Here is a 56,897-nt window from a genome sequence, read left to right as displayed (position 1 = left end):
CTCGATACAGTTTCCTGTATACACACTTTCCAGGCGTGCTCCTTAAGCCACTCGGACACTTCACCGTATCTCTTCAAACATGTTCTGTCTGTCGAGGCGCGCTAATGTAGTCGAAAGCTTTTCCGATGGCAAACTTTTTTTCAGAATTTTCATACGCTTAAGAGAAAAAACTGTTTTCCCCGCCAGCAGGCCATGGCAAACCGGCCAATCTCCGGTGGGCACGCCCCCCCTTCTATATAGGAGACAGATAGCAGTCTGCGGGGCATGAGCCGATAAAGGGTGACCGACGGGTCAGTCACGGTGCTTTACCTGGCCTGCGGTGGTGGGTAACGTCTGCCCATCTTTCTTAAAGGAATAGCGTCATGAGTGAGTTGATTTCTTACCACCTCGAAGACGGTATCGCGACCCTGACCTTGAGCAATGGCAAGGTCAATGCCATTTCCCCGGACGTGATTGCAGCGTTCAACGCGGCGCTGGATAAGGCGGTGACTGATCGTGCCATCGTGATCATTACCGGTCAGCCAGGGATTCTGTCCGGTGGCTATGACCTGAAAGTGATGACTGCCGGCCCTAAAGAAGCGGTGGCACTGGTGACTGCCGGTTCGACGCTGGCTCGCCGTCTACTCTCTCACCCGTTCCCGGTGATCGTCGCGTGCCCGGGCCATGCCGTGGCCAAAGGTGCATTCATTCTTCTGTCCGCCGATTACCGAATCGGCGTCGACGGCCCGTTCAGCATTGGTCTGAATGAAGTGCAGATCGGTATGACCATGCACCACGCCGGTATCGAGCTGGCCCGTGATCGTCTGCGTCGTTCGGCTTTCCACCGTTCAGTGATCAACGGCGAGATGTTCGATCCGCAAAGCGCTGTGGATGCTGGCTTCCTCGATAAGGTGGTTTCCGCCGAGGAGCTGCAAGGTGCTGCCTTGGCCGCCGCACGGCAGTTGAAGAAGATCAACATGACGGCGCACAAGAACACCAAATTGAAGGTGCGCAAGGCGCTGCTGGAAACCTTGGATAACGCGATCATTCAGGATCAGGAACATCTGGGGTAAGCACCCGGTTCCAGCGATCAAGAAAAACCCGACCGTCGTGTCGGGCTTTTTCTTACGCACCTGGTTGAAAATACCGTTGCAGCTCTAGGACGGGTCTGACAACCAAGCTTGAAACATGCGCTTAAACATCGGCTATCTCCGGACTCTATAGCAGCAATTGCCGAAAACAGTGCACATCCGTACACTGCGCCACCTTTTGTCCCGGTGGGGCCTGAAAATGCTGTTTGTGTTTCGTATGTTGTTGATGGGCCTGCACTTTATTCTGGCTGGCATGCTTGGGGTGATTCTCGGGTTGTGCCGTCCATTCAATCCGGACAACAGTCGTCTGTGCGCCCGCCTCTACGCGCTGCCGGCCATGTGCATTTTGCGTCTGCGGGTGAAATCCGATGTCAGCGGTTTGATGAACAAACCCGACAGTTGCGTGATCATCGCCAACCATCAGTCCAACTATGATCTGTTCGTGTTCGGTAATGTGGTGCCGCGCCGCACCGTCTGTATTGGCAAAAAAAGCCTGAAGTGGGTACCGCTGTTCGGGCAACTGTTCTGGCTGGCGGGCAACGTGTTGATCGATCGTGGGAATGCGCAAAAGGCGCGTCAGTCGATGCTCACCACGACCAATACCTTGCAAAACGAAGATACGTCGATCTGGGTATTCCCGGAAGGTACGCGCAATCTCGGTGAAGAGCTGCTGCCGTTCAAGAAAGGGGCATTCCAGATGGCAATTGCCGCTGGCGTGCCGATCGTTCCCGTGTGTGTCAGCAGTTACGTCAAACATATGCGCCTGAACCGCTGGCGCAGCGGGAAAATTCTCATACGTTCACTCCCGGCAATTCCTACTGTAGGACTGACCATGGATGACATGCCGATGCTCATCAGCCAGTGCCGCGAGCAGATGCGCGAGTGCATCGAGTCGATGGATCGGCAACTGCAAGCTGCCTGAAAAGCAAACCCGCCTTGTGCGGGTTTTCTTTTGCCGAGTGAACTGTGCAGATTTCACTGACTCTGAAGCAGCGACACGGCTAAGCTGATGCCTTGTATCCCCTGCCATCTGCCAAGAAGAAGTGAACCACCACCATGGGTCGAGTTGTTGCCGCTGCGGTGTACAGCGCGGGTAAGAAAGTCACCAATATTGCCATCGATGAGGGCGCGGCCTGGGCCGCCAAAACCGGGCACTTTGTGTGGATCGGTCTCGAAGAGCCAGACGCTCAGGAACTGGCCAACCTGCAACGTCAGTTCAACCTGCATGAACTGGCGATCGAAGATGCTCTGGAAAAACACAGCCGGCCGAAGCTGGAAACCTTTGGCGACGCTTTGTTTATCGTTACCTACTCGCCGATTCGCGAACACGGGGTTCTGCAGTTTATCGAGACCCACATCTTCGCCGGCAAGGGTTACATCATCACGGCGCGTAACGGCCACTCGGCGTCCTACGCCCATGTCCGCCAACGTTGTGAGGCACGTCCACTGTTGCTGGAGCATGGGGAAGATTTCGTACTCTATGCGTTGCTCGATTTCGTCATCGAGAACTATCAGCCAGTAGGCGAAGCGATCCATGCCGAGATCGATGAACTGGAACGCAACGTGTTGTGCAGTGCGTTGAATGAACGTGACGTACAGAAACTCCATGGCCTGCGCCGTGATGTGGTGCGCCTGCGCCGTTACGCAGCCCCTATGGTGGAAATCAGCGAGGAACTGCAGAAGCTGAGTTTCCCGTTCATCGACAAGAACATGCGCCCGTACTTTCGCGATGTGCAGATTCACGTCACTCGGCAGATGGAAGACCTGACGACACTGGCCGACATTGCCAGCCAGACCATCGAGATCGGAGTGTTGCTGGAAGCGTCACGGCAGAGCGTGGTGCAGCGCAAGTTTGCGGCATGGGCGGCGATTCTGGCGTTTCCGACCGCGGTAGCGGGGATTTACGGAATGAACTTCCAGAACATGCCGGAGTTGAGCTGGCACTACGGCTATTTTGCCGTGCTGGGGTTTATTACGGTGGGGTGTGTGAGTTTGTGGGCGAGTTTCAAGAAGTCAGGGTGGTTGTAATTCTGTGGTGAGGGATTGCTCCCTCATCACAAATTCCGCATCAGACTTTAAACAGCTTTAGCTTCAGGCTTGTGCGCCACAAAGCGCATCATCCACTCCGCCACCGTAGCGCCATGATGCTCTTGCTCCAGGCTGGCCAAGCCTTTGCTATAGATCTGCGTGCCCAACGCTTCCTGACGCAGATCCAGCAGCGCACGGGAATAGTCGTGAATAAACTCAGGATGCCCCTGGAAGCACAGCACCTGGTCGTTGATGTGGTAAGCCGCAAACGGGCAGAAATCGCTGGAAGCAATCACCGTGGCGTTTTCCGGTAGCGCAGTCACCTGATCCTGGTGGCTGATAAGCAACGTCAATTCTTCACGCACCGGGCTCATCCACGGCGCCTTGGCCGCCAGTTTGTAGTTGTGAGTGCCGACGCCCCAACCTTGCGTGGCGCGTTCGCTCTTGCCACCGAGGAGCAGCGCCAGCAGTTGATGACCGAAACACACGCCAAGCAACTTGTCGCCTCGCTCGTAACGAGTCAACAGATAGTCCTTGAGGGTCTGGATCCACGGATCGGTGCCAAACGAATCGGCCTTGCTGCCGGTGACCAGGTACGCGTCGAAAGTCTGATCATCGCTCGGGTATTCGCCCTGCATCACGTTGTAGACGGTGAACTCGGCGGCAATCGGCTGCTGCGAGAACAGGCGCTGAAACATCTGCCCGTAACCCTGATATTGATCGACCAGTTCCGGACGCAGGATGTCGGTTTCCAGAATGCAGATGCGTAGCGACATAAAAAATACCTGACACGTGATGGGAATAATGAACACCCCAGAGCCTGCCTTGAAACACCCTGGCAAGGCAAGCCCCGGATTGGCTTCCCACCCTTTAGAACAGCTCCCCTTTCGCCGCTTTTTCCAGTAACAGGGCCGGTGGCGCGAACCGATCGCCATATTGTTCGGCCAGATACTGCGCACGGGCGACAAAATCCTTCACCCCGTATTGATTGATGAACTGCAGGGCACCGCCGGTCCAAGCAGCGAAGCCGATGCCGAAGATCGATCCGACGTTGGCGTCCGCCGTCGAAGTCAGGACACCCTCCTCCACGCAGCGCACGGTTTCTATGGCTTGCACGAACAGCAGGCGATCGCGCACATCCTTCGGCGAAATTTGCCCGTCAGCCTTCTCGAAGCGAGTCTTCAGCTCGGGCCACAAATGCTTCTGGCTACCAGCCGGGTATTCATAGAAACCGCCACCAGCGGCCTTGCCGGGACGCTTGTATTCATTGAGCAACAAGTCAATCACGGCGAACGCCGGATGATCTATCAGCGGTTTCTCTTCCGCTTGCAGGTCTTTGGCCGTTTGCTTGCGGATATGGCTCATCAGGCTGAGGGAAACTTCGTCAGAGATCGCCAGAGGCCCGACCGGCATCCCGGCTTTGCGCGCTTCGGTCTCGATCATCGGTGCGCTCACGCCCTCGCCGAGCATGGCGATGCCTTCATTGGTGAAGGTACCGAATACCCTCGAAGTGAAAAAGCCGCGACTGTCGTTGACCACAATCGGGGTTTTCTTGATTTGCAGAACGAAATCGAAACCCCGCGCCAGGGTTTCCTCGCTGGTCTGAGCGCCTTTGATGATTTCCACCAGCGGCATTTTCTCGACCGGGCTGAAGAAATGAAGGCCGATGAATTTGCTCTGATCGGGTACGGCAGTCGCCAGCCCGCTGATCGGCAAGGTCGAGGTGTTGGAGGCAATTACAGTGTCGGCGCCGACAATTTCCTGCGCGGCCGCCGAGACTTTGGCTTTCAGTTCGCGATCCTCAAACACCGCTTCAATGATCAAATCGCAACCGGCCAGATCGGTATCGGTTTCAGTCGGATGAATTCGCACCAACACCGCTTCGCGCTGTTCAGCAGTCATTTGCCCACGGGCTACTTTCTTGTCGAGCAGCGCTGCCGAATGGGCCTTGCCCTTCTCGGCGGCAGCGAGGTTGATGTCCTTGAGCACCACTTCGATGCCGGCCGAGGCACTGACAAAAGCGATCCCCGCGCCCATCATGCCGGCGCCGAGTACGCCGACTTTCTGCGTTTTATAAGGCGCAAAGCCCTGCGGCCGTGAGCCACCAGCATTGATCTCGTTGAGCTGAAACCAGAACGTGCCGATCAGGTTTTTGGAGATCTGGCCGGTGGTCAACTCTGTGAAGTAGCGGGTTTCAATCAGGTGCGCGGTGTCGAAATCGACCTGAGCGCCCTCCACCGCCGCACACAGAATCTTCTCCGGTGCCGGCAGCGTGCCTTGGGTTTTGGTGCGCAGGATCGACGGCGCTATCGCCAGCATCTGTGCGACTTTCGGATTCGACGGCGTACCGCCCGGGATCTGATACCCCTTCACGTCCCAACGCTGCACCGCCGTCGGATTGGCAACGATCCACGCGCGAGCCTTGGCGAGCAGTTCATCCCGATCCGTCGCCAGCGCATCGATCAAACCGGCCTGTAACGCCTGTTGCGGACGAACCTTTTTGCCTTCGAGCAGATAAGGCAGCGCCTTCTCGATGCCAAGCATACGCACCATGCGCACCACCCCGCCGCCGCCCGGCAACAAACCGAGAGTCACTTCCGGCAGACCGAGCTGCACGGACGCATCGTCCAACGCTATCCGGTGATGACAGGCAAGACAGATTTCCCAACCACCGCCCAGTGCCGCACCGTTGATGGCCGCGACCACCGGTTTACCTAAAGTTTCCAGAGTGCGCAGTTGCCCTTTGAGGGTCAGCACCATGTCATAAAAGGCTTTGGCTTCGGGCTTGCCAACCTTGATCAACTCATTGAGGTCGCCGCCGGCAAAAAAAGTTTTCTTCGCCGACGTGATGATGACCCCGGCAATGCTGTCTTTTTCCGCGACAAGTCGGGCGACGCAGGCGGCCATGGCCTCACGGTAGACCGCGTTCATGGTGTTGGCGCTCTGGCCCGGCATGTCGATGGTCAAAACGACGATCGCGTCCTGGCCTTTTTCGTAACGAATGGCTTCGCTCATAACAGGGTTCCTTGAATTCGGGACTCAGAGACGTTCGATGATGGTGGCAATGCCCATGCCGCCGCCGACACACAGCGTCGCCAGGCCGTAGCGCAGACGCCGGGCTTCAAGTTCATCGAGCAAGGTGCCGAGGATCGCGCAACCGGTGGCGCCCAGCGGGTGGCCCATGGCGATGGAACCGCCGTTGACGTTGACCTTGTCCGGGTCAACCGCCATGTCTTTGATGAATTTCAGTACTACTGAGGCAAACGCTTCGTTGACCTCGAACAGGTCGATGTCTTCCACACGCAAGCCAGCCTTCGCCAGCGCTTTGCGAGTGGCCGGCGCCGGGCCGGTGAGCATGATGGTCGGATCGGTGCTGGTGACCGCCGTGGCGACAATGCGCGCCCGAGGCTGCAAGCCCAGCGCCCGCCCCTTGGCTTCGGAGCCGATCAGCATCAACGCCGCGCCATCGACGATTCCGGAACTGTTTCCCGGTGTGTGCACGTGATTGATTCGCTCGACATGGCTGTAAACACGCAGCGCGGTCGCGTCGAAACCCATTTGACCGATCATTTCGAAACTCGGCTTGAGCTTGCCCAGCCCTTCCAGCGTCGATTCGGCGCGAATGAACTCATCGTGATCGAGCAAGATGATGCCGTTTTGATCCTGCACCGGCACCAACGATTTGTTGAACGAGCCATCGGCCCTCGCCCGCGCGGCTTTCTGTTGTGAGTACAGCGCGTAGGCATCGACGTCCTGGCGGCTGAAGCCTTCCAGGGTGGCGATCAAATCCGCCCCCACACCCTGTGGCGTGAAGTGACTGTGCAGATTGGTCTGGGGGTCCAGCGCCCAGGCGCCGCCATCGCTGCCCATCGGCACCCGCGACATCGACTCGACGCCGCCGACCACCACCAAGTCTTCGAAACCCGAGCGCACCTTCATGGCACCGAGGTTGACCGCTTCCATTCCTGAAGCGCAGAACCGGTTGATCTGCACACCTGCCACGCTAACGTCCCAATCGGCCACTTGCACGGCGGTTTTGGCGATGTCCGAGCCTTGATCGCCAATCGGCGTAACGCAGCCGAGCACAACGTCATCGACCTGGCTGGTATCCAGTGAGGTGCGCTCTTGCAGCGCGGTCAACAGACCTGCCACCAGATTTACCGGTTTGACACTGTGCAAGGAGCCGTCGGCCTTGCCTTTGCCACGGGGCGTGCGTAACGCGTCGAAAATCAAAGCTTGGGTCATGACGTCCTCGAACCTGCGCGGTGAGTGAATTTCGTACTGTCACTGTTGTCCCCGACGGTCACGGATTCAATGACCACAGCGCTCAATGACATTGACGCGCACGCTCAGACGGACGGTCATCGGCGATTGGGTGAACCGGTTCAGGTCGGCGAGTTGTCTAGCAAGCGGGCGGCAAAGAAGCTGGCAATACGCCTCATGCCTTTTTAATCACACTCAGCAGCAAGTACATATGAAATGGATCTAAGCCAAGCGTGACGCGGGCCCTAAGGTAAGACATGTACGTCATGGCCGTCGGGTTTTGCCGAGGCAGGCGTCATTCAACAGGAAGTGCAGCGCTTGCCGTCATGGATATGCAAGCAAGCATCAGGAAATAACAATAAAGGCGGTCAAGCCATGTTCAAACAACCGAAAGTTCGTCAAGCAGGACTCATTCTTTTCGCCACGACGCTGTTGTTGATTTTGCCGAACCTGACCAAGGTCATCGGCTGAGTTCAAGCGGCAGGTGCTGTAATTCGCCACTAAAAATGTGACTGGCCCGCTACCCGGGCCAGAGTGGCTGTGCCAACCTTTGCGCACTTCCACGACATGGACGGCGATCATTTGAAAGCGCTCATTGTGTTTGGGGCCATGCTGCTGAGCATGCCCTTGTCTGCCGCGCAACTGGATCTGCAGTTGGGCGCAAATAGCCGCACCTGGAAGACCGAGGAGCTGCTCAAGCATCCTCAGGTACAAACGCTCACGGTAAAAAGCGACGTGTCCTACAAGAAGGACATGACCTATCGCGCCTTGCCCGTCGCGGCGTTGCTGACCGGCATCAAACCTGAGGATCATCTGCAAGCGGTCGCACTGGATGGCTTTGCCGCCGAGCTTGCCGCTGCGCCGTTGCTCAATCAGAAAGGCGCGCGGGCCTGGCTGGCCATCGAGGACCCGGCCAAACCCTGGCCGCCGTTGTCAGAGGGCAAACACAGCGCCGGGCCGTTTTATCTGGTGTGGACCGATCCGCAAGCAGGGAATATCAGCCCGGAACAATGGCCGTTTCAAGTCGCCAGCATCAAGCGCATGGCGCCGGTGGCCGAGCGTTTTCCTGCCCTCCGGCCAGATCCTGCGTTAAAGGCCAATGACCCGGTCATTCAGGGTTTTGCGCTGTTTCAGAAAAACTGCCTCGCGTGTCATCGCTTGAACGGCGCAGGGGATGCGCAGTTCGGGCCGGATCTGAATATTCCGTATAACCCGACCGAGTATTTCGGTGCAGATTTCCTCAAGCGCTACATTCGTGATCCGCAGAGTTTGCGCCAGTGGCCGCAGGCGAAGATGCCGGGCTTTTCTGCGGATGTGCTGCCGGATGGAGATTTGCAGATGTTGATCGGGTATTTGCAGCACATGGCCGGGCGCAAGGTTAAGCCCTGATCATTCGAGTTCTTCGGTGTTATCACTGGCCTCATCGCTGGCAAGCCAGCTCCCACAGGGTATGCGCCGACTTCAAATCAGCGGATATCCTGTGGGAGCTGGCTTGCCAGCGATTGCGGCATCTCGAATCTTATTGCTGCTGCACAGAGATCACCGGCACCGGCATCGGCGACACAAACACCTTCGCATGCATCTGCTCACACCCACCACCCCGGCGCATGCCGCGCACCGGGCAGGCATCGAGGTAATCCAGACCGACCGCCAGTTTCAGGTGCCGCTCCGGCCGCGCCAGTTCATTGGTCACGTCAAAACTGTACCAGGCGTCATCCAGCCACGCTTCCGCCCAGGCATGGCTGGCCAGGTGTTCGCAATCCTCGCTGTACAGATACCCCGACACATACCGCGACGGAATCCCCAGGCTGCGCGCGCAGGCCAGAAACGCGTGGGTGTGATCCTGACAAACGCCCGAGCGCCCGGCGAAAGCCTCGGCAGCGCTGGTGTCGACTTCGGTGGAACCCGGCGTGTAGGTCATGTGCTGATTCAGGCCGTGCATCAAATCGATCAGTGCGGTGCGGTCGCGACGCTGCTTGCAGGATTTTGCCGCGAACACGCGTAGCGCCTCATCCGCCTCGGTCAACCGGGTGAACCGCAGAAACGGCAACGCCGACTGGCTTTCATGCTCGGCCTCACGCAATTCGTCGATGTCGACCTGACCACGAGCACCGATGATGATCGCTTCGTGCGGCTCGTCCATGGTTAGCACGTGCAGGATGTTGCCGAACGGATCGAGTTGCGCGCGCACCGGGCGCGGCAGGTCGAGCTGCCAGCTCAGCACATGCTGCCGCTCGCTGTCGTGGGGGGTCAGTCGCAAGTACTGGATGCTCGCCCGCACCTGATCTTCGTAGTGATAGGTGGTCTCGTGGCTAATGGAAAGTCTCATGCAGCCTCCAGGTAGGAACTGTGAATGGCGTTGCCCAACTGGCGCACCAATGGGATGAACTCGGTCAGCCAGGCGTGCAGGCCTTCCTCAAGAATTTCGTTGATGCCGGTGTAGCGCAAACGTGCGTCCATTTCGGCCGCCAGACGTTGCGCGGGACGACCGTTGGCGCCTGGCAACTGGGCAAGGATCTGGTCGATTTCTTCGGTGCAGGCACGCAGGGATCGTGGTACATCCGCGCGCAACAACAGCAGCTCGGCGACATGTCGGGCGCCGGGCGCATCGCGATAGATTTCGGTATAGGCCTCGAACGACGACAACGCTCGCAGCAACGCACTCCACTGGTAATACGCGTGGGCCGTCCCGTCACTGACGGCTTCGGCCTGATCGCCAGCCATCTCGTAACGCGCGTCGAGCAGTCGCAACGTGTTGTCGGCGCGCTCGATGAACGTCCCCAGGCGAATAAAGCGAAACGCATCGTTACGCATGATCGTGCCGTAGGACGCGCCACGAAACAGGTGCGAACGCTCCTTGATCCATTCACAGAAGCGGCTCATGCCATAGCGGCTCAGGCCCTGTTCGGCGATCCCGCGAATTTCCAGCCACGTTGCGTTGATGTTTTCCCACATGTCTGCGGTGATGCGCCCGCGCACCGCGTGCGCGCTGGCCCGCGCCGCGCCGAGGCAGCTATAGATGCTCGCCGGATTGGCGGCATCGAGGGCGAAGAAATGCAGCAGGCGTTCGGCATGCAAAGCACCGTGACGCTCGAGGTAATCATCCAGGGTGCCGGTAATCAGCAGCGGCATGGCCAGTTCGTGCAAACCGTCACCGCGACCGTCTTGCGGCATCAGCGACAGCGAATAACTGATGTCGAGCATCCGCGCGAGGTTTTCCGCCCGCTCCAGGTAACGCGACATCCAATACAGATCCGAGGCAGTTCTACTTAACATGGCAAGCTTCCTTCAATCCTCGACCACCCAGGTGTCCTTGGTTCCGCCACCCTGGGAAGAATTCACCACCAGAGAGCCTTCGCGCAGGGCGACACGGGTCAAACCACCGGGCACAACCCGGGTTTCGCGACCGGACAAGACAAATGGCCGCAAGTCGATATGGCGCGGCGCAATGCCGTTTTCGACAAAGGTCGGGCAGGTCGACAGCGACAGCGTCGGTTGCGCGATGTACGCGTGGGGCTTGGCCTTGATGCGCTCGCGGAAGGAATCGATTTCCGCGGTTGTCGCAGCAGGCCCCACCAGCATCCCGTAACCACCGGAACCCTGGGTTTCCTTGACCACCAGATCCGGAAGATTGGCCAGCACATGGGAAAGTTCAGACGGATTGCGACACTGCCAGGTCGGTACGTTCTTCAGGATCGGTTCTTCATCGAGGTAGAAACGGATCATGTCGGTGACAAACGGATACACCGATTTGTCATCCGCCACGCCCGTGCCGATGGCGTTGGCCAGCACCACATTGCCGGAGCGATAGGACGACAGCAGGCCCGGTACGCCAAGCATCGAATCCGGATTGAACGCCAGCGGATCGAGGAACGCGTCGTCGAGGCGGCGGTAGATCACGTCCACCGCTTTCGGGCCATCGGTGGTGCGCATGAAGACCTTGTCATCGCGCACAAACAGATCCGCACCTTCCACCAGTTCGACGCCCATTTCTCGAGCCAGAAAGGCGTGCTCGAAGAACGCACTGTTGAAGCGTCCCGGCGTCAGTACCACCACGCTCGGATCGTCAATCGGGCTTGAGCTTTTCAGCGTGTCGAGCAGCAGGTTCGGATAATGATCGATAGGCGCGATACGCTGGGCGGAAAACAACTCCGGGAACAGACGCATCATCATCTTGCGGTCTTCAAGCATATAGCTCACGCCGCTCGGTGTGCGCAGGTTGTCTTCGAGCACGTAATAGGTGCCGTCGCCGTCGCGCACCAGATCGACGCCGGAGATGTGCGAATAGATATCGCGGTGCAGATCCAGCCCTTGCATCGCCAACTGATACTGCTCGTTGGCCAGCACCTGTTCGGCGGGAATAATCCCGGCCTTGATGATGCGCTGCTCGTGATAGAGGTCGGCGAGGAACATGTTCAACGCCTTGACCCGCTGGATGCAGCCGCGCTCGACAATCCGCCACTCACTGGCGGGAATGCTGCGCGGAATGGTGTCGAAAGGAATCAGGCGCTCTGTGCCCTGCTCGTCCCCGTAGAGCGTGAACGTGATGCCGGCACGATGGAACAGCAGATCGGCCTCGCGGCGCCGCTGGGCCAACAGCTCGTCAGGCGTGTCAGCCAACCACCGGGCAAACTCCCGGTAATGCGGGCGGACCTGGCCGCCGGCATCGTACATCTCATCAAAATAGGTGCGGATCATGCCGTACTCCTTGTCACCCGGACATCCAGACCATCGCAAGGCCCGTGCCATCGGCATAAACGCTTTGATTTCAATCGGTTGGATAATCACGCCACAGACGCCGCACCATTCCTGTGCGACAAATGCCCCAACCTGATTGCCCCCGCCTCATTGCGACGCAGTGCTGTCGCCTATCACCAGCATAGTCAGAGTTGATTTCACTGCTCGCGGCTGGCTGCGGATAATCCGCGCATCCGCTGAAAAAACTTCCCCCGATGAAGCCTTCAGCCCAATCGATCCGGATTGCCTTTGCGGCCCTCAAAGCCTTAACCCTGACCGGTTTCCTCTCCTTATCGGTCTTCCCTTTTAGCCACCCTCTCCGGTGGCTTTTTTTTGCCTCGGATTCTTGTTTCAGGGTTTTGCCACGGGCATTCAAGCAAGCCGAAAACGACAACGGCCAACCCGAAGGTCAGCCGTTGCTTGCGTTGATTACCAGAGATCAGTTCAAACGGTAGCGGTTACGCACCTCCTGCTTGACGCCCCAGCCTTCGATGATTCCACCCAAGGGCTCGACCACCGCCGAAAAGCCCTGCTCGAAATCGCCGATATCGTCATAGGTCGCGTACATAACTTTGCTCAATTCCAGAGACCACGCGCCGTCGTCGCGCGCACTGACCTGGGCATTGATGGATTCACCGCGAAACTTGCCTGCCGCCCTGCGCGCCCGCTCCTCGTCCGGGAAAATGGCGTAAAACTCGATGGGATGGAATCGGGAAAAATCGAAACCGCCTTCTTTCATGCGGCGCAGTACATTGCTGCTGATGTCTTCTTGATAGGCTGTGCTCATGAATCGTCCCCCTCGGATAGATGGATAGACTTTCCGTATTCCCGCCCCGGGCCTTACTGGCCAAAGTACTACGGCAACGTGGTTGCGCGCGGGAAACAAGCATGTAGCTGACAAGACCAGACCTTAGCGATCCGTTCGCTGATCTCGCTTGCAGAGTAGCCCCAAGATAGAGCTGCTGCCAAGGCCTGGTGATTGAAGTGACAGGAAATTTCAGACGGGAGTGATGCTGAGGATTTCTATGCTGTTCTGGTTTTTGAGGCTTTTGACGGCCGCATCGGGCGTACGCCCTTCCAGATCGTTGAGATCCAGTTCGGCGGCGACGGGCAGGAACCGTCCCTTGATGAGTTTGGCGGCGTGCTCGTGATTCGGACATTCCTCGCACTCGAAGACTTCGTCGACTGATTCACCATGATCATTCACGAAAGTGACTTTCCACTTTTGCATCGGAGCCTCCTCGATCAAACCCGCAAATGGGCTTACCTCTATCTCGACTTTTGGCCGGATTGATCGTTCAAAAGGATTGCTGCGAGCGAACATGAAAAAAGTTACATCCGCTGTTGGAGTTGCCGCAGGCTGCGATCTTTTGACTTTAAAAACAGGATCAAAAGATCGCAGCCTGCGGCAGCTCCTACACGGTTTTACGTGATTTTCAGTCGTTACCTGGCTTGTTGATCGCCTGCAGTACGTACTGCGGCAGCGCAAACGCACCGATGTGAATTTCCGGGTTGTAGTAGCGAGTGACAATGCCGCTGCCGATGAAACGCTGTCGCAGGGTTTCACGGCTCAACTTGCGGTAGGCCGGGTTGGTCGAACCCCAAGCGAACGTCATCGAGCCGCCGATATAGGTCGGAACAGCGGCCTGATAGAAATGCCAGTCCGGAAACAGGCTGCGCAGGCGGCCGGCAGTGGTTTTGACTTCGTCGATCTGCATGAACGGCGTGCCGTTCTGAGTCACGAGGATGCCGCCTTCGTTCAGGCAACGGTGGCAGGCCTGGTAGAAATTTTCCGAGAACAACACTTCGCCCGGGCCGATCGGGTCAGTGGAGTCGGAGATGATCACGTCGAATTTCTCGGTGGTGGTGGCCACAAAACGCATGCCGTCATCGATCACCAGGTTCAGACGCGGATCGTCGTAGGCGCCCTTGGAATGGTTCGGCAGGAATTGCTTGCACATTTCGACCACGGTGCCGTCGATCTCGACCATGGTGATGTGCTCGACACTGCCGTGCTTGGCCACTTCACGCAGCATGCCGCCGTCACCGCCGCCGATGATCAGCACGCGCTTGGCGGTGCCGTGGGCGAGGATCGGCACGTGGGTGAGCATTTCGTGGTAGATGAATTCGTCGGCTTCGGTAGTCTGGATCACGCCGTCAAGCGCCATTACCCGGCCCATTCGCGGGTTCTGGAAGATCACCAGATGCTGGTGTTCGGTGCGCACTTCGTGCAGCAGTTTTTCCATGCGAAACCGCTGACCGTAGCCTTCGTAGAGGGTTTCCAGGTACTCACTGGTTTTGGTGACGGTCATGGTGACGTGCTCCGATGAATGCGCGGGCGCCAATCGTGGCGACGATTGTCCGGGAAAGGCGCGCATTCTACGTTGCCGAAGATGACAGGTCGAACCTCGCGCCATCGGCTTGGCACAATCCATGTGGTAGCTGGCTTGCCAGCTACCACAGGTTTCGAGTTGTTCTCGAAAGTAGCGGCTAGATTCGGACATTCCCCCGCGGCCCGGCGATTGCCCAGATGATCAGGCCCAGCACCGGCAGGAGGATGATCAGCAGCACCCAGACGATTTTCATCCCGGTGGACGCGCCGCTTTTCAGCACATTAATGATGGCCCAGATGTCGAGGGCGAGAATGATCAGACCGATCAGACCGTTAAACGTCGAACCCATGGTGTCGCTCCAGAATAGTGGCATGCACTTTTAGGATAGACGGGCCAGCGCAGGGTTCCCTTTTATTACGCTCAGACGTGAACGGCGATCTTCAGCGCTTCCAGCGACGGAGCGGCGGCGATGCCGACCTCGGCGCACAGTTCCAGCACCCGTGGCACATCGTTGCCGTAAACCAGCACCACTTGCAGTTCATCGTCGAGCAACTGACTGAAGTTCATCAGCGTGTAACCGCCGTTTTCCTTGCTCAGACTGCTCATCTGCACCTGGATACGGTTGAGTGCGGTCAACGCTTCGGTCTTGGCCAGTTGCTTGGGCTTGAGGTTGAAATCCACGCCCGGGCCGAACGAAGCAACAATCTGCGCGAACAGGTCGACGTAGGTGTCGGCCTGAAACATTACGGTTTCCGGCAGGCTGCCGACGACGACCCATTCGCCCAGCGGCATCGGGAACGTGTCGTCATAGTTGATGTCCGGATTGGCGGCCAGAAACGCGTCGGCATCGGCGTAGGCCTGAGCGGCTTCATCGGCCACGTTCAGGATCTCGTCCTCGCCCATGCAGCCGGAACTGATTTTGCTGATGAGTTCGACGAGTGCGGCTTTCATAAGGGCGGATCCTATGGCGAGGGTAGATTTTGAGGGCGCGAAGGATAGCGCAGAAAAGCAAAAGATCGCAGCCTTCGGCAGCGCCTACAGAAGATCAGTGCAGGCGCTGCCGAATGCTGCGATCTTTTGACCTGATCAACCCAGCAGTTTTTCCAGCTGCGCGGTGGTATCGACCGCGCCCATGGTCCGCGCGGCGTCCAGCGCGGAAACACCATTGGCATCCTTGGCTTTCGGGTCGGCGCCCTTGCTGATGAGGTAATCAACGATTTCAACACGGTTGAACATCGCAGCCATCATCAGCGCAGTGCGGCCATCGAAGGACGAGCCTTCAACCTGCGCGCCACCCTCGACCAGCGCCGAGACTACCGCCAGATCGCCTTTGAAAGCAGCACCGGCAATCGGGCTTTGGCCATTGTCGTTGCGAACTTCCGGGTCGGCCTTGTGTTCCAGCAGAACTTTCACGGTTTCCACATGGCCGTGGTAAGCCGCGAGCATCAGCAATGTGTCGCCCTTGTGATTGCGAAGATTCGGTGGCAACCCTTTAGTCAGCAGCGCCGCCATCATCGCGGCATCCCCCTCACGCGCCTTGTTGAAAACCTGCTCGGCAAATTCGGCAGCTTCTTCAGGGGTCATCTGGCGGCTTTGGTCGGACATTAGGCAACTCCACTTCGGTCAATCGGAAAGCCGACAGTTTTCCCGAGCAAGACGATAGCTGTCACCCTCTTTTTCTCAAGATTGCCTATAGCCACAATCAATAACGGTATTTGCCCTGATGAATTTCAGCCAAAACTTCATCGGTGACCTGCACATAGGTCTGCGTGCCGGGCAGCCAGGCGAAGATCGGGTCATCGCCCGTCTGGCCGGGGTCGAAACCTTCTTTTTTCAGCCGGGTTTTCTGGTATTTGAAGGTGCCGGTGGTTTCCATTTTCACCTTCACCCGCAAAAACAACGGTACGGCGTAGGCCGGCATGCGGTGCCTTGCAAAGGTCAGCAGTTCCGCAAAATCCAGGGTCGCAAGAGATTCAGCCGGGGTTATCGCCGCCATCCCGGCGCGACCGTTGGTGTTGCAGATTTCCACGCCATACGCCACCGCCTCGGAGATGTGCGGATGCTGTAGCAGAAGGTTTTCGACTTCTGTGGTCGAAACGTTTTCGCCCTTCCAGCGATAGGTGTCGCCAAGCCGATCAACAAACTGGGCATGACCGAAGCCGATATTTCGCAGCAAGTCACCGGTATTGAAGAAACGGTCGCCTTTGTTAAACACATCATCCAGCACGACCTTGGCGGTCTTCTGCGGATCGGTGTAACCGTCCAGCGGTGCCTTCTCGTCGATCCGTGCCAGCAGCAACCCCTGCTCGCCCTTGCCGACCTTGCGCATGAAACCGTCATCGCCACGGAGAGGCTCACCGCTGTCGTGATCGTAGGCGACCAACTCCCAGGCCATCAGGGAAAAGCCGATGGTGTTGTCAAAGTTGAGGATGTTGGTGAAGCCGATATTGCCGTCGCTCGCCGCATACAGTTCGCAAATGTGATCCACCGCAAACCGTGTCTTGAATTCCGCCCAGGCGCCCGGGCGCAAACCGTTGCCGATCATCTTGCGCACGCTGTGACGGTTGTCATCGGCACTGGCCGGTTGATCGACCAGATAGCGGCACAACTCGCCGACGTAGCCGATGGTGGTCGCGCGATAGCGGCGTACGTCGCTCCAGAACTGGCTCGCGCTGAATTTGCGGCGGATCGCAAAACCCGATGCGCCATTGATCGCCGAGCCCCAGCACACGCAAAGGCCGGTGGCGTGGTACAGCGGCAAGGTGCAATAAACCACGTCGTCCGGGCGCATATTCAGTGCGATCATGCCGAAACTGGCGGAACTGCGCATCCAGCGGCCGTGCTTGAACACCCCCGCCTTGGGCAGTCCGGTGGTGCCGGAGGTGTAGATGTAGAAACAAGGGTCATCGAAAAATACTTGCTGGCTGCTCGACGGATTATCGCTGCTGGCGTCGGCACTGGCGCTGATCAGATTGACATAGCCCTCGGGCGCAATGCCCGGGTGGCTATAGGTGTCCTGATCCGCGACAAACCAAGTGCGCTGCGGTGCAATCGACACCTGATCGCGCACCGCAGCAAATGCGGGCACCAACTCTTCGCCGACCACGATCGCCACCGGCGCAACAAGGTTCACGCTGTGGATCAGTGTGTCGCGGGTCTGCGAGGTATTGAGCAGCGCGCTGACAGCGCCGACCTTGGCCAGCGCCAGTATCGTCACCAGCAGTTCCGGGCGATTTTCGACGAATACCGCCACCACGTCGCCCTTGCCGATGCCCTGCCCGTTCAGATAGTGGGCGATACGATTGGCCCACTGGTTGACCTGCGCATAGGTCAGCAACACATCGCCCTGCAATAACGCCGGGCCATCAGGATTGCGCAGAGTCGCTTGTTCGAATGTCCAGCCAAGGCCACAGCTTTGAGTCGGATCCGTGACGTTGGCCACCTTCATGCCTTTGACCACCCGAGGGATGGCTTTGGCAATCATCGGCAGTTTGCGGAGCATCATGCCCCAGGTAATCGTGTCGCTTGGCGCGTGACTCATGGAAGCTCCCCGTTCGGCCTTGGCGTTGGCCGGTGTTTTTATTGTCGGGCGACTGGGTGAGGCAACCGGCGATCTTGTGCGACGGTCGAGACCGAAAATACGTCAGCGCTTCTCGGCCTGTACACGCGGTTTTTGCAATGTTTTGTATCCGCAGGCTCAACAGCGACGGCGCCGATCCTGGCTTTATCAATTGGTTCCGTAGAATCGACAACGATCCCGCAAAATGCAGGATGCACGATGGCCATTCATGCAGATTGCACGACCCGTTTAAATTTTAATTTTTTTAACTTATTGATTTATATGTATTTTAATTTTATCGACTGCTGGCACAATCACTGCAACCTCCTCTGCATGCTTGCCATTCAAGTGCATACGGAGCTGAAAAACATGAGCCTGATCCAAGAAAAATTTACCTCCCTGTTCTCCAACTTCGACGTCACCACTGCGCCGCGTCCCGATGGCGGGATTCTGCTGACCCTGCGCAGTGCCGACGGCAAAGTGTTCAAGCGCGCCCTCACCTATCAACAACTGCATGCCGGCGACCAACTGTCGTGGGCGATCAGTGCGATTCGCCGTGACTTGGCCGAACAGGCCAGCGAACTGCCGCAAATTGCGATGTTGCAGAGCCAGCAGCGTTTTGCCCTGCCGACTTATCACTCGCTTTAATTCTCACCGGTTAAACAAAACAGGCCGTGAAGCATGCGCTTCACGGCCTGTTTGTTTGTGCGCCGTTTCCTTGTAGGTGCTTTAGAAGGCTTCCGGTTCAATTCCGGTAAAACTATCGACCGTCACATGCCCCGCCAACTCCCCGCCTTCACGGGCCAGACCGCAGGTTTGCAAACCGGCAGCCTGAGCCGCATCGAGTTCCTGCACGATGTCTGACAGAAACAGAATCTGCGCAGGTTCAACACCAATCGCCTGTTGAATGTTGGTGTAAGACTGCGCCTCGCGCTTGGGCCCGGACGTGGTGTCGAAGTAACCACTGAACAGCGGCGTCAGATCACCCGCCTCAGAGCAGCCAAAGATCAGCTTCTGCGCCTGGATCGAACCGGACGAATACACAAACAGTTGATAACCCGCCTGATGCCAGCGTTGAAGTGCTTCAACAGCATCCGGGTAAACGTGGCCCTTCAACTGCCTGGCCTGATAGCCCTGCTCCCACACCATGCCTTGCAATGCCTTGAGCGGCGTGGCCTTGCGGTCTTCGGCGATCCAGTCCAACAGAATCTCGACAACACGTTCAACATCAGCCTGCGGCTCGTTGCTGTCGCGGCGCACAGCGTCAAGTTGCTCGGCGACATCGGCACGTTCGGCGTTCTGCCGCACGAAGTCCGGCAGATGTTTGGCCGCATACGGGAACAGCACGTCGAAAACGAAACTCACCGCGCTGGTGGTGCCTTCGATGTCGGTAAGAATGACTTTGATCGACATCGGCTCAGTCCTCCAGACGCGGGAAGCGGCCGGCGATGTCTTCGCCGGTGAAGTTGGCGACCCAGCCGTCAGGATTGTTGAACAAGCGAATCGCCACGAAATGCGGATGCTCGCCCATGTCGAACCAGTGCCTGGTGCCGGCCGGCACCGAGATCAGATCGTTCTTCTCGCAGAGTACGGCGTAAACGTAATCGTCGATGTGCAGGGTAAACAGCCCACGGCCGGCAACGAAAAAGCGTACTTCGTCTTCGCCGTGGCGGTGTTCTTCAAGGAACTTGGCGCGCAGTTCGGCTTTTTGCGGATGGTCGCTGTTGAGGCTGATGACATCGACGGTGACGTAACCGCGTTCGGTCATCAGTTTGTCGATCTGCTCTTGGTAAGCGCTGATCACTTCTTCCTGTGTCGCGCCGGGCTGGATCTTTGCGGCGGCTTGCCAGCGGTCGAAACGCACGCCCTGCTCGGCCAGGGTGGAAGCGATATCTTCGAAATGGGTCAGCACCTTGTTTGGAATCTCAGGGCTGGAAATGTGATAGACGGACAGGCTGCTCATTGGGGCAATTCCTCGGTATCGGCCTTGCCGTCCGGTTCTTGCAGACCGGTCGGGCACAGCATTTCATCAGGCAAAAGGGCTGGTTCTGGCGAAGTCAGCCTTGGCGGTTCATGACGCTGCGGGTTTTCAACTCGCATTCAAACAGGAATTCAAAGGCCTCGATCTGGCGTAGCGCGTCTTTCATCTGCGCGCCCCAGGTGTAGAGGCCGTGGCCACGGATCAGGTAGCCGACGCAATCGGGATGGCCGTCGAGCCAAGGCTGCACCTTGGCGGCAAGGCGCGCAATGTCCTGATCGTTGTCGAAAATCGGCACGCGCACCCGGGATTCGTGGGTCGAGATGCCGCTGAAGGCTTTTTGCAGTTCGTAGTCTTCGAACTCAATGAAGTTTTCCGGGGTCAGCCGTGACAGCACCGTGGCGTTCACCGAATGGGTATGCAGCACCGCACCGATCTCAGGGCGCCAGCTATAGAGCTGGGTGTGCAGCAGGGTTTCGGCGGACGGTTTTTTACCCGGCTCCAGACTGTTACCGGAAAAGTCGGTGGCCAGCACATCATCCAGACCCAACTGCCCCTTGTGCTTGCCGGATACGGTCAGCAGCACTTCGCTGGACGACAGGCGTGTCGAATAGTTGCTGCTGGTGGCCGGCGACCAGCCTCGACCGTAGAGAAAACGCCCGGCGTCGACGATTTGCTGGGTGAGTTGTTCACGCGAAAGGCTCATGGCCTGTCCTCTTGCATACGTGTGGCAATGATAACGGCAGCAGCGAGCGCAGCGAGACTGGCAATACTAAAGGTCAATGTCGAGCCGAGGGCATTCCAGCTGTAGCCGGAATACAAAGCGCCCAACGCACCGCCGGTACCGGCCAGTGCCGCATACAACGCCTGACCCTGGCCTTGCTGCCGCGCGCCAAAGCTACGTTGCACGAACTGGATGGCAGCGGCGTGAAAGCTGCCGAAGGTCGCCGCGTGCAGAACCTGCGCGAACAACAGCACCCCCAGGAATTCGGCGAACGAACCGAGCAGTACCCAGCGCAGCGCCGCCAGCAGAAAACTGGCCATCAGCACCCGGCGCACCGAGATACGCGCAAGAATCCGGCTCATTGCTATGAACATCAGCACTTCGGCGACCACACCAACTGCCCAAAGCATGCCGATTACGCCGCGACTGTAGCCGAGGCGTTCCAGATGCAAGGTCAAAAACGTGTAATAAGGCCCGTGACTCATCTGCATCAGCGCGACACAGCCGTAAAACGCGAGAACGCCAGGACTGCGCAACTGCTTGAGAAAGCCGTCCCCATTTGGTCGATTGCCCTGTACCGGTTGCGCGTTCGGCACCCACAAGCTGCTGAGGACGATGCCGGCCATGATCAACACCAGCGCCGCCGGGTAGATGTCGAGGCTGAGCCATTCGAACAGGCGACCCAGCGCGACCACGGTGATGATGAAACCGATCGAACCCCAGAGGCGGATCTGGCTGTAACGGGAGGTCTGGCCCTGCAAATGCGCCAGCGTGATGACTTCAAACTGCGGCAACACCGCGTGCCAGAAGAACGCATGCAACGCCATGACCATCGCCAGCCAGGCGTAGGTCTTGCTGACGAAAATCAGCGAAAAGGTCAGCAGCGTGCACACCGCGCCGAAGCGCACGATAGCCAGGCGTTTGCCGGTGTAATCACCCAGCCAGCCCCAGATGTTCGGCGCCACGCAGCGCATCAGCATCGGGATCGCCACCAGCTCACCAATGCGGGCGGCGCTGAAGCCAAGGTGATCGAAGTAAAGCGCCAGGAACGGCGCCGTCGAGCCGAGCAAGGCGAAGTAGAACAGGTAGAAACTGGACAGCCGCCAGTAAGGGAGCGCCGCCACGCCGGTTATGCCGCGACGGCTTTGAGGTCTGCCATTAAAGCTGACCCAGCACCGGCGTGCTCACCCGTACATCGGCGTTCTGGCCACGGTGACGCAGCAGATGATCCATCAGCACGATGGCCATCATCGCTTCGGCAATCGGCGTGGCACGGATGCCAACGCACGGATCGTGGCGACCCTTGGTAATCACGTCGACCGGGTTGCCATCGACGTCGATCGAACGGCCCGGGGTGGTGATGCTCGACGTCGGCTTCAGCGCCAGGTGCGCAACGATTGGCTGACCAGACGAGATACCGCCGAGGATGCCACCAGCGTTGTTGCTGAGGAAGCCTTCCGGAGTCAGCTCATCGCGATGCTCAGTGCCGCGCTGGGCGACGCAGGCGAAACCGGCGCCGATTTCCACGCCTTTCACCGCGTTGATGCTCATCAGTGCGTGGGCCAGTTCCGCGTCGAGGCGGTCGAAAATCGGCTCGCCCAAGCCCGGCATCACGCCTTCGGCGACGACGGTGATCTTTGCGCCCACCGAGTCCTGATCACGGCGCAACTGATCCATGTAGGCTTCCAGCTCCGCAACCTTGTCCGGATCAGGGCTGAAGAAGGCGTTGTCTTCGACCGAATCCCAGGTCTTGAACGGGATTTCGATCGGGCCGAGCTGGCTCATGTAGCCGCGAATGAGGATGCCTTGGCTCGCCAGATACTTTTTGGCAATCGCACCGGCCGCCACACGCATCGCGGTTTCACGCGCGGAGCTACGGCCGCCGCCACGGTAGTCGCGCTCGCCGTATTTATGGTGGTAGGTGTAGTCGGCGTGGGCCGGACGGAACAGATCCTTGATCGCCGAGTAGTCCTTGGACTTCTGGTCGGTGTTGCGGATCAACAGGCCGATGGAACAGCCGGTGGTGCGCCCTTCGAACACGCCGGAGAGGATTTCGACTTCGTCGGCCTCCTGGCGCTGGGTGGTGTGGCGGCTGGTGCCGGGCTTGCGGCGATCGAGGTCGCGCTGCAGGTCTTCGATGGAAATCTCCAGGCCCGGCGGGCAGCCGTCGACAATGGCGACCAACGCCGGACCATGGCTTTCGCCAGCGGTGGTGACAGAGAACAACTTGCCGTAGGTATTGCCGGACATGCAGGACGCTCCGTGAAATCAAACCCAAATTCGTGATGCGCGCCAGTATACGCAGGCTAACCGAGTAGTTCATCCTCGAACCTTAGCGGTGTTGGTGAGTCCAACCGGCACCTTGGCGAATGATGGCGTGATGATGCTGCGAGTTTTGATCTTGAGTCTTACCCTCTTTACTGGCTTTGCCCAGGCGACAGTCCTACAGCGTCCGATGACTTTGGATACCGGTAAGGGCGAACTTTTCGGTTCGCTGTTGCTGCCCAAGTCCGACAGTCCGGTGCCGGTTGTCCTCATTCTTTCAGGCTCAGGTCCTACGGATCGTGACGGAAACAACCCCGACGGCGGGCGCAATGACAGCCTTAAACGGCTGGCGTGGGTGCTGGCCAAACACAACATCGCCAGTGTGCGTTACGACAAACGCGGTGTGGCCGCGAGCCTCGCCGCCACGCCTGATGAGCGCAATCTGTCGGTGGAAGCCTATGTCGCCGACGCCCAGGCCTGGGCGCGTAAGCTCAAGGCCGATCCACGGTTCGGCAAACTGATTCTGCTCGGCCACAGCGAAGGCGCGCTGATCGCCACGCTGGCCGCGCCGGGTGCCGATGCCGCTGCGGTTATTTCCCTGTCCGGCAGCGCCCGGCCGGTCGATCAGGTGATCCGTGAGCAACTGGCCCGCAGCCTGCCGCCCCCCTTGATGCTGCGCAGCAACGAACTGCTCGACAGCCTCAAGGCCGGTCATACCGACGACAACGTGCCGGCGCCGCTGCAGGTGATTTTCCGCCCGAGCGTGCAGCCGTATCTGATTTCGCTGTTTCGCCAAGACCCGGCAAAAGCATTCGCACAATTGCAGATGCCAGCGCTGATTGTTCAGGGCAGCAACGATATTCAGGTCGGCACCGAAGACGCGAAGCTGCTCAAGGCTGCCAAACCCGACGCCGAACTGGCGGTGATCGAAGGCATGAACCATGTTCTGCGCATCGTGCATAACGATATGAAGCGGCAATTGGCCTCCTACAAGGACCCGAATTTGCCGTTGGCCGCTGAACTGGGCAGCAAAATCATCGAGTTTATTGACGGACTTCGCACCCGTTAAGCGCGGTTTGCCCTCCAGTCCTGAAGAAAGCGGCCGATAAGCCTGTGTCGCCAGCGTATCGGCTGGCGACAAGCAGGGCTTGGACAGGATCTCGCCGTTATGACTGATACCCAGACTTCACCCGACACCACCGCTGAAAAAGACGCACCGCCAGCGGTCGAGCTGCCGTGGGCGGAAGTCCACGTCGAGCACCACAAGATGCTCCGCCTGGCCCCGCTGCAGACCGATCGTCACACCGGTGGCCGGCCGTTACGCTTTGTCGAGTTCGGTTACGCCGAACGCCACAGCAAAGAACATAGCCTGATGCGCATGGCGATCAAACTGCCGAGCCAACGGGTACGCAAAGAACAGAATCACCTCGATGTGTGGGCCGATCACACCACCAAGCGTGTGCGCTTCGGCCCGGACAGCGGCTTGCAGATCGAACCGTTGAACCGTGGCATCGGCCGTTTCATGGCCGCGCAAGGGATCAACTGGGCGAAGAAACGCTGGCCGACCTACACCGTCGACGGCTTGGACTTGAACAACAAGGACGCGCTGAACGAAGACACCCGCCTGCGTCGTGATCATTTCCTGAAAGTCCACGGTTTCGAAGTGGTCTACGCCGATGCCCAGCATTTGAAGGGCAGCATCAAGGACGTTCAGGTCGGTGACTTGCTCGGCGACTGGAACAGCGAAAAGCTGCAGATCGTCGAGATTCTGGAAGCGGCGCAGATGCTTCAGCAGGCCGAGCAAAACCTGGCTGAGCAAGAAGTGAAGCTGAAGAAGCAGGAAGAGAAGGTCAGCAAGTTCAAACGTGAAGACGCCGGGCTGCGCTTCACCATTACCTGTCTGGTGGCGTTTGCGGTGTTTCAGGCAGGGTTGCTGATCTGGATTGCCACACACCGGTAAATCAAAAGATCGCAGCCTGCGGCAGCTCCTACACCGATCTCTGTAGGAGCTGCCGAAGGCTGCGATCTTTTGCTTTTAGACGCGGGAAGCGAACAGCGCCTGATGATCGCGACACTGCTCCGCCGTCAACATGAACACGCCATGCCCGCCGCGCGCGAACTCAAGCCAGGCGAAGTCGACTTCCGGGTACAACGCTTCAACGTGCACCTGGCTGTTGCCCACCTCGACAATCAGCAAACCCTTCTCGGTCAGGTGATCCGCCGCTTCGGCGAGCATGCGCCGAACCAGATTCAGACCGTCATCACCGCAGGCCAGGCCCAGCTCAGGCTCATGCTGGTATTCGTCCGGCATGTCAGCGAAATCTTCCGCGTCGACGTAGGGCGGGTTCGACACAATCAGGTCGAAACGCTGACCCGGCAATCCGTCGAAACCATCGCCCTGCACGGTGTACACACGCTCATCAACGCCGTGGCGCTCGATATTCTGGTTGGCCACTTCCAGCGCTTCGAACGACAGATCCGCCAACACCACTTCGGCGTTCTGGAACTCGTAGGCGCAGGCAATGCCGATGCAACCGGAGCCGGTGCAAAGATCGAGAATCCGCGCAGGTTCGTCGCCGATCCACGGTGCAAAGCGGTTTTCGATAAGCTCGCCAATCGGCGAACGCGGGATCAGCACGCGCTCGTCGACGATGAACGACATGCCACAGAACCACGCCTCCCCCAGCAGATAAGCGGTCGGGATGCGCTCTTCAATGCGGCGCTTGAGCAGACGTTGCAAGTTGACCAGTTCGTCATCCTCCAGCGCGCAATCAAGATAACTGTCGGCAATTTCCCACGGCAGGTGCAAAGCGCCCAGCACCAACTGCCGGGCTTCGTCCCAGGCGTTATCGGTGCCATGGCCGAAAAACAGATCCTCCCCATGGAAGCGGCTGACGGCCCAACGGATATGGTCGCGCAGGGTACGAAGTCGGGAAGTGATCACGGGGCAGAACTCCAGAAAAAACGACTGGCGATTCTACCAGCCAAAACGCGCCACGACGACGCAGGAAAAATCCCGCCGCGACGGTAGGCGTTTTCTTTTTTTTGCATCAGCTATTGAACAGAACGTGTAACTTGACAAGGCTGCAGGCCAGTAACGACGGCACCTACGATGGTAGCGATTCACAGAAGCGCTCAGCCAGAGGACAATGTCGCAAAAGCCCCACCCCAAGGAGCCCCAGAATGTCCGTTCCAAAAACGATGTTTCAACTCAGCGGTCGCGGTTACGCAGCGGCCACACTGAGCCATGCCACTGTGGTCATCATCGATGCCCAGAAAGAGTACCTCAGTGGCCCGCTGGCCCTGAGCGGCATGGACGCGGCCGTCGCGAACATCAAACAAGTGGTTGCCGCAGCCCGTGCAGCCGGTCGGCCGATCGTGCACGTGCGTCATCTCGGCACCGTCGGAGGCCTGTTCGACCCGCAGGGCGAACGCGGCGAGTTCATCCCCGGCCTCGAACCGCAGGGCGACGAAACCATCATCGGCAAATTGCTGCCGAGCGCTTTCCATGGCACCGAGTTGCTTGACCGCCTGCAAAACCTTGGCTCGCTGGACTTGATCGTCTGCGGCTTCATGAGCCACTCCAGCGTCAGCACCACTGTACGGGCGGCGAAGAATCTGGGTTTCCGTTGCACGCTGGTCGAAGATGCTTGCGCCACCCGTGATCTGCCGTTCAAAGGGCGCGTACTCAGCGCCGAACTGGTGCAGGAAGCCGAAATGGCGATCATGGCCGACAATTTCGCTACCCTTGCCTTGACTCAAGACTTGATCTGATAGCGCCTTGATGAGCGGTTCAGCGCGCCGCTCATCCACAAAGTCCTCTCATTTGCCGCAAATGCCATAGCCTCAGGAACAACCCGGTCAACTCCCGGTCGAAGGGCCGATACCCATTGAGGAAGGTCGGAATGAAGTTATCCGATGGATTTGACGCACGCCGCTTGCGGCCAAAAGGCCAAAGCAACTGGCGTTTTCGCTTCGGCGCTGCGATCGCCGCCATTCTGGCGACGTTCGGTGTGCTGCTGGCGATGGCTGGGGCGGCCAGCCTGCTCGGGCGCCCACCAGCACTCGGCGATTTGAATGCCACGCCGATGGGCTCGGCGATCATTCTGGCGGTCGGTTTGCTGTTTCTGTATTTCGGCGTGGCCCTTTGGCGTAGATGCCGGCGTCGCGCCCGGCAATCGCGGGAACTGAACATGTCCCCGCACCTGATGAAAAAACACGACTGACTCCACGGCCTGGCTTTTTGCCGGGCCGTTTTGTTTCGACTTGGGTAAACTGGCCGCCCTTCGCGGAGGCTGACATGCAAGACGACGATTTTTCCCTGTTCAAAAGTGCGATCCAAGGCGTCAAGCCGATCAAGCACGACCGCGCCGACACCGGCAAACCCAAGGCTGACCGCGCACAGATCGCCAAGCTGCGTCAGTCCGCCACCGTGCGCAGCGATGCCACCATCGTTGATGGCCTGTCCGATCAATTCGTCATCGACGTCGGCCCGGAAGACGAGTTGATGTGGGCGCGCGACGGGGTGCAGGAAAGTCAGATGCGCAAGCTCAAGGTCGGCCAGATTCCGTTCGAAGGCAGTCTTGATTTGCACGGCATGAGCGTGGAAAAGGCCCGGGAAACCCTCTGGGCATTTCTTGCCGAAGCGACCAAATTCGAAATCCGCTGCGTGCGCGTCACCCACGGCAAGGCTGTGCGGCTGGACGGCAAGCGGCCGATGATCAAAAGTCACGTCAACACCTGGTTGCGCCAGCATGCGCAAGTGCTCGGTTTCTGCTCGTGCCAGGCGAAACACGGCGGTGCCGGCGCGGTTTATGTGATGCTGAAACGCACGATGATGGAAGGTCGCGACGAATAATCCCGTTACACCGAACTTGCAGGGTTGTGTCCGCCACCGTACCCTTGCCCTTTGCGAAAATCCTCACAGGTAGTTTCATGTCCCTGGAACAGAATTACACCGCGATTCTCGGCCAATTGGGCGAGGACGTCTCCCGCGAGGGCCTGCTCGACACGCCAAAGCGTGCCGCCAAAGCCATGCAGTACCTCTGCCGCGGTTATGAACAGACGCTCGAAGAGGTCACCAACGGTGCCCTGTTCAGCTCCGACAACAGCGAAATGGTGCTGGTCAAGGACATCGAGCTGTACTCGTTGTGCGAACACCACTTGCTGCCATTCATCGGCAAGGCGCACGTCGCGTATATCCCGAGCGGCAAAGTGCTGGGCCTGTCGAAGGTCGCGCGGATCGTCGACATGTACGCGCGCCGCCTGCAGATTCAGGAAAACCTGAGTCGTCAGATCGCCGACGCGGTGCAGCAAGTCACCGGCGCGCTGGGCGTGGCCGTTGTGATCGAGGCCAAGCACATGTGCATGATGATGCGCGGTGTCGAGAAGCAGAATTCGTCGATGATCACTTCGGTGATGCTCGGTGAGTTCCGGGAAAACGCAGCGACCCGCAGCGAATTTCTCAGCCTGATCAAGTAACTCGTCACACAAAAAAACCGGCGTTGATCGCCGGTTTTTTTTCGCCCGTGAAAAATCGGGTAAGCTGCGCGCCTTCTTCAATGTCCCTGTGAGGCTTGTAACGTGTTCGTCAAAGCGCTTCGTGTCGGTCTCGGCCAACTGATCATCTTCATCGATTTCCTCACCCGTCCGGGCAAGAAAAAACGCCCCGCCGCTGCCCAGGCTCAGGTGGATACTGCAGCGAAGGATCTGACGCTGTATCAGTTCCACGCCTGCCCGTTCTGTGTGAAAACCCGCCGTACCTTGCGTCGTTTGAATGTGCCGGTGGCGCTGAAGGATGCGAAGAACAATGAGCAGGATCGTCAGACACTGCTGGAACAGGGCGGCCGGATCAAGGTGCCTTGCCTGCGCATTGAAGAGAATGGGCAGACGACCTGGATGTATGAATCCAAGGTGATCATTGATTATCTGGATAAGCGTTTCGCTGCGGTCTGATGCATTTGTTGTGGGCCTGCTAACGATAGGCCCACCCGGTCAGCGCAAAACCCAGACAACAATAAACCGGCCCTTGAGCCGGTTTATTGGTTTTTCAGGCAGCTTTCTCGATTTGCGCCTTGCGCACCACCGCCGCCAATCGCTTCAGCCCCTCATCCAGTCGCGCCGGGTCGATGTGGCTGAAATTCAAACGCAAATGCCCTAGGTTTCTATCGGGGTCGGGAAAGAACGGCTCGCCCGGCATGAACGCCACATCATTGGCCAGCGCCTCGTTAAGCAACGTTCGCGTGTCCAGCGGCTGCTTCAACGTCAGCCAGAAAAACAGCCCACCCTGCGGTACATTCCAATCAGCCAAATCAGCGAAATGCGTTTCCAGCGCCGCTTGAAAACCATCGCGCCGTTCACGGTAGAAACCGCGCAATTCGCTCAAATGCTGCTGATATTTTTCGCTGCCGATCCACTGCAATGCCTGCCACTGGCCAATGCGATTGGTGTGCAGATCCGCCGATTGCTTGAGCTTGAGCAGGTGCGGGAACAGATCCGGGCTGGCGATCAGATAACCGACACGCAAACCAGGCAGCAAGGTTTTCGACACGGTACCGGTGTAGATCCAGCTGGACTTCTTCAAACGTCCGGCAATCGGTTTGGCGCTACCGCCGTCGAAAGTCAGTTCGCGATACGGCTCGTCTTCAATCAGTGTGACGCCGAATTCGTCGAGCAATGCAGCGACGGCGGCACGTTTGGATTCGCTGTAGCGCACGGCGGATGGGTTCTGGAACGTTGGGATCAGATAGATGAACGCCGGACGATGCTGTTCCAGGCGACTGCGCAGTTGTGCCAGGTTCGGGCCATCGGACTCTTGCGGCACGGTGAGGCAGTCGGCGCCGAACAGCTGGAAGATCTGCAACGCCGCGAGATAGGTTGGCGCTTCCAGCAGGATTTCGGTGCCCTTGTCGATGTACAACTTGGCCGCCAGATCGAGTGTCTGCTGGGAGCCGCTGACCACTAGAACCTGACTCGCTTCGCAGGCCAATCCCAACGCCCTCGCCTCCGCGGCCAGCGCTTCGCGCAATGCCGGTTCACCCTCGCTCATGCCGTACTGCCCGAGGGACAGCGGCATGTCGGCCCATTCGACTTTCGGCAGCATGGCTTCGGCGGGCAAGCCGCCAGCGAACGACATCACTTCCGGACGCTGGGCCGCGGCGAGGATTTCACGGATCAAAGAACTTTTAAGGCGCGAGACACGTTCGGAAAAAGCCATGGAAGTCACCGGTAGCGAGGCATATGAAAAATGAGTCAAACTTGTTGACTGAAATTACGCCAGCCTGAGCGAGTACGTCAACATGCTTGACCTTAAAAACCCCAACAGTCAGCAACAGGCCATGGAAGCGTTTTTCTTCGGCTATCAGGCCTTCACCGCCAAGGCTGACGAGATGCTCGAACGCCGCGGCCTGTCGCGGGTGCATCAGCGGATTGTGTTTTTCATCGCCCGTTATCCGAACTTGAGCGTGAAGGAATTGCTTGCGTTACTCGGTGTGAGCAAGCAGGCGTTGAACATGCCGTTGCGGCAGTTGCAGGAGATGCATCTGGTTGAGAGCGTGGCGTCGCAGGCAGATAAGCGTAAGCGGTTGCTGGAGTTGACGCCGGAAGGGGCGAAGTTTGAACAGGCCTTGCGGCGTGAGCAGGTGAAGTTGCTGGAGCGGGTGTTTGCCGAGGCCGGGGAAGCGGCGGTGAATGGGTGGCTGGCGGTGAACCTGGCGCTGGGGAACACTCAGGCTGCTGTCGAATGACCGATATATCCCTATCGACGGACCTTTCGTAAACAAAATCAAAAACAATATTTGCTTTATTTGTACACAAAAGCATAATCCACAGCGTGCGAGTTCCTGACCGCATGGTCAACAAATTCGCGTATGCCTCAAAGGGCCGCTGCCACCCCTCATGGGTCCGGCCCTGGAAATAACAATAAAACTCTTGAGGAGTACTCGCTGTGGAAAGCCGCAAATCCGAAGCATCGACGCTGGATCTCTCGCCGCCGTTACGCACTGGCTTGCTTGAGCGCCTGTTTAAACTCAGCTTGCATGGCACCACGGTGAAGACCGAGCTGATTGCCGGTCTGACAACCTTCATCACCATGGCCTACATCATCTTCGTCAACCCGAACATCATGGCCGATGCCGGGATCGATCACGGTGCAGCCTTCGTCGCCACCTGTATCGCCGCTGCGCTGGGCTGTCTGTTGATGGGCCTGTACGCCAACTGGCCGGTGGGTCTGGCGCCGGGCATGGGCCTGAACGCGTTCTTCACTTACACCGTGGTCGGTACCATGGGCTACAACTGGGAAACCGCCCTCGGTGCGGTGTTCGTGTCCGGTGTGCTGTTCATGATCCTGACCTTTTCGCGGATTCGCGAATGGCTGCTCAACAGCATTCCCGTCAGCCTGCGTTATGCGATGGGCGCGGGTGTCGGCCTGTTCCTCGGCTTGATCGGTCTGAAAACCGCCGGTATCGTCGTCGACAGCCCAGCTACTTTGATCAAACTCGGTTCTCTGCGTGAACCCGGCCCGCTCCTCGCCGCCATCTGCTTCCTGATGATCGCGATCCTCAGCTACCACCGCGTATTCGGCGCGATCCTCATCAGCATCATCACCGTGACCCTGGCCGGTTGGGGTCTGGGCCTGGTGCACTACGAGGGCATCATGTCCGCCCCGCCGAGCCTGGCACCGACCTGGATGGCCATGAACGTCGCGGGTGTGTTCAACATCAGCATGATCAGCGTCGTGCTCGCCTTCCTCTTCGTGCACATGTTCGACACCGCCGGCACCCTGATGGGAGTTGCCCAGCGCGCCAATCTGGTCGGCGTTGACGGGCGGATCGAAAACCTTTCCCGTGCCATGAAAGCCGACAGTGCTTCCAGCGTGTTCGGCGCCGTGGTCGGTGTTCCGCCCGTCACCAGTTATGTAGAAAGTGCTGCCGGCGTGGCCGCTGGTGGTCGGACTGGTCTTACCGCAGTCACCGTAGGTGTGCTATTTATAGCGGCAATGTTTTTCGCACCGCTGGCCGGCATGATTCCCGCTTACGCCACCGCCGGTGCATTGATCTACGTCGCAATGCTGATGATGGGCGGCATGGCCCATATCGAATGGGACGAAGCGACCGACAGCATTCCGGCGATCGTCACCGCGATCATGATGCCGCTGACCTTCTCTGTCGCCGACGGCATCGCGCTGGGCTTCATCACCTATGTGGCATTGAAGGCCGGCACTGGTAAGTACAAAGAGATTTCCGTCAGCCTGTGGGTGCTCTGCGCGATCTTCATCGCCAAGTTCATCTTCTTGTAAGCGTCTCGCGGTTCAAGCTTCACAACAGCCTCACCCCTGCGGGTGGGGCTTTTGCACATTCTCGATACCAACAAAAAATGGAGGAAAGTGATGAGTCTGGAAACCTGGCTGCTGTTCAGCGGTGCTGCATTGGTGGTGATCCTGATTCCCGGGCCACTGTCGTTGTTGATGATCAGCAACAGTCTGAATTACGGTTTGCGCCGCTCTTACCCGGCGTTTCTCGGCGGCGTGATTGCCTCGATCTGTTTGCTCAGTGCATCTGCGCTGGGTCTGGGCGCCCTGCTCCTGGCTTCGGAACAATTGTTCAGTGCTCTGAAAATCGTCGGCGCGCTGTACCTGTTCTACCTTGCCTGGCAGAGCTGGCAGCAATCGCGTCAACCATCGACCGGCGCCGAAGTGCCGCAAGCGGCGCCCGTGCCACGTTTCCGTGCGCTATTCGGGCGAGCTTTCGTACTTGGTGCAAGCAACCCTAAAGACATCCTGTTCTTCGCTGCTTTCCTGCCGCAGTTCCTCAGCGCCGAACAATCGTTCCTGCCCCAGTTGCTGATCATGATAGCGACCTGGACGGTATTGGATCTGCTGTGCAAGCTGGCTTACGGGCTTGGCGCCCATGGCGCAGCGCGCTATCTGCGCAGCGGCAAGGGGCAAAGTTGGTTCAATCGGATCAGTGCCGGTTTGTTTGGTGGTGCAGGCGCTGTTTCATTGCTCAGTAGCCACTAATTAATTTAAACGAGATCCGGTCTTATCGTTTATGAGCCCCCACCCTGAATACTCACATCAAATTCAGGGTGGTTACATTCCTTAATTATTATTTTCCACTCAGCAATCAAGTCACCAGCCATTACATGCAAAAACTGCAATACATCGCAACAACCCGCCGATATACAGTACATACAACACATCACTAACATCACTCCCCCAATCAAAACCTGCCTGGACAAGGATGTTCACATGGCCACACTGATTCAAGATGCCGTTATACAAACTGACGCTGTTGTAATTACCGATATTGGTTTTTACGCCAATGAACGCAACGACTCGACCTTCGATTTAAAGAGCGACATCGACACGGGCACCAACCCTGGAAAAACCAGTACAGGTCAGCTGAAAATGGTCGATGATCTGTTCGGCCCGATCAAGATTGACTCTACTTTAGTAACGCGAGTCGCGCTCGACGCATTGGGAGCAACAATTGGTGGTCAACGTTTGAATGGTCAGAACACTTTTTTTCGTGTGCCAAGCCAATCTTTCATCAACACCTTGCAACTCAGTTCAGCCGACATAGACAAGCATATAAAGCTATCGACCGGGACGGATAGTTATCTCCTGCCAACCCTGCTGTTTGAAATTGCCAGCCGGCGCCCGTTAACCGCTCCTCCCATGATGAAAGATGACATCAAGGGCGAGAGTGATCCGGACGGATACTTCAAGAAGCTGAGCAAGCTTTTAGACTCGGCACAACAACTCAACATCCAGCATATCAACCTGCCGAAGAGTAACTCTCGTGCAGTTGCAATGGTCAAAAGCTATTCCATGGTCGGATCAAGTGTCGGAATTCAAGGCTTCGGAATCTTCATGGGTATCCGCGGCATTATCGATGCCATCAGAAAAAACAATACCGTTGAGGTGGTAATCAATACCGGCGGCATCGTCACAGAACTTGGTTCCATTGCTGTCGATATAGCAGTGACTAAAATGGCCACACAAATGCTCACGGCCGGGCAAAGCGCCTATAAGGATTTCGCCAAAACCCGGTTCGCGGTAAGGCTGGGCCGTTCCGGTGGTTTGATCGGTGGCGCGCTGACACTGCCTTTCGATCTTTACACCGCAGTCCGATCTTTCAACGCCGCTGAAAAGGCAACCGGCAAAGAGGCCATGGACCATTACGTCAGCGCCGGTTTGAGTATTACCAGCGCCGCCATGACTGTGCTACTCGGCGCGGCAGCAATGGCCGGTTTTTCGTTGGCTGGCCCCGTTGGACTAGTCGCCGGGGCGCTCCTGGCAATCGGATCGCAGGTTTACGGCGCGGTGCGAGTCGTGGATGACATCGATGACTACATCGAACTCAGCCTCGATGAACGTTGGCGCACAGGCATGCTCGCGTTCTGCATGCAGGATCCTGAAGCCAGTGTTCAGGATCGCTACCTGATTGCCAAAACCCGGGTCGAACATACAAAGCAATTCGAAAAGAACGCGAGGAGATTGCTGGACGTTGAATTGAAGGACACCACCGAGGCTGTCGTTAACGGATCGTTCGACGTGGAGCTCATACCGACCCGGAAATGGACTCGTAACTGGTGGACTAAACAGGACGGATGGGAAACTGTAAATGTTCCTCGAGTCAAAGGGCTGGACGACACGATCGATGCTCGCGACGGCGTAACTGACAAGACGCCCGGCGCGCAACTGGGAACCGCGGGCGAAAACAAAGGTGTTCTGTGGTTCATTGGCGACGGCAAGGACTCGATAAAGGGTGTGGAACAGAAACCGAACGCCTTTCATTACGGGGCAGGGAAAAAAAATCTCACCGGAGGTTTGAAAGACGATCGGTTTGTCTTCGAGGGCGCAGCGGATCTGATCAAGCAAAAATTGGCAGTCGTAAACTATTCGAAGCTGACAGGTGGCGAAGGCAACGACACCTTGGTGCTGGGCGGGAAGTATTACAACTCGGACACAGAACCCTTTGGCTACGACGTCGACTTACAGGAAGAAAATCTCTATGTCGTCAGCCCCGATACGAATGCTGAGGATGGAAAAAAATATACGTACCACAGTTTGTTGGAGAGTATCGAGAATGTTGAAACCGTAACGGGTGCGACAAGCAGTGTTTACGGTACGGATGACTCTAATATCATCAAGTCGCGCGGCAAGGACACGATTAAAGCGCGGGGCGGTGACGACCAGATCTACTTGCTCCATGAGGGTGCGTCAGCGTCAGGTGAAGCGGGCGCCGACGGGTATGTAATCGCCCATGTCGATGGCCGCATCGAGATCACGGAGGACGGGGAGCAGGACAGTTTCATCGCGTTGAGTTGGAGAAAGGACCAAATCGAAAGTGTCGTCATCGAAGAGAATGCACTGGTCATCACATCAAAATTCGACTACTACCACAGACCAAGAAACGTACTGACGATAAAAGATGTTTACGAAACAATCGACAATAAACATCAGCTAAAAAACAACAAACTGACCTTTATTACCAAAGATGGTTTTCACTTGTTCCCCGATTTGCCTGACACCCTCGAATCCGATGACCCCGCCACCATCCAGCTTGACGTTACACTTTATGGCAAACCGGAAAGAGCGGTTATTCTCTACGATTCTGAATGCATCATCAAACATAACAATGACATCAGTTATTTCATCCCTAGAACGTCGAAGCACACCACAATCCACTCAGCAAAACGCACCGACGGCATTACCAAACTCTTCCTGGACTACACAAGCGATGAATTGACAAAAGTAGAAGCGCACTTTTCGGCACGACTGGCAGAAGTCACCGAGGATTTGATGATTGCATGTGACTTGACCTATTACATGGGTGAGAAGTCATTGACTGTCAAAAACCTTGCATATGCGAGGGGGGGCGATGACCCCATGAATATCTTAAAAATCCTGAGAACAATGGCCATCTACCTGAACTATAAACTGATGCTCGTCTTCAAGGACGGGCTGTCAATCAATGCGGTTCTTCCTAAAGAAACCGAAACGGCGCCGACTGACCAAAAGTATGCTGTCTACACCCTCACGAAATGGACGACACCAATCTCACTTCCGTTGAAGTTTCATACCGGCGAGGTCATTTATGAACTACCGGAGAATGAAGTCCCTGGCCTTGATTCAGACAAATACGCCTGCGCCAAGCTCACCTCCTACCCGAACCAGACCGCGATAGAAAGTCTGGCAGGCCAAGGTTCCAATTACCTGATTCACCTGGCAGCCAACATGAGTATTCGTCTGGGAACGCCGGGAGCACTCGCCACCTCCGAGATCCGCTTGCCGTTTGCCTCGACCTGGGATCTAGACGCTACCGACCTCGGCAAGGTCGAGATAAAACTCGAAAACAACCAATTACAGATCGGTACATGCACTATTCATCTGCCGATTTACGAGAGCGAAGACCTCATCGACCAAGTACGTGTTATCACCGCAAAGGGCGTTGTTCACACGGTCGACCTTTCCTTCGACAGGATTTATCTGGACGGTCTTGATGCCAGATTTTTTGATGAGCCTTCCGACCCGCAAGTGGCGCTGCCTGACGAATTCTCATTGATCGCAGACAAGTTACTGAGAGTCAGATACGTCGTCCTCACCGACGATAGAACTGGAACACTGCGCTACAGCATGCCGACACGCCGATGGATACTGGATAGCGACAAGTCTCGAGTCATCGAGTCTTCGGAATTGCAAATCCTGAACCGTTGCAGCCATCAATTGCCCGACATGTTCAAAACACCGACGCTGATCCAGGTGCCTCCCGCATAACACCGAAAACAACTCAAACCCTCAGCGCGCCAGCGGTGAGGGTTTCCACGCTTCCCTTGTCGCTCCTCCCAATACCCCCGTAACGCCTCGCATTACTTGTCTACGAAGCCATACATATATACCGCACGCCATGTCCCCCGCTTGCGCACCATAAGCCTCTTGATACTCGCCATGCGATTGCAAAAGCCGTCGTCGCGCGAGTTCGTCAGATCATTTTGGCGCGCCCATTGAACTTCATGGAAGGCGCGCTGCATCGGAGTAATTCAATGGCTAAACCACCCAAGAAAATTGCAGGCTCAACGTCAGTCGATCCCTCGGTAAGCACACCAAGAGCATTGCCCGACGCACCTGGCGCCCTTCGCCTGGACGCGGGAGAAATTGCTGGCAGTGATTCGACACCCGGATCCTCTACAGCAACCGTCATGCCCGAGGCAATCGGCCAACGCCCAAGCGTTATCGTGAGCCAAATGCTCGATGTTCAACAGCATTCACCTACGCGCCGTGCGGGTCTGGGTCCATCACCCGATTCGGCGACACATCAGGCGAGCGCTATCGATGTGCCTCGCGGTGCCAGTCCACAACCTCCCCAATTCATTGATCCGGAACTGGCAGCCCTGCTGACCAGTGCTGAAAGCTCGGCAGAAGGCATACGGTACGACAAACACAAAAAAACCTATGTCGAAATGGACGGCGGAACCGTGATGGTACGCAGGAACCCGGACGGCAGTTTTCAACAGACCCATGCCGGTGAATTGAGCCCGTCCGGAGACCTGATCGAACAGATCCCCGGAACCCGACTCTGGCGGCGAATAGAGCCCGTAACCGCGACCGCGAAACGTCCACAGCCGGCCCCTGATTCTTCACCTGTCGAAACAGCTGAAGCGACGCCCGGCCCGAGCAAACGGTCGCGTCCGGAACAGACCGACAACGTATCGACAGATGCCGACACACTCATGCAAACCCTGTTTTCCCGGCAGGCGGGCGTACTGGATCTGTCCTCGGGCCAGTGGCGCAACTGGGCAAAAGTGACCCGACCAGAAACAGGCGATTCGATAGAAATAGGCGGGGCTTACTACCAGATCGTGTCCCGAGAACGGCAACCCGATACGGGCCTGGTCTATTTGCAACATCCTGGATTTGCACCTGAAGGCGGCTATGACGCGTTTGAACACATGCTGCGCGAAGATTCTTCACGTCAACCGAAATGGGCGCTCAAGCGCAATGGCCAATGGAACGTACTGGAAAACCATCCCCCCTTTGAAATGCCGATGACGCAGTACGTTGCCGGTGCCTTCAAATATTTGTCCGATCATTCTCAGAGTGCCATCGCACGAGCCGTGTTTGATCACAGCACGCAATCCAGAGCGGTAGACAACCACGCGCTATCGATGATGGTGCTGACGTTTAGACACTGGACAGATCGCGTCAACAACGAAGCACCGACAACTCGAGGTCTTCTGGACCCATTGATGCTGCTGCCCACGCTGCCCACTCGTCCCGACAAACTGTATCCCGGCGGTATCCTTTCACTGCCCTCTTCCTCCTCGGTGCCATTTGTGCGTCTCGACTTTGATCCGCAAAAATTTTCCGGGCCATGGGATACGTACGCAGCCGCCCCTACACCTGCCAACTTGCGCGCGTTATTCACCACGCTTCTGCAAGACAACGGTTACAGCGTCAATCCATCCACACGCGCTCTGCAAGAAGGGGCGCTGATCTTTCACCGCGAAGGCATCGCTGCCGTGTTCGTGTTGAAGCTGCCGCGTATCGTCGGAAGCTCGATTCCTCGCCCCACGCTGCCAGGTGCCGAAATTTCCAGTTCGGTGTTCCAGTCAAGACTGAGTGTCACGACACAGCGGACCTTGGACCTTCATATGGCACAGAACCAGGTCATCTATTTGATGGGTGGCACGCAACAGACTGACCAGGGAAAACCGACTCTTTTTATGGTGAGAGAGGGGTGACGGCCTACAAAAAAATCAATAGACGAATGGAGCACCAGGGATGGCGAAACCACCCAAGAAAATACCCGCAGCAACCTCAGTTGATTCCGTGCCGACCGCGACGAGATCGGTATCGGATCAGTCGTCGGGCAACCGTTTGCTCGTAGAGCCCTCCGGGTCTGCGGTACCTGCCTGGGTTCGCACGCCTGATGCTTCAGGAGATATTGCACCCGGCGGTGCTGAGCGGCCGCCGCCTATAACGGTCAGCACACTCCCGGACTCGGTCGCCAGGTTGTTGGAGGTCAATATGAACGCTATTACCTGGCCGGCTGATAAATCCCACCTGTTGCGCGCAACCGACAACGGTCTTTTTCAGAGCCCGGAAGGCGGCACGTATGCTCATGTGGCAGGCGAAGGTTATCTTCAAGTCGTACGCCACCCGAATGGGCGCTATCAGGTGTTCTGGCCGCCAGGTCTGGGGGAGCCGGGCCCGTTCTTGAAACAGATCGAGGGACGCCCCCTGTGGCGCCCCGAAGCAGCACACCCGCCGAGCCTCAGGGCAGAGGCTGATCGTCAAACGACAGTTGAAGCACCACTTGGCCGGAAATCCCCCCTACCCTTGCCAGCCGAACAGGCAGCGTGGCTGACAAGTGCCCAACAGACCCCGGACGGAATTCGTCACGACAAGCGGGGAGCAACGTATGTGGATATGGAAGACGGAGCCACCTTCCTGGTACGCCAACAACCGGATGGCAACTATCAGCAAGCGTCTGCTCACGACCGGCACGCGCTTGGCGCGCAGGTCGAGCAGATACCGGGTAATAAACGGTGGAGGGTAAAAACGCCGGAGCCTAATCCGCCGCAAGAAATTTCGCCAACGGCTCATGAAAGACCTGCCGTGGTATTGGACGAACCGCCGTCCGACCGTGGCAAACGCCCGCGCCTGGCAGACGAGACTGAGCAAAGTGGCACGCAGCCGTTAACCGATCAATTGTCTGGTGCTCGACCACTCACGCAGGCTGGCTCCGCCGGGCATTGGAGGCACTGGGGGAAAACCTTCAAGCCTGAATGGCACGACTCCATAGAAGTTGATGGTCAGCACTTTGTGATCGTGCCGCAACGCGTGACGGCCGACACGACCTTGGTGTACCTGGAAAACCCACTATTTACCCCGAGTCGATACGACGCGTTCGAGCGAATGCTGACCAACGATCCATCGCTGCAACCGAAGTGGGCCGTGAAAAAAGATGACACATGGACGGTGGTGGAACTTCCATCGTTCGAGCGTTCGCTGGCTCAGACTGTAAACAGATCCTTTATGTATTTGTCCGAACACTCCTCGGACGCAATCGCCCGAGCAGTGTTCAACGAGGCCAATCAAAGCGAAGTCATCAACGGTGAGGGACTGCGCGTGCTGTTTGACACTTTCTATCACTGGGAACACAGGACCCTTGCCGCCGCCTCGCGCCGCGAACTGGCTGACCCGTTGATGATGCTGCCCGTCCTGCCCACACAAACCGGCTCCCGTCTGCTCAGCCAGACACTGTTGCTGCCTTCGCCCTTTGCAAAGGCTCTGGAACGCATCGACTTTGATACACAGATGTTTCATCAGCTATGGCGCGAGGCCATGGACACCCCCGGCTCCAGCCTGCGCAGTGTGTTCAGCGAAATTCTGCAGCGCAACGGTTATGAGGTGGATCGCACCAGCCGAATGTTCAGCGAGGATGCTCTGCTGTTTCAACGCCGCAATCTGGACGTTGTATTCGTACTGCGAATCCGCCCCAGCTCCCTGGACGGAAAGGTGCAACGCCCGATTGATCCAGGCGAGGAAATGAATACTCCGGCACTCAGGGCCACGATAGGGAAATCGAAATGGAAGCACATGCTCGAGCCCGGCAAGGTCGTCTATCTCGTAGGCGGCACCCAAATAGTCTCCGACCAACAGACATTTCTGTTCATCGTCAGAGAGGGGTGAGATCCATGCACAACCGACAATCATCATTATCGAGAATGACTTGAATGGCCAAAAACACGCTTGCCCGAGCCATGTTCAATCAGGCGAACCGATCCGAGATCATCAACGGTCATGGCCTGGCCGTCTTGAATCAGACCTTTCGCTTCTGGTCCGACAGGAAAAATCACCCGGTTCAACGACGGGAACTGGCTGATCCACTGACGATGTTACGCACACTTGAAAAACCGAGAGGTACCGAACTGTTGCTGACCATTCCCTCTTCGCTGGGTGAGGGTTTGCAACGTCTGGATTTCGATCCCGGGCAATTTGCCCAGCAGTGGATTGATCATGCAGTGTTGCCTGCTACACCCGACCAGCGGAGTTTGTTCAGCGCTGTATTGGCGCAAAACGGTTACATCATCAACGAAGCGTCTGCTCTCATGGGTGAAAATACGCTGTTGTTTCACCGGGAAAAATCAACAGCATATTTGTTATGACTTTCCCGCCAGTTATCGGTCAACAGATACAACGCAACGCATTGCCAGCATCCAACTTTAGCGAATCTGCACTGCAGATCCGCATTGGTGATTCACAAAAAAAACTGGCCACGTATATCGATGAAAAAAAGGTCGTTTACTTACTGGGTGGAATTCAAAAACAAGCACAGTACCTGACGACGCTTTTTATTGTCCGGGAGGGTTGACTTGCATGCAGTAAAACCCACAACAAAGAGCATTCACAACAGTCACGATTAATTTATCCAGTGCGTAACAAGCCATGGCGATTTATCGCCGTGTCGGTCAATTATTGCCCAGTGAAAATTGATCACTTCGAAAATATCACAGGGTCAATTCAATAAATGCCCGTGATTAATCAAATAAACAACAGACAATCAGAGACAACATCAATGATCAAACCACCCAAGCCAATATCAGGAAACCATGCCTCCGATATATCCATACCCCCCAGGCCCGTACAAGTTCAAACACCGATCCCCCGTTTGAACACGGACACCTCCGATCCGCACCTGTCCATCAGTGATCGAGCCCTCGTGAACGACGACACGGCGTCACGTATTGTGATAACCCGTATTACCGATCCGGTAATCACCGATCTCAATACCAATCTCAGAGAGATCTCATGGCCGGCCTTGCAGAATCATCTGCTACGGCCCCATGAATCCGTCGACGGGCTGTACCTCAGCCCAAACGGTGACCTTTACGCCCACCTGGAAGAAGGCGGCTATTACCGCGCAGAGATCAATGCCACTGGCGACTATCAGATCCCCTGGCCCGCCGCTCCAGGTGTGACACCACCGTTATTGAAAAAAATCGATGGCCAGCCACGCTGGCGAGTCGAAGCAGACTGGTATTCGCGCATTCCACAGCCGGGAAACCAACCACAACCTGCCGTGACAGCGGCACCGCCACCTGCGTCGGTCATTCTCCCCGCTCATCTGGCAACTCTGCTGACAAGTGCACAAAGCACAGTCGATGGTGTGCGATATGACAAGCACAAGAAAAGTTATGTCGATATGGCAGAAGGCACCGTCATGGTGCGCAAGAATACCGACGGCCACTATCAGGAAACGTTTGCCGGGGAGCTGACACCGTCCGGCGCTGTGGTTGAACAAATAACGGGGACAAAGCTCTGGCGCCGCAAGGCCGAGGACAATGTGCGACCGGATAATCGACGGCCAGCCATCGATGAGCCGACAGCGGGCCCCAGCAAACGACCGCGTCTGGATACAGACCCGGACAGTATTGATCCACCTCTCGCGGTTCTACCTACCGGAGACTGGATTACCTGGGGCAACGCTACGAAACCACAAACCGGCGATTCCATCGAGATCGACGGCAAACACTACCCGATAGTCACTCAGGCAGCGTACGCCGATAACGCTCTGGTTTTTATCAAACATCCACACCTCTCTGCCGAACGCTTCGACGCTTTCGAACAGATATTGCGTATGACCCCGGAGTTGCAACCCAGAGGCGCGGTTAAAATAAAACGATGGTGGTTAGCAGACAAAGAACTCAAATGGGAAATCGTGGACGGTCTCCCGTTTAAAAAAACCATCACTCAGTACGTTGCCGATGCCTTCCCCTACATGGCGGAGCATTCGGTGAACAACGTCGCACGCGCCATGTTCAATCGAGCCAATCATTCCGAGGAAATGAACGGTTACGGACTTAATGACTTGTTTGCAACGGTCCAATACTGGGCAAAACGGCCCATGAATATGGAGAATCAGAAAACCATCCGACATGATTTGATCGACCCATTGATGTTTCTGCCACCGGTGCCGAAAAACACAGGTAACTCCATACAATGCCACTAGTCACTTCGCAAGAAGTACAACGAATTGAGTTTGACCTGCAACGTGTTCCCAAAGAGTGGCTTTCCAGTGACTACACCAGGGGAACATTTCGAGAGTTGTTCAAGCGCGTTCTGGAACATGACGGTTACCAGGTTTCGTCTACCTTTCACAGGTTTCAGTCGGATGGTTTGATGATTCAGCAAAAGGGCTTTGATCAGGTATTCCTTTTGATATCCCAAAGGAGCTATGACGACAGCGCTTTGAGACAATATTGGAAAAACTGGATTAAAAAAAGAGTGTTGCTCAACAAACATCCATCTCACGACATGGATCTACTTAAAAAACACCTCGCAGAGAATAAAGTCGTCTATTTACTGGGCGACATACAAAGGCAGCCGTCCGGGTCAGACCACCTGATCATCATCAGAGACGCCTGAAACACTCACCCGCTACTGCTTGTGGATAGCCATCGTAAACCGTCTGACATTTGGCAAAAAAAAGCCCGCAGTGTGAGCGGGCGAAAGACCAAAGAAGCTATATGCGCAGTCGCTTCCCGGTAGGGGCAGTTGCTTGGGGTCAGCTGCCCCGGTACGTGGAATAGCTGTAAGGCGAAATCAGCAGGGGTACGTGGTAGTGATCCTGTTCGGCAGAGATGCCGAAGCGCAGCACGACCACATCCAGAAATGCCGGCTCCGGCAGTTGCACCCCACGGGCTCGGTAGTAATCGCCGGCATGGAACTGCACCTGATAAACCCCGGTACGGTAATCATCGCCTTGCAGCAGCGGCGCATCGACCCGGCCGTCACTGTTGGTCATCGCGCTGGCGATCAATTCCAGGTGCGAACCTTCAACGCGGTACAGCTCGACCTTGATCGAGCTGCCCGGGCAACCGTGTGCAGCGTCCAAAACGTGTGTTGTCAAACGTCCCATTGATTCTGCGCGCCTGGCCGCAAAGAGCAGTCAGACTTCGCGCCTCCCGAAGTCAGTTGAAAAGGAGACCGCACCCTTTCGATGCACGAAAAGCTGCGGCGAGCGATTGATTAAGACACTTTCCAAAAAAATTGTACACAATAAAAACGACATTTTTCACACCACCCCCGCCATCCGGGCGTTTACAGCGTATCTGCCAGCGCAGCGCCTGATCATTGAACCTCCTATCCATTAGCTGACTGGTCAGGCAGGTTTCTTGCAGGTTCACGCCGATAGCAGTAAAAGATGACAGTCGGTGAAAAATGCAAAAAATCAGGCTTACAAATTGAGAATAAAGTTGTATACAATCAGCCCATCGCTGTGACGCCAGCCTGCAACCTCACCGCCAGGCCGCCACGTAATATCTGTCAACGAATAAGAAGGAAGACTGCAGTGAGCGCTGACTACCCACGCGACCTGATCGGTTACGGCAGTAACCCTCCTCACCCACACTGGCCGGGCAATGCCCGCATCGCCCTGTCCTTCGTACTCAATTACGAAGAAGGCGGCGAACGCAACATTTTGCACGGCGACAAAGAATCCGAAGCCTTCCTCTCTGAAATGGTCGCTGCCCAGCCGCTGCAAGGCGCGCGCAACATGAGCATGGAATCGCTTTACGAGTATGGCAGCCGTGCCGGCGTCTGGCGGATTCTGAAACTGTTCAAGGAATTCGACATTCCGCTGACCATCTTCGCCGTGGCCATGGCCGCCCAGCGTCACCCGGATGTGATCCGTGCAATGGTCGACGCCGGTCACGAGATCTGCAGCCACGGCTACCGCTGGATCGACTACCAATACATGGACGAAGCGCAGGAACGCGAGCATATGCTCGAAGCGATCCGCATCCTCACCGAACTGACCGGCGAGCGCCCACTGGGCTGGTACACCGGCCGCACCGGCCCGAACACCCGTCGCCTGGTGATGGAAGAAGGTGGATTCCTTTACGACTGCGACACCTATGACGACGACCTGCCCTACTGGGAACCGAACAACCCGACCGGCAAGCCACATCTGGTGATCCCTTACACCCTCGACACCAACGACATGCGCTTCACTCAGGTGCAGGGTTTCAACAAGGGTGACGACTTCTTCGAATACCTCAAAGATGCGTTCGACGTGCTTTACGCCGAAGGCGCAGAAGCACCGAAGATGCTGTCGATCGGTCTGCACTGCCGCCTGATCGGCCGTCCGGGTCGCCTCGCTTCGCTCAAGCGCTTTATCGAATACGCCAAAAGTCATGAACAGGTGTGGTTCAGCCGTCGCGTCGACATCGCGCGTCACTGGCACGAAACCCACCCGTACCAAGGGGCCGCCCAATGAGCCGCTTTCAAACCCTGCAACCGTCGACCCTGAGCCGCGACGCCTTCGTCAAAGCCTTCGCCGACATCTACGAACATTCGCCATGGGTGGCCGAGAAGGCCTACGACCTGGGCGCAGATGCCTCGATCGACGAGATCGAAACCCTGCACCAGCGCATGAGCGACATCCTGTTGAGCGCCGATCACGCAAGCCAGCTTGCCCTGATCAACGCTCACCCGGACCTGGCCGGCAAAGCCGCCGTCCAGGGCCAGCTTACCGCGGCCAGTACTGAAGAACAGTCGGGCGCGGGGATTCACCAATGCACGGCCGAAGAGTTTTCTCGCTTCACCGAGCTGAACGACGCCTACAAAGCCAAGTTCAAGTTTCCCTTCATCATGGCGGTAAAAGGCAGCAACCGGCATCAGATCCTCGCGGCGTTCGAAACGCGCATTCACAACTCGGTCGACACCGAATTCAAATGCGCGCTGGCGGAGATCAACAAGATCGCCCTGTTCCGTTTACTGACTCTTTAGCGAAGCCTGACCCGAGTGCATCAGACGCGGAGAGCACCCAGGGTCTTGCAAGCATCCCCAGCCACTTATTTAAAGGCAGACAAGAAGAATGAAAGCTTACGCCGTACCTTTCGAGAAGTTCGTCAACCTGGCCGATGCCCGTCTGGGCACCAAAATCCTCTCGGTCACCGATGACTGGTTCGCAGACGCCAATCGTCTGTTCCAACCGACCCCGGCCGTATGGAAGGAGGGCGTGTTCGATGACAACGGCAAGTGGATGGACGGCTGGGAATCGCGCCGCAAGCGCTTCGAAGGCTTCGACAGCGCAGTGATCCGCCTGGGCGTACCGGGTTCGATCAAAGGCGTGGACATCGACACTTCATTCTTCACCGGCAACTACCCGCCATCGGCCTCTCTGGAAGCGTGCTTCCTGGCGTCGGGCGAGCCTGATGAAAACACTCAGTGGACTGAAGTGCTGTCGGCCGTCGAGCTGCAAGGCAACAGCCACCACTACCACGAAATCAGCAACGACAAAGCGTTCAGCCACCTGCGCTTCAACATCTACCCGGACGGTGGTGTTGCCCGTCTGCGCGTGTACGGTGTGCCGCATCGTGACTGGTCGGCCGTTGGCGACAACGAGCAAATCGACCTGGCAGCAGCCCTTAACGGTGGCCGCGCCCTCGCCTGCTCCGACGAACACTTCGGCCGCATGAGCAACATCCTCAACCCGGGCCGTGGTATCAACATGGGCGACGGCTGGGAAACAGCACGTCGTCGCACGCCAGGCAATGACTGGGTAATCGTCGCGCTGGGCCACCCGGGCGAGATCGAAAAAATCGTCGTCGACACCCTGCACTTCAAAGGCAACTACCCGGACACTTGCTCGATCCAGGGCGCGTTCGTCAAGGGCGGCACCGACAGCCAGATCGAAACCCAGTCGCTGTTCTGGCGCGAACTGCTGCCGGCACAGAAACTGGAAATGCACGCCGAACACACCTTCGCCGAGCAGATCAAGGCTCTGGGCCCGATCACCCACATCCGTCTGAACGTGTTCCCGGATGGTGGTGTGAGCCGTTTGCGCGTTCTCGGCAAGGTCGCGAAGTAATGCTGAGACTGTAGGAGCTGCCGCAGGCTGCGATCTTTTGACTTTGTTTTTCAAGATCAAAAGATCGCAGGCTTCGCCAGCTCCTACAGGGATTGCAGTGAATTGAACATACATTTGAAGACAAGAAGAACAGCATGCGCACACTGACGATTGAACCGCTGACCAAAGAAGCCTTCGCCCCTTTCGGTGACGTAATCGAAACCGACAGCAGCGATCACTTCATGATCAACAACGGTTCGACCATGCGCTTCCACAAACTGGCGACGGTCGAAACCGCTACGCCTGAGGACAACGCGATCATCAGCATCTTCCGCGCCGACGCGCAGGACATGCCGCTGACCGTTTGCATGCTGGAACGCCATCCGCTGGGCAGCCAGGCTTTCATTCCGCTGCTCGGCAACCCCTTTCTGATCGTGGTCGCGCCACTTGGCGATGAACCTGTATCAGGCTTGGTCCGCGCCTTCGTCACCAACGGCAGGCAGGGCATCAATTACCATCGCGGCGTTTGGCACCACCCGGTGCTGACGATCGAAAAGCGGGATGACTTCCTGGTGGTTGATCGCAGTGGCACAGGCAATAACTGCGATGAGCATTTTTTCAAAGAGGATGAGCGTTTGATCCTCGCCCCCCACCAATAAGAGAAGGTCTGATCACCCGACAACAAGGGTGACAGGCGAGAGGTAAAGACTGTGGAAGCACATCTGTTGGAATGGCTGAACCTGAGCGTGCGCTGGGTTCACATGATCACTGGCGTGGCCTGGATCGGCGCGTCGTTCTACTTCGTCTGGCTGGAGAACAACCTCAACCGCGTCAACCCGAAAACCGGTCTGGCCGGTGATCTGTGGGCGATCCACGGCGGCGGTATCTACCACCTGGAAAAATACAAACTGGCCCCGCCGGCAATGCCGGAGAACCTGCACTGGTTCAAATGGGAAGCCTATTTCACCTGGATGTCGGGGATCGCGCTGCTGTGCGTGGTGTTCTACTACAACCCGACGCTTTACCTGCTGGCTCCGGGCAGCACGCTGAGCGGCCCTGAAGGCGTGGCCATCGGTATCGGCTCGCTGTTCCTCGGCTGGTTCATCTACTCCTTCCTGTGCGACTCCGCTCTGGGCAAACGCCCTGCCCTGCTCGGTTTCATCCTGTTCGTGCTGATCATCGGCGCGGCATATGGCTTCAGCAAGGTGTTCAGCGGTCGTGGTGCGTACCTGCATGTCGGCGCGATCATCGGCACCATCATGGTCGGCAACGTGTTCCGCATCATCATGCCGGCGCAGCGCGCACTGGTGGCGGCGATTGCCGAGAACCGCACGCCCGATCCGGCGCTGCCAGCCAAAGGCTTGCTGCGTTCGCGTCACAACAACTACTTCACCCTGCCGGTGCTGTTCATCATGATCAGCAACCACTTCCCGAGCACTTACGGCAGCCAGTACAACTGGTTGATCCTCGCCGGGATCGCAGTGTTTGCAGTGTTGGTGCGTCACTACTTCAACACCCGTCATGACAGCCACAAGTTTGCCTGGACGCTGCCTGTCGCAGCGGTCGGGATGATCAGCCTGGCTTACGTCACCGGCCCAACGCCGATGTCGACAGCTCCGGAAGTGGCCAACGCACCAGCGAAAATCGAGTACCAACCGCTGCCGGAAACGGCACTGGGTGGTGGCGCGAAACCGGCTGAAGCAGCGCAACCGGCAGCACCTGCCGCCCCTGCTGCGGCACCGGCACAGGCGTCCAACGCCGGCCCCGGTTTCGACAAGGTGCACAACGTGATCCAGGAACGTTGCACGGTGTGCCACTCGGCCAAACCAACCAGCCCGTTGTTCAGCGCCGCCCCGGCCGGCGTGATGCTCGACACCCCTGAGCAGATCCGCCAGAACGCGGCGCGGATCCAGGCGCAAGCCATCACCACACAGATCATGCCACTGGGCAACATCACACAGATGACCCAGCAGGAACGTGACCTGATCGGTGCCTGGATCGCCCAGGGAGCCCAGACCAACTAAGCAGTAAAAGCATCGCTGGCAAGCCAGCTCCCACAGGGACTACCTGAATCCTGTGGGAGCTGGCTTGCCAGCGATTAGCCGCAGCGCGGTTTACCTGATGCAAAAAAACAGCTGTGAGCAACCCGGCAGCTGTTCAATCACAAGAATAAAAAAGATCCGAGGTGTTGCATGTCCGAGCTGTCCAAAGCGCGCATCCCCGACGCACCCGCCATTCAGCGTTTGCCCCTTTTGCAACTGATCCTGGTCGGTTTGCAACATGTTCTGCTGATGTACGGCGGTGCCATCGCGGTGCCGTTGATCATCGGACAGGCCGCTGGCCTGAGTCGTGAAGAAATCGCCTTCCTGATCAACGCCGACCTGCTGGTCGCCGGCATCGCCACCATCGTGCAGTCGATGGGCATCGGCCCGATGGGCATTCGCATGCCGGTGATGATGGGCGCCAGTTTTGCCGCTGTGGGCAGCATGGTCGCCATGGCCGGGATGCCCGGTATCGGTCTGCAAGGGATCTTCGGTGCAACGATCGCCGCCGGTTTCTTCGGCATGATCATCGCGCCGTTCATGTCCAAAGTCGTGCGCTTCTTCCCGCCGCTGGTGACCGGCACGGTGATCACCTCGATCGGTTTGTCGCTGCTCCCCGTGGCCGTGAATTGGGCCGGTGGCGGTGCCGCCGCTGCGCAATTCGGCTCACCGATTTATCTGGCCATCGCCGCACTGGTGTTGGGCACCATTTTGCTGATCCACCGCTTCATGCGCGGTTTCTGGGTCAATATCTCCGTGTTGATCGGCATGTGCTTCGGCTACCTGCTGTGCGGGGCGATCGGCATGGTCGACTTGAGCGGCATGGCCAACGCGCCGTGGATTCAGTTTGTTACACCGCTGCACTTCGGCATGCCGAAATTCGAACTCGCACCGATCCTGTCGATGTGCCTGGTGGTGGTGATCATCTTCGTCGAGTCCACCGGGATGTTCTTGGCGCTGGGCAAGATCACCGGCCAGGAAGTCTGCCCGCGCATGCTGCGTCGCGGCTTGCTGTGCGATGCCGGCGCGTCGTTCGTTGCCGGGTTCTTCAACACCTTCACCCACTCTTCGTTCGCGCAGAACATCGGCCTGGTGCAGATGACCGGCGTGCGCTGCCGCTCGGTGACCATCGTCGCCGGCGGCTTGCTCATCATGCTCAGCCTGCTACCGAAAGCGGCCTTTCTCGTGGCCTCGATTCCACCGGCCGTATTGGGTGGTGCGGCGATTGCGATGTTCGGCATGGTCGCGGCAACCGGGATCAAGATCCTGCAAGAAGCCGACATCGGTGATCGTCGCAATCAGTTGCTGGTGGCAGTGAGCATCGGCATGGGCCTGATCCCGGTGGTGCGTCCGGAGTTCTTCGCCCACCTGCCGCTGTGGATGAGCCCGATCACCCACAGCGGTATCGCCATGGCCACGCTCAGTGCGCTGACGCTGAACCTGTTGTTCAACATTCTTGGCGGCAAAGAGCGCGCAGCGATCAACGACTGCCACGCGCACCCGCATTAACAGCAACACCGATAGCCCCTTGTGGGAGCGAGACTGCTCGCGAAGACGTCATCAGCTTCAACACTCTCGTTGACTGATACACCGCTTTCGTCGGAACGCCGCCCGGAGCAGGCTCGCTCCCACAGGGAAAGCAACTCTGCGCCTGAAAAATAAAAACAAGAGGGAGCAACAGATGATTCGCACGCAAACCAACCTGCTGTTGAGCGGCTGCCTGCTGGCCGCATCCCAAGCCATGGCCGGCGATTTATTGCTGTGGCAGACCAACAGCCTGAGCTATCTGTACGGCAAGAATTTCGCGATCAACCCGTCGATTCAGCAAACGGTGACGTTCGAACATGCTGACAAGTGGAAGTACGGCGACAACTTCCTGTTCGTCGACAAAATCTTCTACAACGGTCAGGAAGACCGCAACAAAGGCCCGCACACCTTCTACGGCGAATTCACTCCGCGTTTTTCGTTCGGCAAGATCTTCGATCAGAAAATCGAGTTCGGCCCGATCAAGGACGTCTTGCTGGCGATGACCTACGAGTACGGCGAAGGTGAAAGCGAGGCCTATCTGATCGGCCCAGGCTTTGACCTCAAAGTGCCCGGCTTCAACTACGTCACCCTGAACATCTTCCGTCGCCAGACCGAGGGCCCGCGTCCCGGCGATGGCGTCTGGCAGATCACCCCCGGCTGGTCCTACAGCATTCCCGAGGGCAATTCCGATCTGCTGATCGACGGCTATCTGGACTGGGTTGTCGACAACGACGAGAACTCGCGCGGCACCTACCACGCCAACCTGCACATCAATCCGCAGATCAAATATGACCTCGGCAAAGCCCTTGGCTGGAGTCATAAGCAGTTGTACGTCGGCACCGAGTACAGCTATTGGAAAAATAAATACGGGGTCGAAAACAGCCGCAACCTCGACACCAATCAGAACACCGCCAGCCTGCTGGTGAAGGTGCACTTCTAAGATGACCCGCAACCGTGCCCCATACCTGTCGTCGGTGCTCTGTTGCGGGGCACTTGAGAGCTGGCCAAGGAGTCAGTATTCTCCGCGGCCTCTTGAATTCGGTCTAAAAAAAAGCCCGGATTTAATTCCTGACCGAAAAGCCAACTTATCCCGGCCCCGGCCAGTACCGAGGCATCCCGAAAACACGCTCAATCGACTGTTTTTCAGCAGCCGAACGGGCGTTTTTTTGCTTTCTGAAAGCGTTGGCCCAGCTCTTGCTATCGATAGCGAAGCTGACCGATCGGATGACTTTTGCAGCAACGAAAAAAGGCGCCACACCAGAGCGCCGATCTTAAAAAAATAAACGTGGAACACCTACTTTGGGAGCAACCGAATGAAACGTATGTGCACCAGCCTGATGCTCGCGGGATCGATGTTGGCCGGGGGGCAGGCCATGGCCGAAGGCCTGCTGCAATGGCAGAACAACAGCCTGACTTACCTCTATGGCAAGGATTTCCAGGTCAACCCGCGCATCCAGCAGACCGTCACCTTCGAGCACGCCGATGCGTGGAAGTACGGGGATAACTTCTTCTTCCTCGACAAGATCTTCTACAACGGTGGCAAGGACTTCAGCAACGGCCCGAACACCTACTACGGTGAGTTCAGCCCGCGCATCTCGCTGGGCAAAGTGCTCGACCAGAAGATCGAGTTCGGCCCGATCAAAGACGTTCTGGTGGCGATGACCTACGAGTTCGGCGAAGGCGACACCGAGTCGTACCTGATCGGTCCGGGCTTCGACCTGGCCATCCCGGGCTTCGACTACTTCCAGTTGAACTTCTACCAGCGCCACACCCAAGGTGCACGCGCCGGTGACAACGTCTGGCAGATTACCCCGGTCTGGTCCTACACCATCCCGGTCGGCAAGTCGGACATCCTCATCGACGGCTTCATGGACTGGGTGACCGACAACGACTCCAACTCCAAGGGCGATTACCACGCCAACCTGCACTTCAACCCACAGGTCAAATACGACCTGGGCAAGGCGCTGAGTTTCGGCGAGAAGCAGTTGTATGTCGGTGTTGAATACGACTACTGGAAAGACAAGTACGGGATCGACGATACCGGTGCGTTCAAGACCAATCAGAGCACCACGAGCTTCCTGGTGAAGTTCCACTTCTGATAAAGATCAAAAGATCGCAGGCTGCGATCTTTCGCTCTAAAAGCTTCGCGAGCAGGCTCGCTCCCACATTGGTTTTGTGAACGACACAAATCCCTGTGGGAGCGAGCCTGCTCGCGAAGGCCTCACCGCAGATCTCACTCCTGCCGCAATCCTAAAAACCGGCACAGCTCCTCACGCTTGGCCAACGCATCGCGCCGCCCCAGATCGATCAACTCGCTGCAATACCCCGCCTCGAACAGCAGATAACTCAACACCCCGGCCCCACTGGTCTTGGTCGCCCCCGGCCCACGCAAGAACAAGCGCAACGCCGCCGGCAATTCCTGCCGATGTCGCGCCGCGATCTCATCGATTGGCTGACTCGGCGAAATCACCAACACCTCCACCGGCGCCACACCCAACTCGCGAGTCGGCGTACCTTCGGGCATCAGATGGCTGAACTGGTTGAGACGCTGAAGCAGCTCGATATCGCCCTCCAGGCTGTCAATGAACGTGCTGTTGAGCATGTGCCCGCCGATCTGCGCCAGCGTCGGCTGTTGACCGGTGTAGGTGCGCTCCAGTGGCTGCTCGGGATCGAACCCGCGCGGGTTGCCGCTGACGCCCACCACCAGCACGCGACTGGCACCCAGGTGCAACGCCGGGCTGATCGGCGCCGATTGCCGCACCGCGCCGTCGCCGAAATATTCCTCACCGATTTTCACCGGAGCGAACAACAGCGGAATTGCCGAACTCGCCAGCAGATGCTCCACCGACAATTGCGTCGGCACACCGATGCGTCGATGGCGCAACCACGCATCAATCTTGCCGCCACCCTGATAGAACGTCACCGCCTGCCCCGACTCGTAGCCGAACGCGGTCACCGCCACCGCATGCAATTGCTTGCGCGCGATGGATTCGGCGATGCCGGGCATGTGCAGTTTTTCATTGAGCAGGTCGCGCAGTGGCGAACTGTTGAGCAGCGCCACCGGCAGCTGGCGACCGAGGCCAAGCAAGCTGTGGCTGACGAAGCGGCTGGCCTGGTGGATCACGCCCGGCCAGTCGCTGCGCAGCACGCGGTGGCTGCGAAAGCCCTGCCAGAACAGGGTCAGGCGTTCGATGGCAGCACGAAAGTCCGTGGCACCACTGGCCAGACTGACCGCGTTGATCGCCCCGGCCGAGGTGCCGACGATCACCGGAAACGGATTGTCGGCGCCCAACGGCAGCAACTCGGCAATCGCCGCCAGCACCCCCACCTGATACGCCGCCCGAGCCCCGCCGCCGGAAAGAATCAAACCTGTGACCGGTTCAGCTGGGCTCATCGCAACACTCCATGGTGCTTATAGGGATTGGTTCAACCGCGTTTGGCGTACAGCTTCGGCTCGCCCGGCGGACGGCTTTTGAAGCGGCGATGCGCCCACAGGTATTGCTCGGGGCAGGCACGCAATGCGCTCTCGACCCACTGGTTGATGCGGATGCAGTCGGCCTCTTCGGTCTCGCCGGGGAAGTCTTCCAGCGGCGGGTGAATCGTCAGGCGATAACCGCTGCCGTCCGCCAGACGCTCCTGAGTGAACGGCACCACCAGCGCTTTACCCAACCGGGCGAATTTGGTGGTCGCGGTCACGGTCGCGGCCTGAATGCCGAACAGCGGCACGAAGATGCTTTGCTTGGCGCCGTAGTCCTGATCCGGTGCGTACCAGATCGCCCGACCTGAACGCAGCAGCTTGAGCATGCCACGCACGTCATCGCGCTCCACCGCCAGCGAATCGAGGTTGTGCCGCTCGCGACCACGACGCTGGACGAAGTCGAACAATGGATTCTTGTGTTCGCGGTACATGCCGTCGATGGTGTGCTGCTGACCGAGCAGCGCCGCGCCGATTTCCAGCGTGGTGAAATGCGCGGCCATCAGAATCACACCTTTGCCTTCACGCTGGGCCTTTTGCAGATGCTCCAGACCTTCGACGTGGGCCAGTTTCGCCAGGCGCTCACGGGACCACCACCAGCTCATCGCCATTTCAAAAAAGGCGATACCGGTAGAGGCGAAGTTTGCCTTGAGCAGGCGTTTGCGCTCGGCGGCGGATTTTTCCGGGAAGCACAGTTCAAGATTGCGCTTGGCGATGCGCCGCCGGTCGCCGGCCACGCGATACATCAAGGCGCCCAAAAATCGACCGATGGTCAGCAACGCCGGATACGGCAATTGCACGATCAGCCACAAAAGCCCCAGCCCGCACCAGAGCGGCCAGAAGCGTGGAGCAAGAAATGCTTTTCGAAAACGCGGGCGATCCATTAAAGCTTCCGTAAATACAGTGGCCGCGCATTCTACATCGTTCGACCCGGCTTGCGGCTCGCGGGCGTTCTCGTTATAAGTCTCGGCACTTTTAGTGACAAGCCGTTGTATGCCGACATGAGCCAAACCGAACCGTTAGACCAAGATCCCGTATTCCAGCTCAAGGGCAGCATGCTGGCCATCACTGTGCTGGAACTGGCCCGTAACGACCTCGAAAGCCTCGATCGGCAATTGGCCGCCAAAGTCGCCCAGGCGCCGAACTTCTTCAGCAACGCGCCGCTGGTTCTGGCGCTGGACAAACTGCCACCGAGCGAAGGCGCGGTCGATCTGCCGGGCCTGATGCGCGTGTGCCGCCAGCATGGCCTGCGCACCCTGGCGATTCGCGCCAGCCGTATCGAAGACATCGCCGCCGCCATCGCCATCGACATTCCGGTGCTGCCGCCATCCGGCGCCCGTGAACGACCGTTGGAAACCCCGGAAGCCGAAGTCAAAAAGAAACCGGAAAAGCCGCCGGAGCCGACCATCAAACCGACCCGTGTCATCACTACGCCAGTGCGTGGTGGCCAACAGATATATGCCCAGGGTGGCGATCTGGTCGTGGTGTCCTCGGTCAGTCCGGGGGCGGAACTTCTTGCCGATGGCAACATCCATGTATACGGCCCGATGCGCGGTCGTGCGCTGGCCGGGGTCAAGGGCGACACCAAGGCGCGGATTTTTTGTCAGCAATTGAGCGCTGAACTGATCTCCATCGCAGGCCACTACAAGGTTTCCGAAGACTTGCGTCGCGATCCGATGTGGGGCTCGGGCGTACAGGTCAGCCTGTCGGGCGACGTGTTGAACATCATTCGGCTTTAACGGATACTGCCGCATTTTCCAAGCATCTCTAAAACGTAGCGAAAACGGCTCAAACGAAGTAGGAAAAAGGCCAAAAGCCGAATTCCAGCCAAGGCTGTCCGACTGCAGTAGTTTTCAAGAGATGTTTTTCAGGGGCTAAAAAGTCCTTCTTCCTTAGGGGTGAAACACCTTGGCCAAGATTCTCGTGGTTACATCCGGCAAGGGTGGTGTGGGTAAGACCACCACCAGCGCCGCTATCGGTACCGGCCTCGCTCTGCGCGGCCACAAAACAGTAATCGTCGACTTCGACGTGGGCTTGCGTAACCTTGACCTGATCATGGGTTGCGAGCGCCGCGTGGTGTATGACTTCGTCAACGTGGTCAACGGCGAAGCCAACCTGCAACAGGCTCTGATCAAAGACAAGCGTCTGGAAAACCTCTACGTACTGGCCGCCAGTCAGACCCGCGACAAAGACGCGCTGACTGTCGAAGGCGTGGAAAAAGTCCTGATGGAGCTCAAGGAACAATTCGAGTTCGTGGTCTGCGACTCCCCGGCGGGCATCGAAAAAGGCGCGCACCTGGCCATGTACTTCGCTGACGAAGCGATCGTCGTGACCAACCCGGAAGTGTCCTCGGTACGAGATTCGGACCGCATGCTCGGCCTGCTGGCGAGCAAATCGCGTCGCGCCGAACGTGGCGAAGACCCGATCAAGGAACACCTGCTGATCACCCGCTACCATCCAGAGCGTGTTGAAAAGGGCGAGATGCTTGGCGTTGAAGACGTCAAGGATATCCTCTCGGTAACGCTGCTGGGCGTGATCCCGGAATCCCAGGCGGTGCTCAAGGCATCCAACCAGGGCGTACCGGTCATTCTCGACGATCAGAGCGATGCCGGTCAGGCGTACAGCGATACCGTCGACCGCTTGCTGGGCAAAGAAAAAGCCCACCGTTTCCTCGATGTCGAGAAGAAGGGATTCTTCGAGCGCCTGTTTGGAGGTAGGTAATGAACCTTTTTGACTTCTTTCGTGCCAACAAAAAGCCAAGTACCGCCTCGGTAGCGAAAGAGCGTCTACAGATCATCGTGGCGCATGAGCGCGGCCAGCGCAGCACGCCGGATTACTTGCCAGCCTTGCAGAAGGAACTGGTCGACGTGATCCGCAAGTACGTCAACATCGGCAACGACGACGTACATGTTGCACTGGAAAGCCAGGGCAGTTGCTCGATTCTGGAACTCAACATCACCCTGCCTGATCGCTGAGTCGATACGGCAGGAACGACGGCGGCTCAGGGCCATTCCCATACCGGAATGGCCCTGAGC

56 protein-coding genes and 1 tRNA gene (1 of these 57 running past the window's edge) are annotated in these 56,897 nt (G+C 57.6%); 33 read left to right on the top strand and 24 right to left on the bottom strand.

The window, feature by feature from the left end:
- Positions 1-65 (bottom strand) — tRNA-Ser (locus IAI51_RS20485) (it extends 25 nt beyond the left edge of the window).
- Between the two features lie 297 nt (positions 66-362).
- Here IAI51_RS20485 and IAI51_RS20480 point away from each other — a divergent pair.
- The 3 genes from IAI51_RS20480 (at position 363) to IAI51_RS20470 (ending at position 3,098) form a co-directional block, all read left to right on the top strand.
- The gene (locus IAI51_RS20480) at positions 363-1,052 is read left to right on the top strand and encodes a crotonase/enoyl-CoA hydratase family protein (RefSeq protein ID WP_187680099.1); all 690 of its coding nucleotides are present in this window, start codon (positions 363-365) and stop codon (positions 1,050-1,052) included.
- Positions 1,053-1,269: 217 nt separating this feature from the next.
- Positions 1,270-1,992: a 1-acylglycerol-3-phosphate O-acyltransferase gene (locus tag IAI51_RS20475; RefSeq protein WP_187680098.1), complete on the top strand. Its 723-nt coding sequence runs from the start codon at positions 1,270-1,272 to the stop codon at positions 1,990-1,992.
- A gap of 134 nt (positions 1,993-2,126) precedes the next feature.
- On the top strand, positions 2,127-3,098 hold the full coding sequence (locus tag IAI51_RS20470; RefSeq protein WP_187680097.1) for a magnesium and cobalt transport protein CorA: 972 nt from the start codon (positions 2,127-2,129) through the stop codon (positions 3,096-3,098).
- A gap of 47 nt (positions 3,099-3,145) precedes the next feature.
- On the opposite strand, the gene IAI51_RS20465 is transcribed toward IAI51_RS20470, so the two are convergent.
- From IAI51_RS20465 to IAI51_RS20455, 3 genes are all read right to left on the bottom strand, one after another.
- The gene (locus IAI51_RS20465; protein WP_187680096.1) at positions 3,146-3,874 is read right to left on the bottom strand and encodes an amidotransferase; all 729 of its coding nucleotides are present in this window, start codon (positions 3,872-3,874) and stop codon (positions 3,146-3,148) included.
- A gap of 94 nt (positions 3,875-3,968) precedes the next feature.
- Positions 3,969-6,113: a 3-hydroxyacyl-CoA dehydrogenase NAD-binding domain-containing protein gene (locus IAI51_RS20460; protein ID WP_187680095.1), complete on the bottom strand. Its 2,145-nt coding sequence runs from the start codon at positions 6,111-6,113 to the stop codon at positions 3,969-3,971.
- A 24-nt stretch (positions 6,114-6,137) separates the two neighbouring features.
- On the bottom strand, positions 6,138-7,343 hold the full coding sequence (locus IAI51_RS20455) for an acetyl-CoA C-acetyltransferase (protein WP_187680094.1): 1,206 nt from the start codon (positions 7,341-7,343) through the stop codon (positions 6,138-6,140).
- Between the two features lie 585 nt (positions 7,344-7,928).
- Between IAI51_RS20455 and IAI51_RS20450 the strand changes: the two genes are divergently transcribed.
- Entirely contained in the window at positions 7,929-8,750 is an 822-nt protein-coding gene (locus IAI51_RS20450) for a c-type cytochrome (protein WP_187680114.1), read from the top strand.
- Positions 8,751-8,880: 130 nt separating this feature from the next.
- Here IAI51_RS20450 and IAI51_RS20445 read toward each other — a convergent pair whose 3' ends face one another.
- The 10 genes from IAI51_RS20445 to IAI51_RS20400 all read right to left on the bottom strand — a co-directional run bounded on the left by IAI51_RS20445 (position 8,881) and on the right by IAI51_RS20400 (position 17,972).
- Complete coding sequence (locus IAI51_RS20445) at positions 8,881-9,690, bottom strand: transglutaminase domain-containing protein (protein WP_187680093.1); 810 nt, start codon at positions 9,688-9,690, stop codon at positions 8,881-8,883.
- Positions 9,687-10,637, bottom strand: coding sequence for an alpha-E domain-containing protein (locus IAI51_RS20440; RefSeq protein ID WP_007914063.1), 951 nt, complete (start codon positions 10,635-10,637; stop codon positions 9,687-9,689). Before IAI51_RS20440 ends, IAI51_RS20445 begins: the two co-directional genes overlap by 4 nt.
- Positions 10,638-10,649: 12 nt before the next feature.
- The gene (locus IAI51_RS20435) at positions 10,650-12,059 is read right to left on the bottom strand and encodes a circularly permuted type 2 ATP-grasp protein (RefSeq protein ID WP_187680092.1); all 1,410 of its coding nucleotides are present in this window, start codon (positions 12,057-12,059) and stop codon (positions 10,650-10,652) included.
- Positions 12,060-12,537: 478 nt separating this feature from the next.
- Entirely contained in the window at positions 12,538-12,885 is a 348-nt protein-coding gene (locus IAI51_RS20430; protein ID WP_003223226.1) for a ribonuclease E inhibitor RraB, read from the bottom strand.
- Positions 12,886-13,095: 210 nt separating this feature from the next.
- On the bottom strand, positions 13,096-13,329 hold the full coding sequence (locus tag IAI51_RS20425) for a hypothetical protein (protein WP_187680091.1): 234 nt from the start codon (positions 13,327-13,329) through the stop codon (positions 13,096-13,098).
- 205 nt (positions 13,330-13,534) lie between these two features.
- Positions 13,535-14,410, bottom strand: a complete 876-nt coding sequence (speE, locus tag IAI51_RS20420; protein ID WP_187680090.1) for a polyamine aminopropyltransferase — start codon at positions 14,408-14,410, stop codon at positions 13,535-13,537.
- 178 nt (positions 14,411-14,588) lie between these two features.
- Entirely contained in the window at positions 14,589-14,780 is a 192-nt protein-coding gene (locus tag IAI51_RS20415; RefSeq protein ID WP_016773784.1) for a PLDc N-terminal domain-containing protein, read from the bottom strand.
- A gap of 71 nt (positions 14,781-14,851) precedes the next feature.
- A complete protein-coding gene (locus IAI51_RS20410; protein WP_187680089.1) occupies positions 14,852-15,382 on the bottom strand; it encodes a hypothetical protein in 531 nt (176 codons plus the stop codon).
- Between the two features lie 135 nt (positions 15,383-15,517).
- Positions 15,518-16,036: an ankyrin repeat domain-containing protein gene (locus IAI51_RS20405; protein WP_187680088.1), complete on the bottom strand. Its 519-nt coding sequence runs from the start codon at positions 16,034-16,036 to the stop codon at positions 15,518-15,520.
- Between the two features lie 97 nt (positions 16,037-16,133).
- Positions 16,134-17,972, bottom strand: a complete 1,839-nt coding sequence (locus tag IAI51_RS20400) for a long-chain-acyl-CoA synthetase (protein WP_187680087.1) — start codon at positions 17,970-17,972, stop codon at positions 16,134-16,136.
- Positions 17,973-18,359: 387 nt separating this feature from the next.
- Here IAI51_RS20400 and IAI51_RS20395 point away from each other — a divergent pair, with 387 nt between their 5' ends.
- Positions 18,360-18,638: a DUF3509 domain-containing protein gene (locus IAI51_RS20395; protein WP_095191301.1), complete on the top strand. Its 279-nt coding sequence runs from the start codon at positions 18,360-18,362 to the stop codon at positions 18,636-18,638.
- Between the two features lie 81 nt (positions 18,639-18,719).
- Here the strand turns inward: IAI51_RS20395 and mtnC are convergent, their stop codons facing one another.
- The 5 genes from mtnC to aroC form a co-directional block, all read right to left on the bottom strand.
- Positions 18,720-19,403, bottom strand: coding sequence for an acireductone synthase (gene mtnC / locus IAI51_RS20390; RefSeq protein ID WP_187680086.1), 684 nt, complete (start codon positions 19,401-19,403; stop codon positions 18,720-18,722).
- Between the two features lie 4 nt (positions 19,404-19,407).
- Positions 19,408-19,953 carry a 1,2-dihydroxy-3-keto-5-methylthiopentene dioxygenase gene (locus tag IAI51_RS20385; RefSeq protein ID WP_187680085.1) on the bottom strand — a complete coding sequence of 182 codons (546 nt, stop codon included), beginning with the start codon at positions 19,951-19,953 and terminating at the stop codon, positions 19,408-19,410.
- Between the two features lie 94 nt (positions 19,954-20,047).
- Entirely contained in the window at positions 20,048-20,674 is a 627-nt protein-coding gene (locus IAI51_RS20380) for a methylthioribulose 1-phosphate dehydratase (protein WP_187680084.1), read from the bottom strand.
- Positions 20,671-21,816 (bottom strand): MFS transporter, encoded by a 1,146-nt coding sequence (locus tag IAI51_RS20375; RefSeq protein ID WP_187680083.1) that lies wholly within the window; start codon positions 21,814-21,816, stop codon positions 20,671-20,673. The genes IAI51_RS20380 and IAI51_RS20375 overlap by 4 nt, the downstream gene beginning before the upstream one ends.
- 34 nt (positions 21,817-21,850) lie before the next feature.
- Positions 21,851-22,942 (bottom strand): chorismate synthase, encoded by a 1,092-nt coding sequence (gene aroC, locus IAI51_RS20370; RefSeq protein ID WP_187680082.1) that lies wholly within the window; start codon positions 22,940-22,942, stop codon positions 21,851-21,853.
- 130 nt (positions 22,943-23,072) lie between these two features.
- Here aroC and IAI51_RS20365 point away from each other — a divergent pair, with 130 nt between their 5' ends.
- Together IAI51_RS20365 and IAI51_RS20360 are read left to right on the top strand one after the other, a co-directional pair.
- A complete protein-coding gene (locus IAI51_RS20365; protein ID WP_187680081.1) occupies positions 23,073-24,026 on the top strand; it encodes an alpha/beta hydrolase in 954 nt (317 codons plus the stop codon).
- A gap of 99 nt (positions 24,027-24,125) precedes the next feature.
- Positions 24,126-24,917: a hypothetical protein gene (locus IAI51_RS20360; RefSeq protein WP_187680080.1), complete on the top strand. Its 792-nt coding sequence runs from the start codon at positions 24,126-24,128 to the stop codon at positions 24,915-24,917.
- 75 nt (positions 24,918-24,992) lie between these two features.
- Here the strand turns inward: IAI51_RS20360 and prmB are convergent, their stop codons facing one another.
- Complete coding sequence (gene prmB / locus IAI51_RS20355; RefSeq protein WP_150595623.1) at positions 24,993-25,901, bottom strand: 50S ribosomal protein L3 N(5)-glutamine methyltransferase; 909 nt, start codon at positions 25,899-25,901, stop codon at positions 24,993-24,995.
- Between the two features lie 239 nt (positions 25,902-26,140).
- Here prmB and IAI51_RS20350 point away from each other — a divergent pair, with 239 nt between their 5' ends.
- The 5 genes from IAI51_RS20350 (at position 26,141) to IAI51_RS20330 (ending at position 28,912) form a co-directional block, all read left to right on the top strand.
- Positions 26,141-26,731 (top strand): cysteine hydrolase family protein, encoded by a 591-nt coding sequence (locus IAI51_RS20350; protein ID WP_053118675.1) that lies wholly within the window; start codon positions 26,141-26,143, stop codon positions 26,729-26,731.
- A 131-nt stretch (positions 26,732-26,862) separates the two neighbouring features.
- Positions 26,863-27,183, top strand: coding sequence for a hypothetical protein (locus IAI51_RS20345; RefSeq protein WP_007914024.1), 321 nt, complete (start codon positions 26,863-26,865; stop codon positions 27,181-27,183).
- 74 nt (positions 27,184-27,257) lie between these two features.
- Positions 27,258-27,815, top strand: a complete 558-nt coding sequence (locus IAI51_RS20340) for a Smr/MutS family protein (RefSeq protein WP_187680079.1) — start codon at positions 27,258-27,260, stop codon at positions 27,813-27,815.
- 77 nt (positions 27,816-27,892) lie between these two features.
- The gene (gene folE, locus IAI51_RS20335; RefSeq protein ID WP_003204506.1) at positions 27,893-28,438 is read left to right on the top strand and encodes a GTP cyclohydrolase I FolE; all 546 of its coding nucleotides are present in this window, start codon (positions 27,893-27,895) and stop codon (positions 28,436-28,438) included.
- Positions 28,439-28,540: 102 nt separating this feature from the next.
- Positions 28,541-28,912, top strand: coding sequence for a glutathione S-transferase N-terminal domain-containing protein (locus IAI51_RS20330; RefSeq protein ID WP_187680078.1), 372 nt, complete (start codon positions 28,541-28,543; stop codon positions 28,910-28,912).
- A 94-nt stretch (positions 28,913-29,006) separates the two neighbouring features.
- Here IAI51_RS20330 and IAI51_RS20325 read toward each other — a convergent pair whose 3' ends face one another.
- Positions 29,007-30,173, bottom strand: coding sequence for a PLP-dependent aminotransferase family protein (locus tag IAI51_RS20325; RefSeq protein WP_187680077.1), 1,167 nt, complete (start codon positions 30,171-30,173; stop codon positions 29,007-29,009).
- 82 nt (positions 30,174-30,255) lie between these two features.
- Here IAI51_RS20325 and IAI51_RS20320 point away from each other — a divergent pair, with 82 nt between their 5' ends.
- The 10 genes from IAI51_RS20320 to IAI51_RS20275 all read left to right on the top strand — a co-directional run bounded on the left by IAI51_RS20320 (position 30,256) and on the right by IAI51_RS20275 (position 43,391).
- Complete coding sequence (locus IAI51_RS20320; RefSeq protein ID WP_187680076.1) at positions 30,256-30,702, top strand: MarR family winged helix-turn-helix transcriptional regulator; 447 nt, start codon at positions 30,256-30,258, stop codon at positions 30,700-30,702.
- A gap of 200 nt (positions 30,703-30,902) precedes the next feature.
- Positions 30,903-32,252: an NCS2 family permease gene (locus IAI51_RS20315; RefSeq protein ID WP_187680075.1), complete on the top strand. Its 1,350-nt coding sequence runs from the start codon at positions 30,903-30,905 to the stop codon at positions 32,250-32,252.
- A 90-nt stretch (positions 32,253-32,342) separates the two neighbouring features.
- Positions 32,343-32,972 carry a LysE family translocator gene (locus tag IAI51_RS20310; protein ID WP_187680074.1) on the top strand — a complete coding sequence of 210 codons (630 nt, stop codon included), beginning with the start codon at positions 32,343-32,345 and terminating at the stop codon, positions 32,970-32,972.
- Between the two features lie 231 nt (positions 32,973-33,203).
- Positions 33,204-36,737, top strand: a complete 3,534-nt coding sequence (locus IAI51_RS20305) for a calcium-binding protein (RefSeq protein WP_187680073.1) — start codon at positions 33,204-33,206, stop codon at positions 36,735-36,737.
- Between the two features lie 266 nt (positions 36,738-37,003).
- Positions 37,004-38,701 carry a hypothetical protein gene (locus IAI51_RS20300; protein ID WP_187680072.1) on the top strand — a complete coding sequence of 566 codons (1,698 nt, stop codon included), beginning with the start codon at positions 37,004-37,006 and terminating at the stop codon, positions 38,699-38,701.
- A 286-nt stretch (positions 38,702-38,987) separates the two neighbouring features.
- A complete protein-coding gene (locus tag IAI51_RS20295; RefSeq protein WP_187680071.1) occupies positions 38,988-40,655 on the top strand; it encodes a hypothetical protein in 1,668 nt (555 codons plus the stop codon).
- A 44-nt stretch (positions 40,656-40,699) separates the two neighbouring features.
- Positions 40,700-41,131 carry a hypothetical protein gene (locus IAI51_RS20290; RefSeq protein WP_187680070.1) on the top strand — a complete coding sequence of 144 codons (432 nt, stop codon included), beginning with the start codon at positions 40,700-40,702 and terminating at the stop codon, positions 41,129-41,131.
- A complete protein-coding gene (locus tag IAI51_RS20285; RefSeq protein ID WP_187680069.1) occupies positions 41,128-41,337 on the top strand; it encodes a hypothetical protein in 210 nt (69 codons plus the stop codon). Before IAI51_RS20290 ends, IAI51_RS20285 begins: the two co-directional genes overlap by 4 nt.
- A 348-nt stretch (positions 41,338-41,685) precedes the next feature.
- Positions 41,686-42,975 carry a hypothetical protein gene (locus IAI51_RS20280; RefSeq protein WP_187680068.1) on the top strand — a complete coding sequence of 430 codons (1,290 nt, stop codon included), beginning with the start codon at positions 41,686-41,688 and terminating at the stop codon, positions 42,973-42,975.
- Entirely contained in the window at positions 42,966-43,391 is a 426-nt protein-coding gene (locus IAI51_RS20275; RefSeq protein WP_187680067.1) for a hypothetical protein, read from the top strand. Before IAI51_RS20280 ends, IAI51_RS20275 begins: the two co-directional genes overlap by 10 nt.
- Before the next feature lie 139 nt (positions 43,392-43,530).
- Here the strand turns inward: IAI51_RS20275 and uraH are convergent, their stop codons facing one another.
- A complete protein-coding gene (gene uraH / locus IAI51_RS20270; protein ID WP_187680066.1) occupies positions 43,531-43,884 on the bottom strand; it encodes a hydroxyisourate hydrolase in 354 nt (117 codons plus the stop codon).
- Positions 43,885-44,316: 432 nt separating this feature from the next.
- Between uraH and puuE the strand changes: the two genes are divergently transcribed.
- From puuE to IAI51_RS20230, 8 genes are all read left to right on the top strand, one after another.
- A complete protein-coding gene (gene puuE / locus IAI51_RS20265; RefSeq protein WP_187680065.1) occupies positions 44,317-45,243 on the top strand; it encodes an allantoinase PuuE in 927 nt (308 codons plus the stop codon).
- Positions 45,240-45,755 (top strand): 2-oxo-4-hydroxy-4-carboxy-5-ureidoimidazoline decarboxylase, encoded by a 516-nt coding sequence (uraD, locus tag IAI51_RS20260; RefSeq protein ID WP_187680064.1) that lies wholly within the window; start codon positions 45,240-45,242, stop codon positions 45,753-45,755. The genes puuE and uraD overlap by 4 nt, the downstream gene beginning before the upstream one ends.
- Positions 45,756-45,843: 88 nt before the next feature.
- Positions 45,844-46,839 carry an allantoicase gene (gene alc / locus IAI51_RS20255; protein ID WP_187680063.1) on the top strand — a complete coding sequence of 332 codons (996 nt, stop codon included), beginning with the start codon at positions 45,844-45,846 and terminating at the stop codon, positions 46,837-46,839.
- Between the two features lie 134 nt (positions 46,840-46,973).
- Positions 46,974-47,477, top strand: a complete 504-nt coding sequence (locus tag IAI51_RS20250) for an ureidoglycolate lyase (protein WP_187680062.1) — start codon at positions 46,974-46,976, stop codon at positions 47,475-47,477.
- 51 nt (positions 47,478-47,528) lie between these two features.
- Positions 47,529-48,842 (top strand): urate hydroxylase PuuD, encoded by a 1,314-nt coding sequence (locus IAI51_RS20245; RefSeq protein ID WP_187680061.1) that lies wholly within the window; start codon positions 47,529-47,531, stop codon positions 48,840-48,842.
- A gap of 168 nt (positions 48,843-49,010) precedes the next feature.
- Positions 49,011-50,369 carry a nucleobase:cation symporter-2 family protein gene (locus IAI51_RS20240; protein WP_187680060.1) on the top strand — a complete coding sequence of 453 codons (1,359 nt, stop codon included), beginning with the start codon at positions 49,011-49,013 and terminating at the stop codon, positions 50,367-50,369.
- A 172-nt stretch (positions 50,370-50,541) separates the two neighbouring features.
- Positions 50,542-51,327, top strand: a complete 786-nt coding sequence (locus IAI51_RS20235; protein ID WP_187680059.1) for an outer membrane protein OmpK — start codon at positions 50,542-50,544, stop codon at positions 51,325-51,327.
- A 373-nt stretch (positions 51,328-51,700) separates the two neighbouring features.
- Entirely contained in the window at positions 51,701-52,486 is a 786-nt protein-coding gene (locus IAI51_RS20230) for an outer membrane protein OmpK (RefSeq protein ID WP_007913962.1), read from the top strand.
- A 134-nt stretch (positions 52,487-52,620) separates the two neighbouring features.
- Here the strand turns inward: IAI51_RS20230 and IAI51_RS20225 are convergent, their stop codons facing one another.
- Both IAI51_RS20225 and IAI51_RS20220 read right to left on the bottom strand, forming a co-directional pair.
- On the bottom strand, positions 52,621-53,781 hold the full coding sequence (locus IAI51_RS20225; protein ID WP_187680058.1) for a patatin-like phospholipase family protein: 1,161 nt from the start codon (positions 53,779-53,781) through the stop codon (positions 52,621-52,623).
- 32 nt (positions 53,782-53,813) lie between these two features.
- Positions 53,814-54,746 carry a lipid A biosynthesis lauroyl acyltransferase gene (locus tag IAI51_RS20220; protein WP_187680057.1) on the bottom strand — a complete coding sequence of 311 codons (933 nt, stop codon included), beginning with the start codon at positions 54,744-54,746 and terminating at the stop codon, positions 53,814-53,816.
- A 117-nt stretch (positions 54,747-54,863) separates the two neighbouring features.
- Here IAI51_RS20220 and minC point away from each other — a divergent pair, with 117 nt between their 5' ends.
- From minC to minE, 3 genes are all read left to right on the top strand, one after another.
- Positions 54,864-55,601 (top strand): septum site-determining protein MinC, encoded by a 738-nt coding sequence (minC, locus tag IAI51_RS20215; protein ID WP_038367080.1) that lies wholly within the window; start codon positions 54,864-54,866, stop codon positions 55,599-55,601.
- A gap of 169 nt (positions 55,602-55,770) precedes the next feature.
- Positions 55,771-56,583 carry a septum site-determining protein MinD gene (gene minD / locus IAI51_RS20210; protein WP_187680056.1) on the top strand — a complete coding sequence of 271 codons (813 nt, stop codon included), beginning with the start codon at positions 55,771-55,773 and terminating at the stop codon, positions 56,581-56,583.
- Positions 56,583-56,837: a cell division topological specificity factor MinE gene (gene minE, locus IAI51_RS20205; RefSeq protein ID WP_003223146.1), complete on the top strand. Its 255-nt coding sequence runs from the start codon at positions 56,583-56,585 to the stop codon at positions 56,835-56,837. The genes minD and minE overlap by 1 nt, the downstream gene beginning before the upstream one ends.
- The last annotated feature ends 60 nt before the right edge of the window (positions 56,838-56,897 follow it).

The sequence above is a fragment of the Pseudomonas sp. N40(2020) genome (assembly GCF_014472415.1).
Taxonomy (GTDB): Bacteria; Pseudomonadota; Gammaproteobacteria; order Pseudomonadales; family Pseudomonadaceae; genus Aquipseudomonas.
The sequence above is the reverse complement of the archived record's forward strand: the minus strand, read 5'-3'. Positions and strand labels throughout refer to the sequence as shown.

Excerpts from the sequence above, each read along its gene's own strand:
- IAI51_RS20480 (WP_187680099.1), top strand. The coding sequence starts at position 363 with ATGAGTGAGTTGATTTCTTACCACCTCGAAGACGGTATCGCGACCCTG.
- IAI51_RS20475 (WP_187680098.1), top strand. The coding sequence starts at position 1,270 with ATGCTGTTTGTGTTTCGTATGTTGTTGATGGGCCTGCACTTTATTCTG.
- IAI51_RS20470 (WP_187680097.1), top strand. The coding sequence starts at position 2,127 with ATGGGTCGAGTTGTTGCCGCTGCGGTGTACAGCGCGGGTAAGAAAGTC.
- IAI51_RS20465 (WP_187680096.1), bottom strand. The coding sequence starts at position 3,874 with ATGTCGCTACGCATCTGCATTCTGGAAACCGACATCCTGCGTCCGGAA.
- IAI51_RS20460 (WP_187680095.1), bottom strand. The coding sequence starts at position 6,113 with ATGAGCGAAGCCATTCGTTACGAAAAAGGCCAGGACGCGATCGTCGTT.
- IAI51_RS20455 (WP_187680094.1), bottom strand. The coding sequence starts at position 7,343 with ATGACCCAAGCTTTGATTTTCGACGCGTTACGCACGCCCCGTGGCAAA.
- IAI51_RS20450 (WP_187680114.1), top strand. The coding sequence starts at position 7,929 with ATGGACGGCGATCATTTGAAAGCGCTCATTGTGTTTGGGGCCATGCTG.
- IAI51_RS20445 (WP_187680093.1), bottom strand. The coding sequence starts at position 9,690 with ATGAGACTTTCCATTAGCCACGAGACCACCTATCACTACGAAGATCAG.
- IAI51_RS20440 (WP_007914063.1), bottom strand. The coding sequence starts at position 10,637 with ATGTTAAGTAGAACTGCCTCGGATCTGTATTGGATGTCGCGTTACCTG.
- IAI51_RS20435 (WP_187680092.1), bottom strand. The coding sequence starts at position 12,059 with ATGATCCGCACCTATTTTGATGAGATGTACGATGCCGGCGGCCAGGTC.
- IAI51_RS20430 (WP_003223226.1), bottom strand. The coding sequence starts at position 12,885 with ATGAGCACAGCCTATCAAGAAGACATCAGCAGCAATGTACTGCGCCGC.
- IAI51_RS20425 (WP_187680091.1), bottom strand. The coding sequence starts at position 13,329 with ATGCAAAAGTGGAAAGTCACTTTCGTGAATGATCATGGTGAATCAGTC.
- speE (WP_187680090.1), bottom strand. The coding sequence starts at position 14,410 with ATGACCGTCACCAAAACCAGTGAGTACCTGGAAACCCTCTACGAAGGC.
- IAI51_RS20415 (WP_016773784.1), bottom strand. The coding sequence starts at position 14,780 with ATGGGTTCGACGTTTAACGGTCTGATCGGTCTGATCATTCTCGCCCTC.
- IAI51_RS20410 (WP_187680089.1), bottom strand. The coding sequence starts at position 15,382 with ATGAAAGCCGCACTCGTCGAACTCATCAGCAAAATCAGTTCCGGCTGC.
- IAI51_RS20405 (WP_187680088.1), bottom strand. The coding sequence starts at position 16,036 with ATGTCCGACCAAAGCCGCCAGATGACCCCTGAAGAAGCTGCCGAATTT.
- IAI51_RS20400 (WP_187680087.1), bottom strand. The coding sequence starts at position 17,972 with ATGAGTCACGCGCCAAGCGACACGATTACCTGGGGCATGATGCTCCGC.
- IAI51_RS20395 (WP_095191301.1), top strand. The coding sequence starts at position 18,360 with ATGAGCCTGATCCAAGAAAAATTTACCTCCCTGTTCTCCAACTTCGAC.
- mtnC (WP_187680086.1), bottom strand. The coding sequence starts at position 19,403 with ATGTCGATCAAAGTCATTCTTACCGACATCGAAGGCACCACCAGCGCG.
- IAI51_RS20385 (WP_187680085.1), bottom strand. The coding sequence starts at position 19,953 with ATGAGCAGCCTGTCCGTCTATCACATTTCCAGCCCTGAGATTCCAAAC.
- IAI51_RS20380 (WP_187680084.1), bottom strand. The coding sequence starts at position 20,674 with ATGAGCCTTTCGCGTGAACAACTCACCCAGCAAATCGTCGACGCCGGG.
- aroC (WP_187680082.1), bottom strand. The coding sequence starts at position 22,942 with ATGTCCGGCAATACCTACGGCAAGTTGTTCTCTGTCACCACCGCTGGC.
- IAI51_RS20365 (WP_187680081.1), top strand. The coding sequence starts at position 23,073 with ATGATGCTGCGAGTTTTGATCTTGAGTCTTACCCTCTTTACTGGCTTT.
- IAI51_RS20360 (WP_187680080.1), top strand. The coding sequence starts at position 24,126 with ATGACTGATACCCAGACTTCACCCGACACCACCGCTGAAAAAGACGCA.
- IAI51_RS20350 (WP_053118675.1), top strand. The coding sequence starts at position 26,141 with ATGTCCGTTCCAAAAACGATGTTTCAACTCAGCGGTCGCGGTTACGCA.
- IAI51_RS20345 (WP_007914024.1), top strand. The coding sequence starts at position 26,863 with ATGAAGTTATCCGATGGATTTGACGCACGCCGCTTGCGGCCAAAAGGC.
- IAI51_RS20340 (WP_187680079.1), top strand. The coding sequence starts at position 27,258 with ATGCAAGACGACGATTTTTCCCTGTTCAAAAGTGCGATCCAAGGCGTC.
- folE (WP_003204506.1), top strand. The coding sequence starts at position 27,893 with ATGTCCCTGGAACAGAATTACACCGCGATTCTCGGCCAATTGGGCGAG.
- IAI51_RS20325 (WP_187680077.1), bottom strand. The coding sequence starts at position 30,173 with ATGGCTTTTTCCGAACGTGTCTCGCGCCTTAAAAGTTCTTTGATCCGT.
- IAI51_RS20320 (WP_187680076.1), top strand. The coding sequence starts at position 30,256 with ATGCTTGACCTTAAAAACCCCAACAGTCAGCAACAGGCCATGGAAGCG.
- IAI51_RS20310 (WP_187680074.1), top strand. The coding sequence starts at position 32,343 with ATGAGTCTGGAAACCTGGCTGCTGTTCAGCGGTGCTGCATTGGTGGTG.
- IAI51_RS20305 (WP_187680073.1), top strand. The coding sequence starts at position 33,204 with ATGGCCACACTGATTCAAGATGCCGTTATACAAACTGACGCTGTTGTA.
- IAI51_RS20300 (WP_187680072.1), top strand. The coding sequence starts at position 37,004 with ATGGCTAAACCACCCAAGAAAATTGCAGGCTCAACGTCAGTCGATCCC.
- IAI51_RS20295 (WP_187680071.1), top strand. The coding sequence starts at position 38,988 with ATGAACGCTATTACCTGGCCGGCTGATAAATCCCACCTGTTGCGCGCA.
- IAI51_RS20290 (WP_187680070.1), top strand. The coding sequence starts at position 40,700 with ATGGCCAAAAACACGCTTGCCCGAGCCATGTTCAATCAGGCGAACCGA.
- IAI51_RS20285 (WP_187680069.1), top strand. The coding sequence starts at position 41,128 with ATGACTTTCCCGCCAGTTATCGGTCAACAGATACAACGCAACGCATTG.
- IAI51_RS20275 (WP_187680067.1), top strand. The coding sequence starts at position 42,966 with ATGCCACTAGTCACTTCGCAAGAAGTACAACGAATTGAGTTTGACCTG.
- uraH (WP_187680066.1), bottom strand. The coding sequence starts at position 43,884 with ATGGGACGTTTGACAACACACGTTTTGGACGCTGCACACGGTTGCCCG.
- uraD (WP_187680064.1), top strand. The coding sequence starts at position 45,240 with ATGAGCCGCTTTCAAACCCTGCAACCGTCGACCCTGAGCCGCGACGCC.
- alc (WP_187680063.1), top strand. The coding sequence starts at position 45,844 with ATGAAAGCTTACGCCGTACCTTTCGAGAAGTTCGTCAACCTGGCCGAT.
- IAI51_RS20250 (WP_187680062.1), top strand. The coding sequence starts at position 46,974 with ATGCGCACACTGACGATTGAACCGCTGACCAAAGAAGCCTTCGCCCCT.
- IAI51_RS20240 (WP_187680060.1), top strand. The coding sequence starts at position 49,011 with ATGTCCGAGCTGTCCAAAGCGCGCATCCCCGACGCACCCGCCATTCAG.
- IAI51_RS20235 (WP_187680059.1), top strand. The coding sequence starts at position 50,542 with ATGATTCGCACGCAAACCAACCTGCTGTTGAGCGGCTGCCTGCTGGCC.
- IAI51_RS20230 (WP_007913962.1), top strand. The coding sequence starts at position 51,701 with ATGAAACGTATGTGCACCAGCCTGATGCTCGCGGGATCGATGTTGGCC.
- IAI51_RS20225 (WP_187680058.1), bottom strand. The coding sequence starts at position 53,781 with ATGAGCCCAGCTGAACCGGTCACAGGTTTGATTCTTTCCGGCGGCGGG.
- IAI51_RS20220 (WP_187680057.1), bottom strand. The coding sequence starts at position 54,746 with ATGGATCGCCCGCGTTTTCGAAAAGCATTTCTTGCTCCACGCTTCTGG.
- minC (WP_038367080.1), top strand. The coding sequence starts at position 54,864 with ATGAGCCAAACCGAACCGTTAGACCAAGATCCCGTATTCCAGCTCAAG.
- minE (WP_003223146.1), top strand. The coding sequence starts at position 56,583 with ATGAACCTTTTTGACTTCTTTCGTGCCAACAAAAAGCCAAGTACCGCC.